The following is a 56,915-nucleotide window of genomic DNA, read 5'->3' as shown; positions in this document are numbered from 1 at the left end:
TGTCCCGATGCAACTGGACAGCAATGTCTTCCAGGAGGCCCTCCAACGGGTAGTCGCGGCCGCGCAACTGCACAACAAAGCTGCCGGCATCCTCGCGGTGGACGGTATGGCTGCGGCCAAGTACGTCCGCCAGGGCTTCCGTTTCGTGGCCATCGGCTCGGACTCCACCATCATGGCGGCGGCGTTCCGGGACGCCTTCGACACCGCCCGCAACTGACAAGAATTTTCAACGAGAAAGGCATGAACGTGAGCCCAGAATCCCGCACAGTCGGTGTAGGCCTTATCAGCGTCGGATGGATGGGAAAGCTCCACTCGCGCGCTTACCAGACGGTCCCCTACGCCTACCCCGAGCTTGGCTTGACCACCAAGCTCGTCATCGCGGCGGACACAGCGCCGGACCGGGTGGACTACGCCCGCGATGTCCTCGGCTTCGCGGAAGGAACCACCGACTACCACGATGTCCTGAACCACTCGGACGTCGATGTCGTTTCCATCTGCGCCCCCAACTTCCTGCATGCCGAAATCGGCATCGCGGCTGCCAAAGCCGGCAAGCACTTCTGGATCGAAAAGCCTGTTGGACGCGGCTACGAAGAAACCGTAGCCGTGCAGGAAGCCGCCGTGGAGGCCGGCGTCGTGACCTCCATCGGCTACAACTACCGCCACGCCCCGGCCGTGGAGCACGCCAGGAAGCTCATCGCGGACGGGCGCCTTGGGCGCATCACGAACGTCCGCGCAGTGTTCTTCTCCGGATACGCTTCCGAGCCCAACGGCGCTTTGTCCTGGCGCTTTGACCGGAAACTCGCCGGCACCGGCGTGCTGGCGGACTTGTTCAGCCACGCAACCGACCTGTGCCAATATGTAGTTGGGCCCATCGCCGAGGTAACCGCGCTCACAAGCACGGTCTACACGCAGCGCCCCAAGCTGGCGATGGGGTCAGGGACGCACTTCGCGGTGATCGAAAACGGTGAAATGGGAGAGGTCGAGAATGAGGATTACGCTGCAGCGCTGGTCCGCTTCGGCCCGTCCGCCCGCGGGGCAGGCGCCGTCGGCACCATCGAATCCTCGCGCGTTGCCGTTGGACCCGAATGCGGTTACCAGATCGAAGTCTACGGGACCGAAGGCTCGCTCAAATGGGACTTCGAGCGCATGAACGAACTCAAGGTCTGCCTGGGCCGCAACAACGACGAGCAAGGCTACACCACGGTCAACGCCAGTCCCCGTCACGGCGATTACGCTCACTTCCAGCCCGGGCCCGGCAACAGCATGGGTTTTGACGACCTCAAGGTCATCGAAGCCAAGAAGTTCCTGGTCGCCGTCACTGGAGGAGCACAGGAAAACTCCAACATCCACGACGCCGCATCGGCCGCTGCCATTGTCAGCGCCGCCGAAGCGTCCTCGCTGTCAGGTCAATGGCAGAAGATCGAGGAAATCCACGGCACCACGGCAGCGCGGGCATAACCATGGCACCTCCATCCGCCCGGCGGCCGACGATCATGGACGTGGCAGAACGCGCCGGCGTTTCCAAGTCCTTGGTCTCCCTCGTGCTGCGCGACTCACCGCGCGTCAGCGACGAACGCCGCCAGCGGGTGCTCAAGGCTGTTGAAGAGATGGGCTTCGAGTTGAACCTCGCAGCCCGGTCCCTGGCAACACGGGACAGCGGAACCATCGGTGTGCTGGTCAGCGACATGCACAACCCGTGGGCCTTTGACGTCGCAGACGCCGCACGGACCGTACTTGAAGAGGCCGGGCACACCGTCCTCTTCAGTGCGGTCACCGCGGCGGGCAGGGGAGTGGACCAGTCCATCCTCCAGGCCTTCCGGGACTTGCGGGTCGCGGGCCTGCTCGTCGTCGGAACCGTGCCTGACAAAGCACCGTTCAGCCGTGCCGTTTCCGGCGGGGCTGTGGTCTTTGCAGGTGGCGGACCGGACTACATCGATACCGCCGATATCGTGCGGAGCGACGATGCCCTCGGCATGTCCATGGTTGTTGAGCACCTGATCGCCCAGGGACACGAGAACATCGTGCACCTTGGCGGCCTGGGTGGCTCGGTTGGCCGCGAACGCGTGGACGGGTATTCGGCGGCAATGGAAGAGCACGGTCTGGCCCGTTATATCCGCGTGGTCGACGCCGACTTCTTCCAGGAGTCCGGCTATGTTGCCGCCCAAAGGGCGCTTGGTTCCCGCTCCACGCACCAGCGCCCCACGGCGCTGGCCTGCATCAACGACCTCGCCGCTTTTGGTGCCATGACCGCTGCCGATGAACGCGGCGTCGAAATAGCTGTCACCGGTTATGACAACATCGCGCTCGGTGCAATGCCGCGCCTGGGACTGACCACCGTTGACCCGGACAGCTCCACCATTGGCGTCACAGGGGCCAAGACCCTCCTGGAACGCATCCATGGTGAAGGCAGCGGCTTCGTCCACCATTCCGTCACGCCCCACTTGGTCGTGCGGAAGTCCAGCCTCCTGGGCCTTTAAAACCGAGGCCTCTAACACCTCGTAACTACGCCGTTTTCGGCGCAGCCCCATACCTCCACATCTTCAAGGATGACGATGGCTTCCATAACCACACCCCAAATCTTCGTCGCTCTCGGCAGCGTTGAGCCCGACCTGGTGGAACCGCTCCTGTCCGAGCACCAGCGACTCATCCAGGACCCCACCGACGCCGATCTGGCGAACGCCGACGCGGCAATTGTCAGGGCCGCCTACCGCGTGGACCGGGAACTGTTGGACCGCATGCCGGCCCTCAAAGTCATCGCCAGGACCGGCGTGGGAACCGAGCTCGTGGACGTCGCCGAGGCCAATCGACGGGGAATTCCGGTGGTCATCACGCCCGGGAGCAACACCGCCTCGGTGGCCGAAGGCGTGTTCGCCCACCTGCTCGCCCTGGTCAAGAAGCTCTCTCCGCTGACCGCCCTGGTCCGCGAGGGACGCTGGGAGCAGCGGGCCGCCGTCGGCGTCGGAGACCTCGAGGGATTCACGCTAGGCATCATCGGATACGGCCGCATTGGCCGCCGGGTGGCGCGGATCGCCGAAGCCTTCGAGCTCAAGGTCCTCGCCTATGATCCGTTCGCGGAGGTTCCCCCGGAAATCCGGTGCGACACCGTAGAGGAGCTCCTTGAGGGCAGTGACTTCACTACCCTCCACGTGCCCCTGACACCCGAAAACCAGAACCTCATCAACGCGGACCGCCTCAAAGCCATGAGGCCCGGGGCGGTCCTCATCAACTGCAGCCGTGGCGGCCTCATCGACCTCGACGCCGCCCACGAGGCACTGCAGTCGGGACACCTGTCCGGTCTAGGCCTGGATGTGTACGATCCCGAGCCGCCCGCGCACCACCCGCTGTTCGACCACGAAAACGTGGTCCTGACTCCGCACTTGATGGGCTTCACACGTCAAGGCATGGCGCACACCGTCAGGGACGCCGCCCAGGGTGCGGTGGACGTCCTCGCCGGCCGGGCGCCCGCGGCGGTGGCCGGGCCATGACCGGTCCCTCAGTTGAGCATGTCCCCTTCAACTCTCCAGAACCAAGCCAAGGCCCCGGTCTTTTCCGGGCAGCCCACTAGAAAGGACCACTGCACATGTCCACTGATCGACCCCTCAAAGTCGCGCTGTTCGGATCGGGCCGTATCGGGCAAGTCCACGCCCGGAACATCGCGGCCCACCCGGACCTGGAATTGGCCTGGATCGCCGATCCCTTCATCGAAGGGGCCCGCACGTTGGCGGCCGGGAGCGGAGCCATCGCCGTCGAGACTGCCGACGAGGTCTTCGCGAACGGTGACCTTGACGCCGTCGTGATCGGCTCGCCCACCAGCACGCACGTCGAGCTGATCTCGCGTGCCATGGCGCAAGGCGTGGCGGCCCTCTGCGAGAAGCCAATCGACCTCGACATTGACCGTGCGCTCGCATGCCGCGACGTGATCAAGGGAAACAACACTCCCCTTATGCTCGGGTTCAACAGGCGCTTCGATCCCAACTTCGCGGCCATCCAGCGCCGTGTTGTGGCGGGCGAGATCGGCCGCCTCGAACAGCTGACCATCATCAGCCGCGACCCCGCGCCGGCCCCGGCCGCCTACATTGCCACCTCGGGAGGGATCTTCCGGGACATGAGCATCCACGACCTGGACATGGCCAGGTTCTTCGTGCCGGACATCGTCGAGGTGTCGGCCGCGGGCGCCAACGTGTTCTGCGACTACATCGAGGAAGCCGGTGACTTCGACTCCGTGGTCATCACCCTGAGGGGTCGCGACGGCGAACTTGTCACCATCACCAACTCCCGCCACAGCGCCTACGGCTACGACCAGCGACTGGAGGCGTTCGGCAGCGAAGGGATGCTCAACGCGAACAACGTGGCCCCGACGACGGTGCGCAAGTATGGTGCGGCCGGCGCCGAAGAGGCGGACGCCTACCTGCCGTTCTTCCTTGAGCGTTACGCCGAGGCCTACCGGAACGAGTTGGACAGTTTCGCCAGGGCCATCCGCTCGGGCACTGCCTGCAGTCCAGGATTCGACGACGGCCTGCAGGCGCTAGCCCTGGCCAACGCGGCCGAGGAGTCCGCCGGTTCGGGCCGCGCAGTCAGGATCGAGAACTCAGTCAAGGTCGAGAACGCAGTCAAGATCGGGCAGCCGTAGCCATGCCACTTCTCCAAGACAAAGTGATCCTCATCAGCGGAGGTACCCAAGGTTTGGGGGCCGGCGTCGCACGACGCGCAGCTGCCGAAGGTGCGGCCGGCATCGCGGTCACCGGGCGGAACGCGGACTCAGGTGAACGGCTCGCCGCGGAGCTCACAGCTTCCGGCATCGAGACCCGGTTCATCAAGACCGACCTCGCCGACGTCGAACAGGCCCGGAACTCGGTGCTTGAGACGATCAACGTCTTCGGGCAACTCGACTGCGCGGTCAATGCGGCCGGCCTGACCACCCGCGGCACCATGCTGGACACCACGCCCGAGCTTTTTGACGCGCACATCGCGGTGAACCTGAAATCGCCATTCTTCATCATGGCCGAAACCATCAAGCATCTTTGTAGCAGGGGTGTGCCAGGAAGCATCGTGAACGTCATCTCCATCGCTGAACTTGGCGGGCAGCCGTATTTGGCGCCGTATGTGGCCGCCAAGGCCGGCCTGGCCGGGGCGACCCGCAATGCGGCGCATGCGCACCGTTGGGACAAGATCCGCATCAACGGGCTGGACATCGGCTGGACCGCCACGGACGGCGAAGCCGAAACCCAGAAGAAATTCCACGGCGCAGGGGAGGACTGGCTCGAAAAGGCCAACGCATCCGTCCCCATGGGAAAGCTCGGGCAAGTGGACGAGATCGCCGAATTCATTGTCTTTCTCCTCTCCGACAGGAGCGGTGTTGTCACAGGCTCGGTCATCGACTGGGACCAAAACGTATACGGAGGATCAGATTGAGCACCATCACCAAGCGCCTTGCCGCAGCACCCATCTCCTGGGGCGTCTGTGAAGTCCCCGGATGGGGCCACCAGCTCGAGGCCGACAGGGTCTTGTCCGAAATGACCGCCCTGGGCATCAGCGCCACCGAGTTCGGCCCCGCCGGCTTCCTCCCCGAGCAGGCCACCCAACGCGCGGAGGTGCTGAAGCGGCACAACCTCCAGGCCATCGGCGGATTCTTCCCAGTCATCCTGCACGATCCGTCCAAGAACCCCTTGGATGTCGTGTCGGCTGAGCTGGACGCGTACGAAGCAGCCGGGGCCAGCGTCATGGTCCTCGCCGCGGAGACCGGCGTCGCAGGCTACGACCAGCGCCACGAGCTCGACGCCGAAGGCTGGGAGCTGTTCGGCAGGAACCTCGACGCCGTGGTCAAAGCCGCCGCTGACAAAGGCATCCAGGCGGTGGTCCACCCGCACGTGGGAACCATGATCGAAAGCACCTCGGATGTTGACCGGGTTTTGAACGACACCGCGGCAAACCTGTGCCTCGACACGGGCCACCTGCTCATCGGCGGCACCGATCCGGCCTTGCTCGTCCGCGGCTACGCTGCCCGCATCGGCCACACCCACCTGAAGGACGTGCGAACCGCCGTCGCGCAGCGGGTCCAGGCCGGGGAGATTTCGTACACCGACGGCGTCAAGGCAGGGATGTACGTACCGCTGGGTCAAGGCGACGTCGGCATTGCCGGAATCGTCCGGGACCTGCTGGATGCCGGCTACGAAGGCTGGTTCACCATGGAGCAAGACACCATCCTCGAAACCGAACCCACCGACGACGGCCCGGTCCGGGATGTCCGGCAGTCCGTGGCCTTCCTGCGTCAACTCGAAACGGAAATCGAGCGATGAGCGCGGTCCGCTGGGGAGTGCTGACCACGGCACGGATCGCCCAGGGCAGGTTCCTGCCCGCCATGAGCCGCGCCCGGAACGCCGTGGCGTCGGCCATCAGCAGCCCGAACGGAAAGGCCGCCGAAGTCGCAGAGCGCTTCGGTATCCCCGCCGCCTATTCTTCCCACGAGGAATTGCTCGCCGATCCAAGCATCGAAGCCGTCTACCTGCCCTTCCCCAACTCGCTGCACGCCGACTGGATTGTTGCGGCCGCCGAGGCTGGAAAGGACATCCTTTGCGAGAAGCCGCTCGTCGCCAACACCCACGACTACCGCCGGGTGCTGGAAGCCTGCGAACGCAACGGGGTGAACCTGATGGAAGCGTTCATGTACCGCTTCCACCCCCAGCACCAGAAGGTCCGTGAGTTCATCGACTCGGGCAAGATCGGCGAGTTGGTGTCCATGCACGCCCGCTTCCATTTCGTCATGGACCGAAGCGAAGGCGAGGTCCGCCTCCAGCCGGGAATGGACGGAGGTGCGCTCAACGACGTCGGATGCTACGCCGTCGACATCATGAACATGGTCATGGGCCGCGCGCCGCAAACCGTCTACGGCAAAGGCACAAGCCGCACGGACCCGGTGGAAACGACCATGGCCGCGATCCTGGACTATGGGGACGTCCTGGGAACACTGGACTGCGGCTTCGAAGGCCCGCGCACCAACACGTTCCAGATCATCGGCACGAAAGGCCACATCACCCTGGACAAGGCCTTCGACCCAGATCCGGGCGAAATTGCCCGCGTTACCGTGTCCTTCCGCGATGGCCGGAGCGAGTCTGTCGACATCGGGGAAGACCCGTTCAAGACCGAAATCGAGCGGTTCAGTGCGTGGGTGCGTAACTCCGGACCCGAACTCGTCCAGAGGGAATTGACCGAACAGAACCTGGCCGTCCGCCTGGCGCTCCAGGAATCACTCGCCACCGGCTTGCCGCGGGATGTCAACGACGTACATGCCGTGGAGCACCACCTACTACAGGAGCAGTAATGACCATCATCAACCACTTCATCAGCGGAGCCGAGACTGCGGGCAGCGGAACGGGTACCAAGCCCGTCTACAACCCGGCCACAGGTGCCGTGACGGCCGAGCTTCGCCTGGCCAACCTGGCTGATTTGGACGCCACCGTCGCCGCCGCAAAGAAGGCTGCTGCAAGCTGGGGCGACATTTCGCTGGCCAAGCGCACTGCCGTGCTGTTCAAGTTCCGCGAGCTCGTCGCTTCCCACGTGGACGAACTCGCGGCCCTGATCACCGCCGAACACGGCAAGGTCCTCAACGACGCCAAGGGCGAGATCGGCCGTGGCTTGGAGGTTATCGAGTTCGCTTGCGGCATCCCGCAGTTGCTCAAGGGTGAGTACTCGGACCAGGTCTCCACCGGGATTGATGTTTTCTCCTTCCGCGAGCCAGTCGGCGTCGTCGCGGGCATTACGCCCTTCAACTTCCCGGTCATGGTGCCGCTCTGGATGGCGCCGATGGCGATCGCGACAGGCAACGCGTTCATCCTCAAGCCTTCGCACCGCGTTCCTTCGGCCGCGATGCTGCTGGCCAAGCTGTTCCAGGACGCCGGGCTGCCGGACGGCGTCTTCCAGGTCCTCCACGGAGACCGCGATGTCATCTCCGGGCTCCTGACGCACCCGGACGTGGACGCCATCTCCTTCGTGGGTTCCACCCCCGTTGCCAAGCACATCCTTGAAGTGGCGACGGCGCACGGCAAGCGGGTCCAGGCTTTGGGCGGGGCGAAGAACCACGCAATCATCATGCCCGACGCCGACCTCGACAACGCCGCCGACCACCTGGCCGCAGCCGCGTTCGGTTCCGCCGGTCAGCGGTGCATGGCAATCTCTGTTGCGGTGGCCGTCGGCGATGCCGCCGATCTGCTGGTCAAGAAGGTCGAAGAGCGTGCCCTCGACGTCAAGGTCAAGAACGGCACCGACGCAGACGCGGACATGGGTCCCGTGATCAGCCCCGAATCCCGTGAGTTCATCGTCAAGACGGTGACAGAAGCAGAACAGGCCGGCGCCGCGATGGTCGTGGACGGCAGGGACTTGGTGGTTCCCGGGCATGAGGAAGGCTTCTGGGTTGGCCCCACCGTGATCGACCACGTCAAGACCGAAATGAGCGCTTACCAGGAGGAGATCTTCGGGCCTGTCCTGGTGGTTGTGCGCGTGGAGGACCTGGATGAAGGCATCAGGCTCATCAACGCCAATCCCTATGGCAACGGCACCGCGATCTTCACCTCCTCGGGAGCGTCCGCCAGGAAGTTCCAACGTTCAGTGGACGTTGGAATGATCGGCATCAATGTGCCGCTGCCCGTTCCGGTGGCGTACTACTCCTTCGGCGGCTGGAAGGCATCGCTCTTCGGGGACAAGCACATCTACGGACCCGAAGGCGTGTCCTTCTACACCCGCGGCAAGGTCATCACCTCCCGCTGGCCTGAATCGACCCACGCCTCAGGAGCTTCGTACAACTTCCCCTCCAACTAGTCGCCACTCAACTGACTCGCAGTAGATGTCGTTTTGAGCCCTCATAGCGGCATTAACTGCGAGCTAGTTGGGTCGACGGGTGTTTTGAAACGGTGGCAGGATCGAAGCATGACTGTGTCGTTCACATGCCGTACGCATATCGGAATGGAACCCGGGGAGCTCTTCGATCTCTCCCGCAATGTCGACGCGCACGTCGGCTCCATGGCCAAGTCCCGGGAACGTGCGGTTGCCGGCGTCGTGTCCGGACTGCTCTCGGAAGGCGACGAGGTCACCTGGCAGGCCTGGCATTTCGCTGTATTCCTGCGAATGAGCAGCCGCATCACCCGGTTTCGATTCCCTGAATCGTTTACGGACGAGCAAGTGCGTGGCCCCTTTCGCTTCTTCCGGCACATGCACGAGTTCATTCCCGACGACGGCGGCACGCTCATGATCGATCGCGTCGAGTTCGCGGCGCCTTTCGGCGTTGTGGGCCGGATTGCGGAGAAGGCCTTCCTCGGGCGATACCTGCGGAACCTCATCGAAAAGCGCAACGAATACCTTGCCCGCAACGGTGCCGCCGCATGATCAGGACGGCCCGCGCGGACGAACTGGAACGGCTCCGGGGGATCGAGTTCGCCGCGGGGGAGATCTTCCGCTCCTGTGGAATGGACGCCATCGCAGATGACGAGCCATTGACCGTCACGGAAATGGCTCTCTACCAGGCGCGCGGGGGTGCCTTGGTCTTCGCCGACACGTCAGATGTTCCCGTGGCCTATCTTCTGATTGAGCACCTCGACGGCAATGCGCACGTGGAGCAATTGAGCGTCCATCCGTCGCATGCGCGGCAAGGTCTGGGGAGCGAGCTGCTCGATGTTGCCGAAAAGTGGGCTCAGGCCCAGGGCTTGGAGTGGCTGACCCTGACCACTTTCCGGGATGTTCCGTGGAATGCGCCCTACTATCGCAGGCTGGGTTTCGAGGAGCTGGGCCCGGAGCTGTTGGACGATGGACTCCGGGGCATCCTCGAATGCGAGGGCTTGGTGGGCCTGAGTCGTTGGCCCAGGATCGCCATGCGGCGGCGCGTCAGGCCGATCCGCGGACAGGAAGATTCTGTCAGTCTGCATTGACAGGCCTGTGCCGTCAGTCCAAACTGACAGCATGAATGGTGATGAGCTGACTTCCCACATCCCGGCGACGGACCCGGTAATCGGGCTCCGCGCCGTTGGTGCCCTGCATCGCTTGGCTGAGAAGGTGGAGGCCACCAACGTGGCCCTCGCGCGGGAGCACGGTTGGTCCTGGGAGCAAATAGGTGATGCCTTGGGCGTCTCCAAGCAGTCGGTCCACGCCAAATACGGAAAGTGAGTCTGCCATGTTTGAACGATTTGCCGGCGAAGCCAGGACCGCTGTCCATGCCGGCGCCGAGGAAGCCAAACGCCGTGGAGACCGGAGAATCGGCACGGACCATTTGCTGCTGGGATTGCTTCACGACCCCGGGAGCTGCCGGACGTTGGAAACGGACCTCGAATCCGCCCGCGCCCAGCTCGATGCCCTCGACCAGCAGGCGCTGGAAGCCGTTGGCGTGACGCTGGGGGACTTCGGCCCGCTGAATGCGCCGAAGGGAAGCAGCCGGACTACCTTCACCTCGGCCGCCCGCTCAGTCATTCAGGACTCACTGATGCTGACCACCCGGGAGAAGGCCCGCAGGATCAGCACGCGGCACCTCTTGCTCGCACTGCTGGAGCGGCGCGAACCGGATCCGGCCGCCGTCCTGCTCCATAACCTGGGCGTGGATACCGCGGCACTCAAGGACAGGCTGCAGAACCCAGGTCCGGGAACTGAGTGAGGCGGCCCGAACCTGATTGTTTTGCGCGGCAATATTCCGCTCGAGTGAACCACAGCTGAGTGAATCCTGTAAGCTCCCACAGGATCACGCAGCCGCCTTTTGAGGGGAACCGCCCGTGCAGGACACCATTACCGTACGTCCATCGTGGGGTCGTCGCCTTGCCGGAATCGAAGGCCTCCGAGGCATTGCGGCCCTATCGGTGATGGTTTACCACCTTGCTTTGACGACATCATTCCAAGTGCAGACCGGGCCCTTGGAAATTCTCTTTTCGCTTTGCAACCAGGGCCTCACCCTGTTCTTCGTCCTCTCCGGCTTCCTGTTGTACAGGCCCTTCGTTTCCGCGATCGTGCAGGGCAGGCAGCTGCCGTCCATCCGCCGCTATGCATACAACAGGCTGCTGCGGATTTATCCCGCGTACATCGTGATCTTCGTTGTCACCGGACTCTTCGTCGGTTCCGTGTACCTTCACGGCAGCACTCACGGGTTCGGCCCGGAAAACATCGGCAGGCTCACGGATCCCCTCAAGATCGCAGCCAACGTACTTCTTGTTCACATGTTCATTCCGGAGTACGTCATGAGCGGCCTGCCGGTGTCGTGGTCATTGACGGCTGAGATCACCTTCTATTTTGTTCTGCCCTTGGTGGCCTTTCTTGCCCTGTGGAGGATTCGAAAAGGATCGAGGAAGACTGCCGCCTTGGTGTGCGCGCCGCTTGCCATGGTCATCGTCGGCCTGGGCATTACGCTTTGGGCCAGTGACGCGGCAAGCCGAATGAGCCCGATCGATGCGGCGAACTTCGGCTTCGGGCAGACTGGCAGTGCAGTCTTCCTTCGGAGCTTCCTTGCGCAGGCGGATCTCTTTGGATACGGAATGCTCGCCGCCGTGGCAGTGGTCGTGATCCACGAACGCGGCGTGGAGCGGGTGCAGACCCGGGTCAAGGCAGCACTAGTCCTGGTCGCGGCGCTGATCGAGCTCCTGGCCCTTGAATTCGCCCGACCCGTAATTTCCACGGTCTCCGGGGTGGCTGCGGCGTTGGTATTGCTCGCAGTCGTATTACCGTCATCCCGGGGAGACGACCTGAATCGGACGGCCCGTGTTCTCGAATGGTTGCCATTCCGCTTCACGGGCGTCATGAGTTACAGCATCTATCTCTGGCATCTGCCCGTCATTTTTTGGCTAATGGGGCATCACCGGACGTTCGGCCAAAACACTCTCGCCTTGCCGCTCAACGGGCTCCTCGTCCTGGCCATCACACTGTCCTTGTCCACCTTGACTTACTACTTTGTAGAGCGCCCGGCGATGAAGCTGAAGAGGCCGGCGTTGAAGGTACAACAACCCGAACCTCAACAGGAACTAAGCGTTAAGCGCTGAGGATGTAGAATCGGCCTCCTGTCTGCAATTTTCTTTTGGGGGTCCCCGCTTGGCTGTCCTGACCGTGCGCCGTCGCGCCTTTTTCGCTCCTACTGTCCGCTCGCGGAACCCTGTGGTGTACGCGTCGATCGTCCTGGTCTCGACACTGATTTCGCTGGCGCGGCTCCCGGGCCCGGCTATCGGAACCCTGTGGGCCGAAGATGGCGGGATCTTCATCAATGACGTGCTCAAGGACGCAGGCCTCCGGGGCATCTTCGCCCCCTACCAGGGCTACCTCCACGTCGTGCCCCGCGGGGTGGCGTGGCTGGTCGTAAGACTGCTTCCTGTGGACGCGTGGGCGATCGCGGTGACCGTGGCGGCGTGCCTGATCGTGGGCGGCGTGGCCGCGCTCGTGTTCCACTGCTCGTCCGCGCTGTCCAGTAATACCTGGGTCCGGCTTGGGTTCGCAGCGGTGCCCGTCTTGGTCGCTGCCAGCCCGGAGGAAGCTCTCGGAAACCTCGCAAACCTGCATTGGTACTTCCTGTACTTGGCGCCGTGGCTCCTTTTGAAACGGCCCCGGACATGGGCCGAGGGTGTCCTCCTGACAGTTGCGGCGCTGCTCGTGGGCCTTACGGAAATACAGGCCGCAGTGTTCGTCCCCCTTTTTCTCTACAGGCTGCGGGACGCACGCCTTTGGGGTCCGAGGCTAGCCCTCCTTGTTGGCGTTGGGGCGCAGGTTTTCACGACGCTGGCGTTCCCGCGCGAAAACCCGGCCGCACCGCCGGTGAATTGGCTATCGGTCGTATACGGGTGGTTCGTCGACGGCCCGTCCGCCGTAATGTTCGGTACCGCCGGACAGATATCCCGCGTGGTAGTCCGTTTCGGTTGGGTGCCCGTGGTGCTGGCGGGGGTCCTCTTCCTTGCAGCGACCGCGCTCATCCTTGTTCGGGGTGGAACGCGCGAGAGGGTTGCCGCAGGCGCGTTCCTGGGCGGCTCGGTCGTCATAGCGTGCGCAGCCGTGGCCCTGAACTTCCGGCCGTTCCTCGACTACGCCGCTTTCGACGACGCCGGCTGGAACGCCTTGCACCTCGGGCGGTACGCTGTTGCGCCGTCCATGTTCCTGCTCGCACTCTTGCCGCTTCTGGGCGAGGTTCTGGGGCGCTCTGCACGGCCGGCGGTGCTCGGCGTTTTGGCCGTGCTGATGCTCGTCTACTTCTTCCCCGTGGCCGTGGGGCGCGAGTTCGGACCAATCTGGGCGGACCATCTCGAGCAGGCCCGAGCGGCATGCCGGACGCCCGGGGCCGAACCGGAGCAGATCGTTCCGATCGCCCCGACGGATTGGTCGATCAAAGGCGTCAAGCTCCCCTGTCGCATCCTCGACTGACCCGGATGGGGGGTCCGTGCGCTAGGTAGTGATGAGTTCGGCTTCGCTGCGCTCAACATTCCGGGGAAAACGCGGGATGCGCGGAAAGAGGATCCTGTGTGAGATGACTGCACCCGCAACAAGTACCAGGAGGTATGCGGTTGTCAGCCCTTCCCAAGTGAAGGGCGGCTGCCACAGCGGATCGAACATTTCCGTCCAGTTCGTATGGGTTTGGAGACCTATCGTGTACCGCCGGAGGACAAACACAAAGAGGTAAACGTGTACGCCAACGGCTCCGGCAAAGAGCCACGGAGACAGGGAACGCGCCCATGGTCCCCGTGGTGTCGGGCGCATGCGCATGGCCACTCCGCAGGCGAGCAGAAGCAAGACAAACAGGGCCAGCAAGTATCTGCCCTGCCAGATGTAGCCAATTTGCTGTATTACCTGGGCCTGAAGGATGGGCGGCAGGATCAATACAGCGACAAGCAGGATCCAGACTGCGGGCCGGGCCCGCAGAGGCCGTGCGGTGAGGCCGCCGATGATGACGGCCGCAAAGGCAAAGTGCCAGAAGGCGTAGACCGCGGCGGGTGCGCCGGTGTCGAGCCAGCCCATGATTCCGATATAGCCGGACGCATAGTCGAATGAGCGGTCCAGCATCGTGACGAAGGCCTGGTCCGGTGTCACATCACTGGGGGTACCCGTCAGGCTGCTCAGGCTATTGGCCGCGACCAGCCAGGCGAGACTGGCAGCGCAACCAAGGCCGATGAGCGCGGTCATGGCCAGGCCCAATCGGTTCTTCACGACGGCGACCATCGGCTTTATTCCGAAAATCAACACGGCTGAAACTACCGCCACCGCCAGCCAGAGCAACGAAAGAGCGCGGGTATTGGCCAAAACGGCTCCGGAAATCCCGACAATAACGATGCTTGTCCGAACGTTCTTGAGATTCCGGTAATTCTCGAGAACGACGCATAGGTTGAGAAACAAGGCAGAAGTCGTAACCACTTCAAGCGCGTTGGGATTGATCGAGCCGTTGAGAAAAAGCACCATCGGCGTGATGGAAACCAGGCAGCTCGCCATTGGCCAGAAGCGACGGCGCAATGACGCCGCAGCGCCGATGGTGGCCGCAAGGAACACTGAGCAGATCAGGGCACTGATCAGGCGCATCAGGTAGATCGCGGGCTCGCCCGCCATGAACCGTGAGGGAAGGCCGACCATCGCGTAGTACATCGGGTTGTAATTGCCCGCGCTCGTTTGGGCTTGCACGAGGTCCCTCGCTGCGGGGTCGAGTGGAGGTGCGCACGCAGGCGTCATGGCGATTTTGAAAGCGAAGCAACCTTGGGCGCTGATGGTGGAAATGTATCTCGGAACCGTGACAATAGTCTGCTCGCCCTGCTTGCCTGTTGAGCTTCCCGTGAGCTCACCACGGGCGACTGCCGCGGCTTTGATGGTGTGGGCCGGCTCGTCGGGCACTGACATCAGGGGTGAGGCGAACACCCAAATCATGGAAAGCACGGCAATGATGGGGAACGCAATGAACGTGAACCGCAATGTGGGCAGTGCGCCCGGCCTGCGTGCTGCGCTTGGCAGGGCTGGAGAATTGGTAACCATCGTCCTGATACGTTATCGCACCCGGTCGCCAACAACCCGGCTGGACGAGACCGCCTGAAGCCGTTCGAAACAGGCCATCGGCACGGTTTGGCGGTTCGATGCGCGGCGTTTCGCTGGAACCGGAGCCGTTATGATTGATCGAGCCTTGCGGTCGCTGAGGCGAGGCTGTCTCCGCCGGAAGCCGCAGTTTATATGACATTGACGATTTTGGGGTGCTAACAGTGGCGCTAGACCCGCGTGCTCAAGTGACGCGCTTGGTGGGCTTTGTCCACCGTAGCCACCTCTTGAAATTCTTGATCGTGGGAGGGCTCTCCTTCGCCATTGATCTTGGCCTGCTGGTTCTATTGCACGAAGGCTTTGGAGTTGACCTGTGGTTTGCCACGCCAGCTGCTTTCCTCGCGAGCCTCGTCTTCAACTATTTCGTCCAGCGCTCATATACTTTCCAGTCCAATAACCGGCAGCACGTCAGCATGTTCCGCTACGGCCTCCTAGTCGTTTTCAACGTCTTCGCAACGGACATCATCGTCAATCTTTTCGATAGCCTCGCCCTCACCTATGCGGGTGGAAAAGTAGTGGCCACGGTTTCGACAATGACCTGGAATTTCTTCCTCTACAAATACTGGATCTTCCGCACCGATGCCCGTAACTCCGGGAAAGATCAACAAGACGATTCCGAATTCAGCCCCACTGCCGCAGACGGCTGATCAGCCGGCCACCAGCTCTACCTCGTAGCCGTCGGTATTCACCAGATAGGCGGCGTAGTGGCCGGGCCCGCCGGCGTGGGGATATTTGCTCTCGAACATCTCGTACCAGCCCGAGTCCGCGCCGAGCTCCCGGAGCCGGTCCACGTTCTCCCTGGTGCCGGCATGGAAGGCGAGGTGGTTGAGCCCGGGCTCCGTCCTGCGGTGCGTGCTTCCCGTGAGGGCCGCGGACTGTTCGATCACGATGTACGTGCCTCCGAGTTTCCAACTGCAGCCCTCGGGCCACTCCTGGAATTGTTCGTAGCCCAGTTCGGCCAGCAGCCAGCCCCATTCTTCCTGCGCCCGGCTGATGTGGGGTACCCAAATTTCTACGTGGTGCAGCGAACCCACCGGAACATCAGCCATGCGCAGAGTCTACGTTTGACGGGGGCCCGCGGGAATGCCGGGCAACTCCACGACAAATGCCGCGCCGCCCTCACGCGCCGCACGCACACTGATGCGACCGCCCATCCGCTGCACGATCCTTGCCGCGATGGACAAACCGAGTCCGCTTCCAACCGGCCGTTCTCCGCTGTATCTGGCAAAGAGCGCACCGCGTTCGAACGCGACGGAGGCATCCGCCTCCGTGAGGCCAGGGCCGCCGTCGCGCACTTCAACGGTGAGTCCGTTGCCGGAAAGGTAAGCGGCGAGCACAACGGGAGCGCTTTCAGGGGTCACGCGCAGCGCGTTTTCCAGCAAGCCGTCCACCACTTGGCGCAGGCGCTGGCCATCGCTGCGGACCGGCAATGGCCCGGAAGGCAGTTCGAGCCGACCGGCAATTCCGTTCTGGACGCACACCGCTTGCCAGGCCTGCCAACTCTCGCGCAGGATCAAGGATGCGTCCACAGGCTGGAGTTCCACGCGGAAATCATCGGACTCAAGCCGTGCCAATTCCAGGAGATCGCGGACAAAACGGTCCAGGCGGTTGGTTTCGGCCACGAGCGTCCGTCCGACCCCGCTCACGTCGTCTCCGCTGACCACGCCATCGGCAAGCGCTTCGGCGTAGCCCCGCAGCGCGGTAAGTGGTGTCCGGATTTCGTGCGAAATGGAGAGCAGGAACTCGCGTTGGCGGCCCTCGCTGGTACGGAGCGCGGCGTCGAGGGCCGCCAGCGCCTGCGACACCTCCACCACTTCGGCCGGGCCGCCGGGTGCTACGGCCACGGATCGTTCTCCGGCTGCGAGCCGATGGGCCGAATGCGCCGTACGCACCAGCGGCCGGCTCAACCATTGCGCCAACAGGCCACCGGCGACGATGGCGAACGCCAGGCAGACCGCGAGGGCAATCAGCATGCGGCTCAGGAGGGGAGCCGCGGCCGCGCGGATTTCGGACACGGGCTGCGCCAGCACCACGCCTCCGCCGGCCGCCAAGGGCCGGGCCTCGAGGACCACGGTGTTTTGTGGACCGTTCACCGACGTCGAGACCGACTTTCCGGTCAATACCTCCGCGACGGTCTTCGCATCCACCAGCCTCGCCCCGCCGCCTGTCACGCGGCCGTCGGTGCTGATTTGCGCGAGCCTCGCGCCGTGCGTGAGCAAATCTGTGCGCAGGTCCTGCAGGCTCCCAAGGCTTGACTGCTTGCTGAGGGAATCGGCCTCGACCGCGAGGTACTTCTTGGCTTCGTCCACCGCCGTGGCGTTGACCAGCTGCGCCGCCAGAAGGCCGGCAAGTACGACGGCGACGGTCGCGACGGCGGCGATCACCGCCGTCGTGCGTCCGGCCAGTGTGCCGAACCAGCGCCTCACGTGGCTCCTCCGGCGCCGGGACGGAGCACGGACGAATGGGGAGGCGCGGCCGAATAGCCGACGCCGCGGCTCGTCGCGATGGGGGAGTGCTCGCCGAGCTTGGCACGGAGCTGCGCGATGTGCACATCCACTGTCCGCCCGGCGGCATAACTGGCCTGCCCCCACACGGCGGACAGGAGCTGCTCCCGGGAAAAGACCCGGCCAGGCTGCGCCATGAGGTACGCGAGGAGGTCGAATTCGGTGGCCGTCAGGGTGAGTTCCTCGGTTCCCGCGCGTGCGGTCCGGTTGAGCGGATCCAGTTCGACGCTGCCCAGCACGAGCGGTTTGGAACGTGGGGTTCCTTCGGTCCGGCGCAGGACCGCCTTGACCCGCGCCACTAGTTCGGAGGGCGAAAACGGCTTGGTGAGATAGTCGTCCGCGCCCAATTCCAGGCCAAGGACGCGGTCCACCTCCTCATCCCGGGCCGTGACGAACAGTACCGGCGTCCAGTCCTCTGCCTGCCGCAGTTGCCTGCAAAGCTCGATCCCGTCCAGACCGGGCAGGCCGACGTCGAGAATCACCGCGACCGGTTTGAGTCGCTTGATCTGTGCCAACGCGGACACCCCGTCCCGCTCAACGTGTACACCGAAACCCGCGCGGCCCAGATAGAGGCGCTGGATATCGGCAATTGCCCGTTCATCCTCGGCAATCAGCACCAATCCGCGGCTGTCTTCCATGCGTCCATTCAACAGCAAGGATCAAGCCTGTGGAGCGTCCTCGTCGGCCGCCGGGGACGGTTTTACATTCCTCGAACATTGGCCGAACAATCAATTCATGCGGCCGGACCAGAGTGTGGTGAAGAGCGCCGGCGGATCGACCACCGGCCGGAACAAAGGACACGGACCATGAACAACAGCATCCCGAGCTCCAGCACTCCCGTTGAGGGGCGCAAGCGTACCAAAGCGCGCACCGCCGTCGTCAGCGTCCTCGCAGCAGGCCTCCTGCTGGGCGGCGGCGTGATCGCCGCCAACGCTGCTACCTCAAGTAGCCCGAGCACGACGGCGGCAGCCACCTCCCAGCCCACCGCGACGGCCGGGACTGCAACAGCGGCGGCGGCCAAGACGGCGCTCGCGCGGCATCCGCTCGCGGCGGCCCTGCGGTTCTTCGTGAACGGTGACAGCAGCAAACCGAACTACGGCCAACGCGCCGCGAAGATCGCCACGTTCATCCTGGACAAGCGCCCGAAACTGGCCGTGAAGCTTCCAGCCGCGCTGCAAGCGGACCTGAAAGCGCTGAAGGACGCAGCCGACGGCGACCGGGTGGCCAAGGCAACCCACATCAGGGACACAGCCCTGAACGGCGGCTACGGCCCGAAGATCCAGGCGCAGGCAAAGCGGATGCAGGAGCAGAAAGCCGACCGCAAGGCTTAAACGGCGGCAAGGCTGGTTATTTGTGGCGGGACCGCCACAAATAACCAGCCTTGTTGTGCAGACGCGGGCCGCCCGCAGCCCCGTCCGCCCTGTGTCTGGACCGGCAGTGTGCCTAGGCCGGAACCGGGTCCCGGTCCGGATCCGCCGCTACGAGGGGCCCGTCGTCGAACGGCATTTCGTCGAGGTCGATCAACGGGTTGGTGTCTTGGGTGGCAACCAGCTCGCGGGCTTCGGCCTGCGTGTCCACGCTTGGCATGGAGCCCGGAAGTGGCCGCTGTGCGGATTCGCGCAGGAAGTAGATGGCGATTGCGCCAACCACGGACGTTCCCATGAGGTAATACGCGGGCATCATGTCGTTGCCGGTGCCTTGGATCAAGGCGGCGACAATGAATGGCGTGGTGCCGCCGAAGATCGCTACGGAGAAGTTGTAGGCGATGCCCATTCCCCCGTAACGGCTCGAGGTCGGGAACAGCGCCGGAAGCGCGGAGGCGAGGTTGGCTATATAGAACGTGACCGGGAAGGCGATCAGGGCCAGGCCGGCAAGCGTGGACCAAATGTCGCCGATGCCGATCAGCAGGAAGGCCGGAACAGCGAACACGACCGTGCTGACGGCCCCGATCCACAGGACGGGCCGGCGGCCGATCCGGTCGGAGAGCTTGCCCGTCAACGGGATGCAGACTGACATGACGACCAAAACGGGGATGGTCAGCAGCGTGCCATGAACGGGGTCGTAGCCCTTGGACTCGGTCAGGTACGTGGGCATGTAGGAAGTCAGCATGTAGCCCACCGTGTTGGCGGCTGCGGCGAGGATCATGGCGAGGATGATCTGGCGCCAGTAAGCCTTCACGATGCCGATGGGACCCTTGGCTACCGCGGCGTCGCCCGCTGCGGCGTCCGCGGCGAGGGCTTCCTGGGCATCCAAAGTGGCTTGGAACTGGGGTGATTCCTCGATCTTGCTACGGAAGTACACGGCGATGACGCCGAGCGGACCCGCAATGAGGAAGGGCAGTCGCCAGCCCCAGTCCTCCATGGCCGATTGGCCGATGGTGAGCTGCAGGATGGACACGAGCGCCGCGCCAAGGGCGAAGCCGATGTAGGAGCCCATGTCCAAGAAGCTCGCGAAGAAACCGCGGCGCTTGTCCGGAGCGTACTCGCTCACGAACGTGGTGGCGCCGGCGTACTCGCCGCCGGTGGAGAAACCCTGGACAAGCTTCAGGATGACGAGCAGTGCCGCTGCCCAGATACCGATTTGTGCGTAACCGGGCAGGAGTCCGACGGCGAAGGTGCTTGCCGCCATCAGCAAGAGTGTTGTGGCGAGCACCTTCTGGCGGCCCACCTTGTCGCCCAACCACCCGAAGACAACGCCGCCGAGGGGGCGTGCCACGAAGGTTGCGGCGAATGTTCCCAGCAGGAACAGGGTCTGCACGGACTTGTCCGCCTCGGGCAGGAAGACCGGCCCCATCGTGGTGATGAGGTAGCCGAACACGCCGACGTCGTACCATTCCATCGTGTTGCCGACGATCGTGCCGCCGAGTGCTTTTTTCAGCATGGGCTGGTCAACGACGTTGACGTCGGATACTTTGAGTCGACGGCGTGTTGGAAGTTTCAATTTTGAGGCACCGCGTGGTGCGTTCTTGCTCGTTGCAGCGGCGTTCCTAGCGCCTGCTGAAGAGTCGGTGATGCTTCGGTCTGTGGGCATTTGTGTTTCTCCTAGGGAGATCATTTGCTTGCGACATACAGCTGCTCCGCTCTGGGCAGGGTTTCAATTTTACGCGAGATTCGCCCAATCTTAGAGTTGGGCTCCGAATTTCGGGGCCATTCCGGACCCTTTCGGGCACAAATGTCTGACATCCGCGGACCCCCTGCAGCCCCGGAATCACGCGGATTTTGGCGTGCTCCGGAGGTGCGTTACCAAATTGTTTGATTCAGGGCCCCGGAACGCACAGTTTGCTGATCATTTCCGGTGGATTGCCCGTTGTTTTCCCAACACCACCGTGGCATCGAATTCTCCAGAATGGACCACCCGCGCGGACAGCCCGGCGTCCTCGAACAGGGCCGCCGTCGTCGCGGCCTGCCGGACGCTCGTTTCGATCAGCAGCCGACCACCGGGAGCCAGCCACAACGGAGCCTCCCCAGCGATCCTGCGCTGCACATCCAAACCATCCGAGCCGCCGTCGAGCGCCACCCGCGGTTCATGCAGCCGGGCCTCTGGCGGCATCATCCCGATCGAGTCCGTGGGGACGTAGGGAGCGTTGGCCACTAGGACGTCAACCCGGCCGCGAAGAGCGTCCGGCAGCGCCGAATAGAGATCGCCTTCGTGCACCTGGCCGCCCACCGGGCCGAGGTTACGGCGGGCGCAGCGGACCGCAGAGGGGTCGACGTCGGCCGCGTGAAGCTCGATGCCGCCCGCCGCGGCAAGCAAAGCGGCGCCGACGGCACCCGAACCACAGCAAAGATCGACGACGACGGCGCCCGGCCGGGCGAGGCGGGCCGCCGCCTGGACGAGGTACTCCGTGCGGCGCCGGGGGACGAAGACGCCAGGGTCCACGGCGATGTGTTGGCCGCAGAACTCTGCCCAGCCCAGGAGGTATTCAAGGGGTAAACCCGAGACGCGTTGTTCCACCAGGCAGTCAAGCTCCTCGGGAGCGTGCGCCGCGGCGATCAGGAGCCGGGCCTCTTCTTCGGCGAAGACGCAACCGGCAGAACGGAGCCGTGCCGTGACGGCGGAATGGGACGGCTGGAACGTGGGTGCTGACATAGGAGAGCCTTTCGGGGTACCGAGGGGTGCTCTCCGGGCCATGCTAGCCGAGGGTGGAGTCGGGAACCACGCCTGAAACGGCTTCGACGAAAGCCGGGGTTCACAAACACAGCCAGGAGTGTCTAGGGTGGGTGCATGGGAACACTGATTTTTGAATAGGCCAGCGGGTCACCGCTGAGTTTGAACCGACAAAAATCCATGCCTGTTGAGGCTTCGCCTCCGCGCCGTTCCTGTTGCTTTCACTAGACCCCAGGGTCTCGCAGCGGACGTCGCGTCCCGATACCTCCTCCGGCACATCAAGAGCTCTAAGGAGTCCACTGCATGACACCGAACACACCCGAAACCGACGCCGGGCAGGAACCAGAAGCGCAGGAAACCATCGCCCCGGCGGCCGGTGTCAGATCGAAACTGACTGACGCCCAGAAGGAGATGCTGGCCAGCAAGTCCCGTGGCGGGGCAGGGAACGGCTGGCAAAGCACCGGAAAAGGACACAAACCCACTCAGGCGAGTGGCAAGCTGGCCAAGTCCGAGAAGAAAGTCCGCTGGTAGATCCTGCAGACAAGCGGACCGCTCCCACCTAGTATGGAAAATCCCTTCGTTTCAATGCAGAAAGGAAGAACAATGGCTGCGAAGCACGTTGAGCAACAAATCAACTCCGAGGTGGCCAGCCACTTGGTCGAGTCCATGGATAAAGCGCCCATGCCAGCCCCGGCAACGGTGGCCATGGCCCTCGGCTCGACCCAAGGACCGGCCTGGCCGGACGTCAGCGGCAAGGCCAAGCACCCCAAGGACCGCGGCGCAAGCCACGGCCGCGTAGGCCAGCAGGCGGCAGTCACCGCGGTCCACCGCACCAGCCGTCCGCAGATGCCGCACTCCTCCTAGGAACCCACCCTCCTCAGCCCAACTGACTCGCACTTAATGTCGTTCTGAGCCCTCATAACGACATCTGCTGCCAGTTAGTTGGGCTGAGTTACGTGCGGGAGGCGTAAGCGTGCGGGCCTGGGTTATGCGCGCTCGACGTCGTCGGGAGACTTGTCGGGGCGCCAGCCGCGCCAGACGGGATGGCGCATTCTCTCGGCGCCGGTCCAATCGCCGAACGTCACCTCTCCCACGAGCTCGGGCGAAACCCAGTGCGCCGTGGCGGCGTCCTCGGCCGGGATGTCATGGAACGGAGAGTCCGGGCGATCGAGACCTTGCAGGCGCTTCAGGATATCGCGCAGTTGCCAGTCCTTGAACCCTGTGCCCACCCGGCCCGCGTAGCGCAGCTTGTCGCCGTCGGGAATCCCCACCAGCAACGCGCCAATGGTCCCCAGCCTCGTCCCGGAGCCGGGCCGCCAGCCACCCACCACCACTTCCTGCGTGCGTTCCAACTTGAGCTTGATCCAGGACCTGCTGCGCCGCCCCGGCTGGTACCGGCTATCCGCGCGCTTGGCCATGACGCCCTCCAAGCCAAGCTCGCCGGCGCTGGCCAGGATGTCGTCAAGGTCATGTTCCAGGATCTCGGACACATGGATAGGGGAACCCTGGGCCGGCAGCTTGGCACGGAACTCCGCCAGCTTTTCCCGGCGCTCGCTGAGCGGCAGGGACGTGAGGTCGGCACCGCCGTGGGACCCGGCGTCGTACAGGAGATCGAACACCATGAGCTGCACGGGGACCGCGGCCCGGGCACGTTCGACGTCGCCGGGCTTGAAGAGGTTCATCCGCTTCTGGAGCAGCTCGAAGCTGGGCCGGCCGTTCTTGCTGAGTGCGACGATTTCGCCATCGGCCACGAAGTCGTGGTCAGGCCAATAGCGCGGATCCGCCAGTTCGGGGTAGGTGGGTGTCATGTCGATCCCCGAGCGGCTGGTCAACCTGATCTTGCCGCCCGAGCCTGAAACGATCGCCCGGAAACCGTCCCACTTGAGCTCAAACAGCCAGTCGCCGGAGGAGACATCGGCGGTTGTCCCGGAGGTTGCGAGCATGGGCGCGTAGCTGGGGGTCCCGATCGGTTGGGGCCGGGAGTCAGGCAACAGCACCGTCCGATGGCCCGGTTTGTCCTTCATCAGGTGGATCAGCCATTGCGACGGCGACTCCCCGGTGTGGATGAGCGCGAAGCGGCGGGTCCCGTGCAATCCGCCGCCGGGCTTTCCGGTGAGGGTAGCGATGACTTCCTTGCCGTCGCGCCATTTTTCGCACTCGAACTCGCCGCTGTCCCAGATGCTGACCGTCCCGGCACCGTATTCGCCCTTCGGAATGATGCCCGCGAATTGCGCATACTCCATCGGGTGGTCCTCCGTGCGCACCGCGAGGTGGTTCTTGTCCGGAGTGTCGGGCACGCCCCGCGGCAAGGCCCACGACGCCAGGACGCCGTTGTGCTCCAGCCGGAAATCCAGGTGGAAACGGCGGGCATGGTGCTCCTGGATGACGAAAATTCCGCCGGGCGGATTGGGTTCCGCGTCGGACTGGAGGGGGCGCGAACCGGCTTGGTGCTCGACGGCGGGAAACGGTTCGGGGGTCCGCTGCGGATCGCGCTTGTCCACGTAGCTGGCCAGCCGAGGGTTCAAGGCCGCGCCCCCGACGGCGGTGCTGACGCCGGCCGCGCCGGTGCCCGCGCGGTGCGAGTGGGGCGGGCCGCCGTCGTCGTTCTTGGTTCTGGAACCGCCGTTCGAGTGCGAAGTGGCGTGCCCGCCCGCCACCGCGGCGAAGGGGTCCTTTCCCCCTTTGACGCGCTCCATGACGGCCGTGAAGTCCAGATGCTCGAGCTTGGGCGATGCGAGTTCGCGCCACGTCCTCGGGGCGGCGACCATGGGGTGGGCCCGACCGCGGAGGGAGTACGGCACGATGGTGGTCTTGTTCCCGCTGTTCTGGCTCCAATCCACCAGAACCTTGCCGTTGCGCAGGGTTTTCTTCATGTCGCTGACCACGAGGTCCGGATGGTCGGCCTCAAGCGAGCGCGCCAATTCGTGCGCGAACGCGGAGACCTGCTCCCATTTGCGGGTGCCATCCAGTCCGGCGTAGAGATGGATCCCTTTGCTGCCGCTCGTCACAGGAACCGGATCGAGGCCGATGTCCTGCAGGATGCTGCGGGCCAACTTGGCGACTTCGACGCATTCGGAAAGGCCGGTGCCGGGACCGGGGTCGAGGTCCAGGACAAGGCGGTCCGGCGGCAGCATGGTCCCGTCGGCGTCCACTTGCCATTGCGGCACGTGGATTTCCAAGGCTGCAATCTGGGCCAGCCAGGTGAGCGTGGCGAGGTTGTTGACGAGCGGATAAACGTTGCTGTGTTCCCTGTGCTGGATGGTGACCCGGGGAACCCATGACGGCGTGGAGTCGTCCAGGTTCTTCTGGAAGAACATAGGCCCGGGATCCGACGTGGTCCCTACTCCGTGGACCCAGCGCTTCCGTGTGGCGGGCCGGTTGGCGGCAGCCGGGATCAGGAACGGGGCAACGGCGGCGTAGTATTCGAGCACTTCGGCCTTGGTGGTGCCAGTCTCCGGGTAGATGATTTTGCCCAGGTTGGTGAGCGTCAGTTCATGGCCTTCAACGTTGACGCGTTCCTTCTGGCTGGTTGCCACCTCTTCACCTCCGCCGTGTTGTGATGTTCACTTAGTGCATGAGGGCCATATGGAAGGGTTCTATCGCGTTCGGGCTGGTCAACGTACCCGTCAAGCTCTACAGCGCCACCGAGGACCACGATGTCAGTCTCCACCAGGTCCACAACAAGGACGGGGGCCGAATCCGTTACCAGCGGAAGTGCGAAATCTGCGCCTCTGTTGTGGATTACGAGGATATCGACAAGGCCTACGAAGAGGAAGGCCGCACCGTGGTGCTGTCGGCGGCCGATTTGAAGTCGCTGCCTGCGGAGAGCAGCCGCGAAATCGAGGTTGTGGAGTTCGTTCCAGCTGAGCAGTTGGACCCCATCATGTACGAGCGGCCCTATTATCTCGAGCCGGATTCCAAGTCGCCCAAGGCCTACATGCTTCTTCTGCGCACTTTGCAGGACACCGAGCGCGTGGCCATTGTGCAGTACGCCCTCCGGCAGAAGACCAGGCTGGGCGCACTGCGGGTACGGGGCGATGTGCTGATGCTGCAATCCCTGCTCTGGGACGACGAAGTCCGCGAAGCAAACTTCCCTTCGCTGGAAACCGACGTCAAGATCTCGGACAAGGAACTTGAGATGTCCTCGGCCCTGGTGGATTCCATGGCGCGCGACTTCGAGCCCGAGCAATACACCGACAACTACCAAGTTCAATTGCGCCAACTCATCGCGGCCAAACTCGAAAAGGGCGACTCCATCGACACCGAGGAGACGTTCGGTGTGGCAGCCAGCGAAGGGGAAGGTGGCGAGGTCATCGACCTCATGGAAGCCCTCAAACGGAGTCTCGACAAGAAGCGCGGCAAAGCGTCTGCCGGCTCGTCCGACGAGTCCTCCGCTGAAGGGTCCGACGACGGCGCCACAGCCAAGGCGGCCAGCAAGCCGAGGGCGAGGGTCAAGAAAGCCTGACGCGCCGCCGTCGTGCGCTTCGTGAAAGCTGGGCATGCTCCAAGTGGCCTGCGCCGGAGCAAGGCACATGTCCCATGGATGGCCTAGTGGTTTCGCAACGCAGAGATCAGCTCGGATTTCTTCTTGCTTGAGTACCCTGTGAGCCCCAGTTCCTTCGCCCGGGACTTCAATTGGGGCGCAGTCCAGTCTTCATAGTCGCCCGAGGTGCCGCCGCGTCGGCCGATTTCCTTGCGGCCCTCCTTGGCAGCGGCATTCGAGATCCTCGCGGCCTTTTCCTTCGAGGCGCCATCCTCACGGAGGCTTTCGTAGAGTTCCGGATCCTTGAGGCTGGGATTCTTCTTGTTTGGCATGCGATCCTCCTTTGGTCAAGATCCGGGCTAGGACGGAAGCTCCATCCGGAACCCGCAGCGGCACTGCAACACCTTTGTGGCCAGGTACACGTCGAGAAGGTCGACGGCGGGGTCTTCGGTGGACACCGGTGCATACACGCTGTGGAATCCGGTTCCTGAGATCTTCATGGGTTCGCCGCAGTGGATGTATTCGCCGCCGAATTGCAGCACACCTGACACCGTGCCTCGCTGGTTCAGGATGGCTGCGACGTCCTGGAATGTTGCGGCATGGGCGTAGAACATATCGCATTCCACGCAGGTGTAGGCGACATCCACGAACTCTGCCGACGGTGGCTTCAGGGGCTCGATGGAATCGAGAATCACGTACTCGGCGGTGCCGCAATGGCCGCACCAGATTCGTTCCCCTTTGGGGAGGGGCGCGCCGTTGGGAACAAGCGGGTCAGAGATAGTCGGCATCGACTTAACTCCTTGAACCAGGAAGTGCGGCTCCCGCGCGAGGCGGAAGCCGCACTTCGAGCGGATTTAATCCTTCTTGAAAGCGTCCTTGACCTTTTCACCGGCCGATTTCAGGTCGCTCTTGCTCTGATCCATCTTGCCTTCGGCTTCGAGTCTCTCGTTACCCGTCAGCTTTCCAGCCGCTTCCTTGGATTTGCCTGCAAGCTTTTCTCCGGCGTTCTGGATCTTGTCATCTGCACCCATGGACGTACTCCTTTGCTGGTAAAGGGACTTTCTTCGATTCGCCAAACGGTGTGGGGCCTGGCCGACAGGGCCAGGCGTCCTCACTGCAGTTGCCGGTCAAACTCCGTGTGACCTGCGGCCGGACATGAAGCTAAGGAGCCAGCCGATGGCCGCGACAATCAGGAGGACCACGCCGACCCAAAGGAGCCAGCTCACGGCCTGCGAGAAGCCGCCGACGAGCAGAAGAACGATTGCCACAACGCCTGCAATGATCAGAAGAGTGTTCACAATGACACATTCCTTACTTCAGCGGGACCGCTGGCAAGCGCCCGGGTCCCTTGCGATGTATTCGGTTGTCAGTTCGCTTGCGAACCGTTGTTCCCCGCCAGGCCCGAAGGCCCCGTGCAAGGTCTTGCTGTAGTGATACCGCCCCGGATTTTCAGGGTTTTCGTCCGGTAAGAACCGGCATCGACTTCCTCCATGGTACTACTAAGCACCCTTATCAAATCAAGTACTAAGTACGCTTACAAAGATTTTTGGATATCGTCGTAGGCTAAACGGAAGGTCGCGCGCAGGTTTCCTGCGCTCGCATCGGACGGTCGTTTAGGAGGAGAAAACGTGAAAGCATCGCAAACCCTGGCAGATAACCTCCAGTTGGTCCTGACGGATCTCATTGAACTCCAGCTCCAAGGAAAACAGGCCCATTGGAACATTGTTGGCCCTAATTTCCGGGACTTGCACCTGCAGCTCGACGAACTCGTCGCAGCCGCCCGGGAGTTCGCCGACGAAACCGCCGAAAGGATGCGGGCGCTCCATGCCCTTCCCGATGGCCGGAGCACCACCATCGCCGCCTCAACAAGGCTGGAGCAATTCCCCGCTGGATTGACCAAAACCAAGGACGCCGTGAAGCTGATCACCGATCGCCTGGAGCGGACGGTCCAGACCATGCGTGATGTCCACGACGAAGTAGACGAAGAAGACCCCACGACGGCGGACCTGCTCCACGCGTTCATTGCCCGTTTGGAGCAGCTCGCTTGGATGATCAGTGCCGAGATCATGTCGGCAAGTGCGTCCGTGGCAGATCCACAGGAAGCCTAGGAACCCGGCGAACGGCGTCAGTGCATGCCACGGCTCCGCCGCAGTAAACCGGGCACTCCGGGCATTTCCCGGCGAAGGTCCGGCCGCGGATTCAGCTACTACCACCCGGACGGATCGCTTATTTCGGGCGGGGAGCGCAAACGCCTCGACGCGATGGCGATACCTCCTGCATGGGCCGATGTCTGGATATGTCCGTTCGAGAACGGGCATATCCAGGCAATGGGAGTGGACGACGCCGGACGTAGCCAATACATCTACCATCCTGAGTGGCGTGCCCGCCAGGATACTGAAAAGTTCGCCCGGGCCGCGCGGCTTGGGTCCATCCTGCCGCAGGCGCGCCGCCTGGTCTCCAGGCATCTGCGGGAGTCACCTTCCGAGAAGACTAAAACCTTGGCCGCGGCCGTACGGCTCATGGATCTCGGTGCCTTGCGCGTTGGTTCCGATGGCTACGCGCGCCGCAACGGCTCATACGGGCTCACCACGCTGAGGTGCAGACACGTGAAGGTCAACGGGGAAACGGTCTCCCTGCATTTCCCGGGGAAAAGCGGCCAAACCTGGGATTCCACCATCGAGGACCCGGTGCTCGCCCGATTCCTCGGACCCTTGGCAGGCAGGCCAGGCAAAGAGCCCCTACTGGTCTTCCAGAATGGTGAGGGAAGCGTCTCCCTGAATGCCGCGATGGTCAACGAGTACCTTCGCCACATCACCGGCGGCGACTACACGGCCAAGGACTTCCGCACGTGGAAAGGCACTGCAGCGGCCGGAATGGCGCTCGCAGGCCCGGCTTCCAAAGTGCCTGCCCGCCAACGAGTCGTCGAAGCAATCAAGCAAACCGCCGAACTTCTCGGCAACACTCCAACGGTGGCGAGGGCAGCCTACGTCGATCCTCGGATCGTGGAGGGTTTCCTGGCGGGTGATCTCGAACAGCTCAAGGCCAGCGAGTCGGATATCGCGGCCTACTTGGGGCACTGCCTTGAATAATTTGCCCTGAAAAACAAAAGAGCATGCTCCCCGTTGGCTACGAGGGATGGACAGATGAGGAATATGTCCATCCCCGAGTGCCAAGGGAGAGCATGCTCAGTGGGGTTACTCGGCGTCGTGGTCCGTTTCGAGGATCTTCACGAGGCGGTCCAGGGCTTCGTCGGCCCCGGCACCTTCGGCACGCAGGACAACGACGTCGCCGAATGAAGCTCCGAGGCTCATCAGGGAGAGGATGCTCGCGGCATCCATGGCGTCGTCGGCGGGCTCGCCTTCGCGGGCGATGGTGACCTCGATGTCCAGCTCGCCGGCGGCTTCGGCGAAGATGGCTGCCGGGCGTGCGTGCAGGCCGACGCGGCTGGCGATGGTGGCGGTACGTTCGGACATTGTTGCTCCTTCGATTGTGGGTTTGGGGAAAGTCTAGAGACCCAACTCGTCCAGGATAGGCAGCTGGGCGCGAACGGCTTGGCGCGCGGCGGATGCACTCGGGGCGGACAGCGCCGTCGTCGCGAGCTGTTGGGCCTGCGCCACGGTGACGGTGGCCAGGACAGCGGAAACGGCAGCCAGGGCGCGGGCACTCATGGAAAGCGTCGCGACGCCCAGTCCAACGAGTACGACGGCGAGGGCGGGGTCCGCGGCTGCCTCGCCGCATACTCCCACCGGCCGGAGGTTGCCGCCCGAGCTGGCGGCAGCGGCGCCGTCGGCGGTCAACTTCACGAGCTGAAGCACGGCCGGCTGCCAGGGGTCGTTGAGAGTGGCGAGAGGGCCGAGTTGGCGGTCCGCGGCCATGGCGTACTGGGTAAGGTCGTTGGTTCCGAGCGAGGCGAAGCTGACTTCGCGCAGCACGGAGGCTGCGGTCAAGGCAGCCGACGGGACTTCGACCATGACGCCCGGGGTCTTCAAACCGGCGGCGGAGCAGAGTGCAGCGAAATGCGCTGCTTCCTCGGCCGTGGAGATCATGGGAGCCATGACCCACACTTCGGCCCGGTTGGCGGCCTCTGCTGCCGCGATTGCCGCCAGTTGGCGTTCGAGGACGCCGGGGGACGTGAGGTCGGTGCGGTACCCGCGGACACCCAGCGCAGGGTTGGGCTCGTCCGCGTTGGTAAGGAACGGCAGGGGCTTGTCTGCCCCTGCGTCGAGGGTTCGGACCACCACTTTCTTGCCCGGGAAAGCAGCGAAGACGGCGCCGTAGGCGGCGATCTGCTCCTCGACGGTGGGTTCGTCGTCGCGATCCAGGAAACAGAATTCGGTGCGCAGCAGACCGACGCCCTCGGCACCGGCGTCGGCGGCCTTGACGGCGTCGGCACCCGTACCGACGTTGGCGAGCAGCGGAACCCGGAACCCGTCGGCCATGACGTTGCTCCCGCTGAACGCGGCAACGGTGGATGCCTGGGTGGCCCAAGCCTTGGCCGCAAGGCGGAGTTCCTCACCAGGGTCAACCGTGATGGTGCCGGCAGCGCCGTCGAAGTAGACCTCCGTGCCGTCCCCGATCTCGTCGACACCAGGGGCGGCGACGATCGCGGGCAGGCCGAGGGCGCGGGCCAGGATGGCGGTGTGGGACTGCGGGCCGCCGCTCGAGGTGATCAGGGCGATCACCTTGGCGGGGTCCAGGGTGGCGGTGTCTGCCGGGGCTAGGTCCTCGGCGGCCAGGATGAACGGAACGTCCGACGCCGGGATTCCCGGCGCGGGCAGTCCGCGCAGTTCAGAGACGATGCGGGCGCGGACGTCCAGGACATCGGCCACGCGCTCTGCCATGTAGCCGCCGAGGGCCTTCAACGAATCGGCAACCGTGGCTGCTGCCTCCCAGATGGCCCGCTCGGCGGTGCGTGCGCCGCCCGGGGCCTCGGGGGAGAGGAGCCTGATGGCCGATTTCACCAGCATGGGATCGGCGGCCATCAGGGCTGTTGCTTCCAGGACCTCTTTGCCTTCGCTGGACGCCGTCGCGGCCCGGGCACGGAGTTCCGCCTGCACGGCCTTGGCGGCATCCTTGATGCGCTGGCCCTGCGATTCGACGGTAACGTCCGCAGGAATATTGACGTTCTCACGGGGCTCTTGCACCGGCTTCGGCATCTGCCGAACCGGCCCCAGAACACGCCCCGGGGCAACGCCTACACCTGAAAAGGTCTGCATGGATTAGTCCTCTACTTCGCTTATTGGCGGGTTGTTCAGGCTGCGACCGGAACAGGAGCCTGCTCGGCCTCTACCGGCTTCCGGACTGCCCAACGCTTGAGTGCGAGCAGGACCAGGGCGGTGATGACTACGCCGACCGCGATCGATGCGATGAACATGAACACGTTGCCGATAGCGAAGAAGACGAAGATGCCACCGTGGGGTGCCTGGGAGGTAACTCCGAAGGCCATGCTCAGCGCACCGGTCACGGCGCCACCCACCATGCTTGCGGGGATCACGCGGAGCGGGTCGGCAGCGGCGAACGGGATGGCGCCTTCAGAGATGAAGGAAGCCCCCAGCAGCCAGGCGGCCTTGCCATTCTCGCGCTCGGCGAGGCTGAATCCCTTCTTGTTGAGCACGGTTGCCAATGCCATGGCGAGCGGCGGAACCATACCGGCTGCCATAACAGCGGCCATGATCTGGAGCGGGGCCGGGTTGGCGAGGCTGCCGGCGCCGAGGCCGGCTACGGCGAAGGAGTAGGCAACCTTGTTGACCGGACCGCCGAGGTCGAAGCACATCATGAGGCCTAGGATGATGCCAAGCACGATCGCCGAAGTACCGGTCATCCCGGAAAGCCAGGTGCTGAGGCCCTTGGAGATGGCCGCGATCGGGCCGCCGAGGAAGAGGAACATGGCGCCCGAAGCGACGATCGAGGCGACGAGCGGGATGATGACCACGGGCATGAGGCCGCGCAACCAGCGTGGAACGGAGAACGTGCCGATCCAGTGTGCCGTGAGGCCAGCGAGCAGGCCACCTACCAGGCCACCGAGGAAGCCGGCGCCCATGTAGCCGGCGACAGCACCGGAGACGAAGCCCGGGGCGATACCAGGCCGGTCCGCGATGCCGTAGGCGATGTAGCCAGCCAGGGCAGGGACGAGGAAGCCGAGGGACAACGCGCCGATCTTGAACAGCACGGCTCCGAGGTAGGCGCCGAACGGACCCCATGCATGGACCGGGTAATCGGTGGGCAGGTTGACGAGGGTGTTCGCGGCAAGGATCTTGTCCGCAACTCCGGCGATTTCGTAGCTGCCCAACAGGAAGCCGAGGGCTATCAGCAGGCCGCCACCGGCGACGAACGGGATCATGTAGCTGACGCCGGTCAGCAGGACTTTCTTGACCTTGGTGCCGAGGTGCTCGCTTGCAGCTGCGGATGCCTGTTCGGCGCTCTCTTCGGCACCGAAATGCGGGACGCGGTGTGCATGTGGGTCGGATGCGGCGGCGAGGGCTTCTTGCACCATCTTGGCCGGCTCGTCAATGCCGCGCTTCACGGGAGCGTTGATGACGGGCTTGCCCGCGAAGCGTTCCTTGCCGCGGACATCGACGTCGACCGCGAAGATCACGGCGTCGGCGGCGGCAATCACAGCCGGGTCCAACGCGGTGAATCCGCCCGAGCCCTGGGTTTCAACCTGCAGGTCGACGCCCGCTTCCTTGGCAGCGGCCACGAGGGAATCGGCTGCCATGTAGGTGTGGGCGATGCCAGTGGGGCAGGCCGTGACGGCGACGATGCGCTTCGGGGCCGCGGCAGAAGCGGCACTCGCCGAAGCCGGGGCGGCCTCGGTGGCCGGTGCCGCCGACCCTGCCGCATGGGCAGCCGGCTTGTCTGCTAGTGCGCCGTCAACCAGATCGACGATGTCCTGCTCGGTGGCAGCCGCACGCAGGGCCGCAGTGAAGTCCTTCTTGATGAGGGAACGGGCCAGCTTGGAGAGCAACTTCAGGTGCTCCTGGTCCGCTCCTTCCGGAGCAGCGATGAAGAAGATGATGTCCGCGGGGCCATCCTTGGCACCGAAGTCCACCTTGTTCGAGAGGCGGGCCATCGCAAGGGCGGGCTCGGTTACTGCGATTGAGCGGCAGTGCGGGATGGCGATGCCGCCGGGTACGCCCGTGGCAGTCTTTTGCTCGCGGGCGAAGGCGTCCGCGAAGAGCCCTTCCACCTCGGAGGCGCGCCCGGCTGCGGCAACTTTGCCTGCCAGGAAGCGGATGACATCGGCGGGGGAATCGCCGAGGTTCTGGTCGAGGGCGACCAGTTGGGGGGTGATGAGCTGGGTCACTGTTAGTCCTTCTGAAGGGCCGTGATGGTAACGGCGTCGGGAGTTGTTTGGTGGACCGCCGGGACAGTGGAGCCCGGCAGCGAAGCAGCGGCGGCACCATGTGCCACAGCCTGACGGAGGCAGTCCTGCGAGGTTCCGCCGTTGGTGGCGGCCAGCAGATAGCCAGCAAGGGATGAATCGCCGGCACCAACTGTGCTGACGGCTTGGATCGGCGGATGCGTGGCGAACCACGCGCCGTCGGCGGTTACCAGGACGGCGCCCTTGGAACCGAGTGTTGCGAGTACTGCACCCACGCCGCTGCCGACGACGGCGGCAGCGGCCCTGGCGGCAAGGCCCGGGTCCGCTTCCAGTTCGTCAGCCGTGTGGACGTCTGTGAGGCCTGCTGCGGCGGCCAGTTCGGCCAGTTCTTCCGCGTTGGGCTTCAGGAGATCGGGCTTGCCGCTGATGCCGTTGGAATCGCCGCTGATGGCGGCTGCCAGCGGGGCGCCGGAGGAATCGATTGCGATAAGCGGGGCGTCGCCGTCGTGCGTTGAACGGAGCCTGCGGGCGACCGTGGCGTAGAAATCCGCCGGAACTCCTGGTGGGAGCGATCCGGCGAGTACCACCCAGCTGGCGCCACGGGAGCGGTCCAGCAGCAGCCCGATCAGGGCTTCCTGCTCGTCCAGGCTCAACTCCGGGCCGGGTTCGTTGATCTTGGTGGTGACGCCGTCCGGTTCGGTGAGCGTCACATTGCTCCGCAGCGGCGCGCTGATGGGAAGCGCCGCGTAGGGGACGCCGTCGTCGAGCAGTCCGGCGAGGACGGGATCGGAATCCCCGCCCGGCAAGACAGCAACGGTGTCCAGGCCCGAGGCGACAAGCGCCCGGGAGACATTGACGCCCTTGCCGCCGGAGTGCTGGTGGACGGCGACGGCGCGTTGAACCTCGCCGCGGGCCAAGGGGGCCGGGAGCTCCACGGTGCGGTCCAAGCTCGGGTTGGCGGTCAGGGTGACGATCATGCGATCACCACGTCGACGCCGGCCTCAGCCAAAGCGGCAGAGAGCTCTTCAGAGGGTTCGTGGTCAGTAATCACGGTGTCCACATCTTTTAGGGCGGCGAACTGGACGAGGGTTTCCGCGTCCAGTTTGGAGGAGTCCGCGAGGACGACGACGCGCCGTGCGGACGTGACGAAGGCGGCCTTGACGGCGGCTTCTTCGGGGTCAGGGGTGCTGAGCCCGAACGTGGCGTGGATACCGTTGGCGCCGACGAAAGCGATGTCCGGGCGGAGCCGGGAAGCGGCCTCGACCGTGGACTGGCCGACGGCGGCCTGGGTGAGACCGCGGACGCGGCCGCCCAGGATCTGGAGTGCGATGTGCGGGTTGCCGGAAAGCCGTCCGGCAATGGGGATGGCGTGGGTGATAACCACCAGTTCTTCACGCGGGGCGGTCCCGTTGAGGGACGCCGTGCGCTGGGCGGTCCGCTGGTCGAGTAAACGGGCGAGTGCTTCCGTGGTGGAGCCGGCATCGATCAGGATGCTGCCGGCTCCGTTCTCGGGGATGAGGGCAAGGGCGGCCTCGGCGATGCGGACCTTTTCCGGCTGGCGCTGGATGGCCCGCTCAACCACGCTTTCCTCGCGGGTGCTGAGGCGGTCCGACGGGACGGCCCCGCCGTGGACGCGGCGAAGGTTGCCGGCGGATTCGAGGGCAGCGAGGTCACGGCGGACCGTCTCTGTGGTGATGCTGAATCGGTCTGCAAGGTCCGTGACGCTGACCCGCCCACGCTCGGCGACGAGCTCGGAGATCAGCTGTTGGCGCTCCTCGGCGAACACATACCCTCCATTGCGTACAAGCTGTAAGTACACCAGTGACAGTCATCACATGATGTGGAATTGCTTGACTCTATCTTTGTTCATGTTGGTCTGTCAACAGAAAACAACATAAACAAAGATCTTTGCTTTGGTTTGGGTTTGTTGAGGTGTGGTTTGGGTGCTAACGCCGGACCGGAGGCCGCCCTATGGCCACTCGATCTCCCCTAGGCCCGGGTAGTCGATGGGGAGGTTGTCCGGGTCTGGGGGATCGGGCAAGCGGGACTGGGTAGGGGAATCCGGTTCGTGCCGGTTCTTGTTCCTCTTTTGGTCCAGTCGATCGGAATCTTGCCCGGAGTCGCCTTCGGGCCGGCGCTGCTGTGTACTTTCAAGCTTCATGGTGTTTCCTTCGGGTAATGCTGCACATTGTTGGCTAAGCAGGTATTTCCAGCTCGAACCCGCAACTGCATCTCAAGACCTTGGTGTGGAGCCGGGCTTCCGGGGGAGAGCTGCGCGATCGGGGCACGCCCGTCTGCGGTGCCCTGAAGCTTCGCAGCGCGGTTTTCACCTCACGGAGTGGTTCGCTGCAATGGAAATAGTGGCTTCCGAACTCCAGGAGGCCATCCTGAATCCCCCGACGATTCAGGATGGCCCCCGCCTGCTGGACGGTGGCCGCGTGGCTATAGGAAAACCCGCAGGAAGTGCACGTGTAGAACACGGCAAGCTGTTGGGAAGACCTTGGAGACCGGGCCTGGATGGACTCGATGATCAGGTGCCTGTCCGTTCCGCAACGGGCACACCAAAGGGGGGCAGCCCCAGGCTGATGTGGTTCGTGGGGGACGGCGGATTCGGAGACGGTCGACATCGACTAGCTCCGCGCCGGTAACAGGCATTTGCTCATCAGGCAGCACCTTCACATTGAGTGACATGGCGCCCGGCTGCTTGAGCGAAAACAGGCCGAAGGCTCGGCCCCTGTCCGGAGTTCTGCACGGACTGTAGAAGAATTGTGCACTCTGTACCCCCGGCGCGCAAGACCGGCGGAACGTTTGTCCAGTTGGTGGACGCTGCATCGTGCGCCTTTTTCTGCCATTGCCGCCCTGCTGCTCGTAGACTGAGCCATGGACGAAATGGGCCTGAATGCCTCGGTAGTGGGACAACTCCAGGATTTGGTCATCGACAGTGAAGACGTCAGCGGCTTCCTCGAAGACCTTGCGGTGTTCACGGCCTCGTCGGTGTCCGCTGCGCGCGGCCAGGACGTCCTGTGCGGGGTCACGTTGAGCCGGCGCCGCCGATCGATGACGGTCGCGGGGAGCAGCCACGAAGCGCGCCTTATTGACGAAGTGCAGCAAGCCTATGGAGACGGGCCATGCCTCGAGGCGATGAGAACCGGGAAGTCCGTGCTCGTCCGGGATACGTCGACGGACTCCCGGTGGCCTGAATACTGTTCCACGATCGCAGAGCGCGGGCACTTGGCGGTGCTCTGCGTCCCCTTGCGCCTGGAAGAGGGCGCGACGGCGGCGATCAACCTTTTCGCTCCGCACTCCGATGCCTTCGACGAGGCCTCCATCCGCAGTTGCGAGCAATTCGCGAGCCAGGCAGAAAAGGCTCTGCGGCTGGCGGTCCGAATCGGTGCCAGGCAGCAACGCGCAGAGGACCTCGAGCAGGCCATGCGTTCCCGGACCGCCATCGATCTGGCAACCGGCGTCATCATGGGCCAGAACAGGTGCAGCCAGGAGGAGGCCTTCAGGATTCTAAGTAAGGCCTCGAACGGCAGGAACCAGAAACTGAGGGACGTTGCGGAATCCCTTCTCCAGTCCTTGACGAACGAAACGCCCGTCTCACACTTCGACGCATAGAGGGCCCCGCTAGCTGCGCTCCGCGATATTTTTGACGCTCTCCACGAGGCTGTCCCACATGCCCTTCGAATGCGACGCTTCTTCCGCGCTGGCGTTGTTGTCCTGCGCCAAGGTCAGCTTGGTCATCCCGCCTTCCGGCTCCAAAGTCCACGTCAGCGTGTGGTAGTTCCCGGGAGTGTCTTCTTGGCCGGACAACGGACTGAAATGGGTGTTTACCAGCCGCTTCCCTGGCTCGAACTCAAGGATGACACCCTTGTCCTCATAGTCTTTGCCCTTCCAGACCCCGCGCCAAACAATAGGTCCGCCAACCGTCCAGTCGGTGACCACCTCGGTCCCGAACATGAACTCCTTGATGGCCTGGGGATCGGTGAGTACCGACCACACCCGATCGGCGCTTGCATGGATCGTGATGGTTGAACTCGCAATGAAGTTGCCTGCCATGTCCATCTCCTTTTCACGTGGTCGGCGTCCGGGCGCCGGCGCAACAGAGTCTACGCCCGGGAGCGACGGCCGGCGGAGAGATGCCGAATTGCGCTCTCCGTCACGTCAAGAGATTCAGGGTGTTTTCTCTTAGGCTCGCAGCACGTCTCAGAATTGTGGCTCTGAACTGCGGCGATAGTCGGATTTCGATGGTCGTTAGGCAGTTCGCCCTCGGGGTAGATGCAGCATCGTGCAGTTTGCCCACGTCCGGAAAAGCCGGGTCCGTAGCGTGATGTCTCACACATCGAGTTCCCATTCAGAACCATGAGGAGACATACATGCCGAACTACAGGGTGTCCATGGACATCGGTGGAACGTTTACCGACATTGTCGCTTACGATCAGCACGCCGGAACCTATACGGCCACCAAATCATCCACTACGCCGGGGAATCTGAGCGCGGGCGTCATCGCCGGCCTCGAGTCCATTGTCGACGACCTGTCCGACATCGAGTTCCTGGTCCACGGCACCACCCAGGGATTGAATGCCTTCCTTGAGCGTCGCGGCGTACCGGTGCTGCTGCTGGCCACCGCCGGAGTCGAAGACACTTATCACATTGCCCGCGGCCCGCGCCTTGAGCTCTACAACGCCCAGTACCGCAAGCCTTCCCCGCTGCTCGAGCGCAAGGATGTCATCGGTGTGGGAGGGCGCCTGGATGGGCAAGGCCTCGAGATCAGGCCATTGGACGAAGTTGCCGTCCGTCAGGCAGGCCGTCGGGCAGTGGCCGAAGGTTATGGCGCAGTCGCCGTCGCATTCCTGTTCAGCTACAAGAACCCCGCTCACGAACTTCGGGCCCGGGAAATCCTGCTCGAAGAACTAGGCGAAGATTTCACCGTTTCGCTTTCCCACGAGGCCGCGAAGGAATGGCGCGAATACGAGCGCACCTCATCCGCCGTCGTCGAGGCCTACACCGGACCAGTGGTCCGCAACTACCTCCTGGACCTCGAAAAGAAGCTCGGGGACCGCGGTGTGGAAGCCCCGCTGCACATCATGCAGTCCTCCGGCGGGGTGCTCACCGCTGAGTCCGCACGGAAGCGCCCGCTCCAGACCCTTCTCTCGGGCCCGGTCGGGGGCGCCATGGGCGACGTCGAACTGGCCGGCGTTTCGGGAAACCGCAACCTGATCGGCGTCGACATGGGCGGAACGTCCTTCGATGTCTCATTGGTAGTCGACGGCAAGCCCGACGTCTCCACGGAGGCACATCTTGAAGGCCTTCCAATGCTCATGAGCGTGGTCAATATTCACACCGTGGGCGCTGGCGGCGGCTCGGTCGCCTGGCTCGAAGCCGGTGGCCTCAGGGTCGGCCCGCGTTCCGCGGGAGCCACTCCCGGACCTGCCTGCTACGGACGTGGAGGCACGGAACCTACCGTCACCGACGCCAACCTGGTGCTGGGGCGCGTGGACCCTGACTGGTTCGCAGGCGGACAGGTGTCCTTGGACCGGGAAGCGGCGATCGCCGCCCTGAAAACGGTTGGCGACCGGCTCGGTCTGGACCCCATTGCCATGGCCGAAGGGATCTGCGACGTCGCCAACTCCCAGATGGCCCAGGCGATCCGGACCATCACGATCTCCCGCGGGATCGAACCCCGGGACTTCGCGCTCGTGGCATTCGGGGGTGCTGGTCCCATGCACGCAGTCTTCCTCGCCAAGGAACTGGGCATCCCGGAAACAGTCGTCCCCCGGTTCCCCGGAGCGTTCTCGGCCTGGGGCATGCTGCAGACCAACATCCGCAAGGACTTCTCGGAGCCGTATTTCTACCTCGACGAGGATATCGACGTGGCCCACATGGCCGGCGTGCTGCGGTCGATGGAGTCTGAGGGCCTGAGCTCCCTGGCCTCCGAGGGCGTGCCGGAGGACAGCCGCCTCACCAATGCATCAGTGGATGTCCGCTACCAATCGCAGGAATTCTCCCTGAACGTTCCGCTCGCCTCCGCTGACGAACCGGAATCCACCGACTTCGTTGCCGCGTTGGCCTCGCGTTTCTCAGCGATGTACCACGAGCGCTATGGGCATTCCAACCTTGGGGCGCCCATCGAAATCGTGGCGCTACGGACGCAGGCCGTCGGCGACCTGGGCCGTCTTGATGCGCCACGTTTCGCCACCGCACAGAGCGCTGAGTTCAAGCATGAAATCCGCCCGGTGGTGTTTGAGCACATCGAACACCAGACCACCGTGGTCCGCCGTGACGACTTGGCCGCCGGCCATGCCTTCGAAGGCCCCGCCATCATCGTGGAACAGACCGCCACAACCGTGGTGCCCCCCGGCTTCGACGTCATCGTCGACGAATTCGGCTCACTGATCATCCGCACTCAAGACGTCGAAGGAAACTGAGGTACCAACAATGACAATCACTGCAGTCAAGACCCTGGATCCAGTCACCGTGGAGATCATCCGCAACGCGCTCACCAGCGCCGCGGACGACATGAACGCCACCCTCATCCGCTCCGCCTACTCACCCATCCTTTACGAAGGAGGGGACTGCGTCGTGGCGCTCCTGGACACCGAGCACCGCGTGCTCGGACAGTCCGCTGGGCTGCCACTGTTCTTGGGCAACCTGGAAACCTGTTCCATCGCGGTGGAAGAACTGTACGGCCGCGACGTCTGGAAGGAAGGGGACGTCTGGATCCTCAACGATTCCTATCTTGGCGGAACCCACCTGAACGACGTCACCATTTTTGCCCCGATCTTCGACGATGGCGCTGTGGTCGGCTTCGCAGCCACCCGTGCGCACTGGATGGACATGGGCTCCAAGGACGTCGGCGGTTCCATGGATGCGACGGACATCTTCCAGGAGGGCTTCCGGATGGGCCCGGTCAAACTGATCGAGGCAGGCATTGAAACCTCCGTCGTGGATCTGATCCGAACCAATGTCCGCTTCCCCTACCAGACAATCGGTGACATGCACGCGATGATCGCCGCCCTTCGGATGGGCACCACCCGGATGAAGGAGCTCGTGGGCCGTTACGGGATGGACCAACTGGACGCTGCCCGGGATGAGATCTTCCGTCAGACGGAGGAAATCGAGCGCGAGACCGTCCGCAACATTCCCGACGGCGTCTACGAAGCCGAAGGCGTCCTGGACAACGACGGCATCAACCTGGACACCCCGATTCCGATCAGGCTAAAGATCACAGTCTCTGGCGACACCGTTGATTTCGACGTAACCGGATCGGCTGACCAGACCATGGGGCCCGTCAACTGTGGCGCCGCCCAGGCAGTCTCCGCACTGCGGGTCGGCTACAAGCTCCTTGTCAGCCCGGACTCCAACTCGAACGGCGGGTCTTTCCGGCCGTTGACCACCCAGGTGCGTTCAGGTTCAGTTCTCGGCGCGGTGGCGCCAGCCCCGTGCCAGTGGTACTTCTCCCACCTCGGACTACTGATCGACCTGGTTTCCAAGGCCATGGCACCGGCCATGCCCGAGCGGGTTGCCAGCGCCAGCCACGGCGACTCGATGATCATCACTGCAGCCGGTTTCGATCCTCGCTTCGGCCGGAACTTCGTGACCATGGAGGCCACACTGGGCGGTTGGGGAGCCTGGCAAGGCACCGACGGCGAGTCCGCGATGATCAACAACGTCAACGGCTCCCTCAAGGACCTGCCCATCGAAATGATGGAGACCCGCTACCCATTCCGCATCAACGAATACTCCATCCGACCCAACTCCGGCGGCCCCGGCCAGTGGCGCGGCGGAAACGGAGTCATCCGTGAATACGAGTTCCTGGCCGACTGCGTCGTGGGGCTCTGGTTCGAAAGGTCCAAGACCCCGGCCTGGGGACTGTTCGGCGGCTCAGACGCCCAAGGGCCCGAGGTTGTGTTCAACCCAGGTCGCAGCGATGAGGTCCGCACTCTGAAAGCCAACGCCCGCAAGGTCAAGGCCGGCGACATCGTCCGGCTCGCAGTCGGCGGCGGCGGCGGCTTCGGGGACGTCTCCCAGCGCTCCCGGGACGAGATCACCTACGACATCGTCAACGGCTTCATCACCGAGGACTTCGCCAAGACCCACTACGGATACTAAGCCCCGCCCACAGAAGGACACCCAATGAAAAACATAAAGAAATCAGCCACAGCCGCGGCGCTCATCGGGCTAGCGCTCCTGACGTCAGCCTGCACCCCACCCACGCAAGCGGCCGCGGGACCAGCTTCGACGGCGGACGCCGGCAAACCCCTCAACGTCGGATTCTTCGGCTTCGCCAAGTCGAACGGCTTCGCCCAAGGAACCTTCCTCGGCGTCCAGCAGGCGGCCAAGGCCAACAACGCCAGCGCTACGTTCGTGGACCCCAACTTCAACGCCCAGACCCAGGTCCAGCAGATCCAGGACGCGGTCACCTCAAAACAGTTCGAGGTGATCGTTATCCAGGCGAACGACAACCAGGCCCTCATTGCGCCACTGCAGCAGGCCGTCCAAGCTGGCATAACGGTGGTGGTCGAGTTCTCCGTTATCGGTCCGAAGTTCGACACTATCCAGCCCCAGGTCCCCGGTGCGATCAGCATCGTTGACCTTCCCACCAGCAACGGCAAGATGCTCGGCCAAATGGGCAAGGATGCCTGCGCCAAAGTCTCCAAAGACACCTGCAAGGTGGCCTACCTCGAGGGATTCAAGTCCCTGCCGCTGGATAACGCCCGGACCGAAGCAGTGAAAGCTGAGCTGGCCACTGATCCGAAGATCAAGCTGGTGGCCAGTGTCGAAGGCGGATACACCCAAGACAGCGGCCGGCAGGCGTTCCAGAACGTTTCCCAGGCCAACCCGGACGTCGATGTCGTCATCGGTGCATCCCAGGCGATCACGGGTGCGGCCGCTGCGGCTGGCAATAGCAACATCAAGTTCATTGGCAACGGTGCATCTACTTCGAATGTCGAGGCCGTCCGATCCGGTAAATGGTTCTCCATCTACGTCAGCGACGTGGTGGCGAACGGCGCCAAGGCCACGGAACTCGGCCTTGCCAAGGCCCGGGGACAGCAGGTGGAGACGGCAGTGGACGAGGCGAGCTTGGCTCCCAACAAGGCCAAGGGCACCAAGGAAGCCCTCGACGCCGTGAACTACGTCTCGAAGTACTCTGACTAGCCGACTTATCACCCTCGTGGTCCTGTCTTGCCGGGGCTGAAATCCCGGCAGGGCAGGAGCCCCCGCCCCGGTCCCGGCAGGACCGGCCAAACGTCCATTCCATCTCCCGAGGTCAAAATGGCTATACAACAGTTGGATACACCAGAGCGAGTCAATCGGAGTGCCGCTCCGGAAATCACCGTCTCCGGAATCGGAAAGCGGTACGGTGCCAGCACTGTGCTCCGCGATATCACGTTGTCGGTGGCTCCGGGGGAAATCCACGGCATCATGGGGGAAAACGGTGCTGGCAAGAGCACGCTGCTGAAGATCCTCGGCGGCGCCATCGCGGCAGATTTCGGCGTCGTCAAGCTTGATGACCGGGAGGTGAAGATCGCCGAGCCCAGGGACGCCATCGCACAAGGAATATCCCTTATATCCCAAGAGCTGGCACTCGTTCCTGGCCTTTCAGTGCTGGAGAACGTCTTCCTGGGCCGATGGGCCAACACAGGAAGCCTGCTCCGTTCGCGGCGGGACGCCGATCACTTGGAGCGCCTCCTGGCCGAGACCGGCTTTGAGCTTGACCCCCGGGCGATGGCGGGGGACCTCCCGATCGGTCAGCAGCAGCAGGTCGAAATCCTGAAAGCCCTCGCCCGTGGCGCCAAGGTGCTGTGCATGGACGAGCCGACGGCGGTCCTGAACGAGGCCGAGAAAGCAAAGCTGTTGAAGGTGATCAGGAGCCTCGCGCGTTTAGGCACCACCGTCATCCTCGTATCGCACTATCTGGAGGAAGTCCTGGGTTTAGTGGACCGAGTGACCATTCTCCGCGACGGACAGCACATCACCACTGAGGACGCCTCGGGGCACACGCCCGAGTCGCTCGTCGGCCTGATGGTCGGCAGGGAGGTCGATTTCCTCATTCCGGAGGTTCAGCCGGTACCCCCGGAAGCAAAAACGGTGGTCCAAGTGGCGGGACTGAACAGCTCAAAAGTGAAAGACGTCTCCTTCACGGTCCGCCAAGGCGAAATCCTGGGTATCGCTGGCCTGGTGGGCAGTGGCCGCAGCGAGACCCTGCTCGCCATGTTCGGTGCTGATCGAACCACCAGTGGATATGTCCAGATCAACGGCCGACGCCTCCGTGCCAACTCCATCCGGCAAGCCATCAAAGCCGGAATGGCCCTCGTCCCCGAGTCGCGGAAAGAACAGGGCCTAGTCATGTGCCGGCCGGTGGACGAAAACATCGCTCTTTCCACCTTGTCGGGCCGATCACTGGGCGGTTTCGTCAGGGTAGCCCGGGAAAAGGCAGCCGTATCCGAAATCAGCCATTCCGTCGACCTGCGCGGCGCCCGCCGCGGCTCGCTAATTGCCGATTTGTCCGGAGGAAACCAGCAGAAGGCGCTCTTCGCCAAGTGGCTGCTCAATCCTCCGGCGGTGCTGCTGGTGGACGAACCCACGCGTGGTGTCGACATCGCGGCCAAGGCTCGCATCCACGGCATGATCGCTGACCTCGCAGCAAAGGGCACGGCTGTCGTCGTTGTCAGCTCCGAACTCGAGGAAGTCATCGGCCTATCCCACCGTATCCATGTCATGAGGCAAGGCCGCATCGTTGCTGAATTCGACCGGAACGCCTCCCGCGATGAAGTCATGGCTTCCGCATTTCTGAAATAGGTGAATCAAATGACCACAGTTACTGCTGCCGTGTCCGAGCCGGCCGAGAAGAAATTCAAGCTCAATGTCAGGGATTTCGGGATCGTCTTCGGACTGATCGCCATCATGCTGCTACTGACCCTCAATACCGGAACGTTCCTCACGGGCCGAAATTTCATCAACCTGTTCGACCAAGCTGCCATCGTGGGACTGTTGGCCGCTGCCGCCACACTGTGCATCGTCAGCGGTGTCTTCGATCTTTCCTCCACCGCAAACTTGGCTGTCTCCGCCATCGCCGGAGTGATGATCACCCAGCACTTAGGGGTGATCGCGGGATTCGTCGGCGCATTGTTGGTGGGAGCCGCCCTGGGAACCGTCACCGGCCTGATCGTGGTCAGTACGAAGGTGAATTCCTTCATAGGCACGCTGGCGGTGAGCATCATTTACCGCGGCCTGGCCATCGTGATCACGGGCGGAGCCATCGTCGCGCCGCTGCCCGAGCAACTTGCCGCCTTCCAGACGTGGACCTGGCCCAGTCTCTTCGGCCTCACTGCGGGCTCCGTGCTCATGGTAGCCATGACGATCGTCCTAGGCATCGTCCTCTGGCGCACTACGTTTGGCCGCAGGATTTACGCCGTGGGCGGCAACAAGGAAGCGGCACGCCTTAGCGGTATCCGCACCGGTTCCATCCACGTCGCCGTCTTTGCCATCAGCGGCCTGTGCTCCGCGATGGCCGGCATGATTCTTGCTTCGCGCGCAGGCTCAGCCCAGCCAGCCATGGCCATCGGCATCGAACTCACGGCCATTGCCGCCGTGGTCATCGGAGGCACCAGCATTCTCGGCGGACACGGTGCTATGTGGCGGGCATTCGTCGGAGTCATGATCCTGACCGTCATCGGCAACGGCTTCAACCTGCTCCACTGGGACACCACCTACCAGCAGGTTGTCACCGGCGTCCTCATCCTGCTTGCAGTCGCCGCGGACGGATTGTTCTTCCGCAAGCGCACGGGCTAGGCCCTATCGGGGGACGCTATATACATGGAACATGGTCATGACCCGGTGAGGGAACTGCGGCAGGCTGAACAGGAGGCCGAACAATGCGCATAGGGCTGCGGTTGCAGGGAACAAGCTGCCGGACCTTGGTGCTCGACGGGCACAGCGTGGTGGCCGCCGCGGCTGCGGAGCGATGCAGCACGCTTGCGGAGGCCGTCGACACCACCTTCGAAGAGCTTCGCCACGAGCTTGGTGCGGAAATTACGAAAGTAACGGATATTACCTCCGACGCCGGAAGCGTCCTCGCTGCGCGGAAACTAGCCTCGGTCATCGCGATCCGGATTTCGCCCCGCCCGCCTGCGGACGCGTTCCACGTGACTGGGCTGCCGGCACTCGTGGTACCCGTGGTGGCCCGGACAGTCCACGTCGGCGGAGGCCACGACCTGCGAGGACGCCCCCTCGCTCCGCTAGGTTTGGAGGCTTTCCTGGCCGAACTTCCGGACATCCTCTCCGGAGACGTACGGAACATTGCAATCACCTCCGTGGGGTCGACAGCGTCGAAGGATCACGAAACGCGCATTGCCGATGCCATCCTGTCCAGTGACAGCGAAATGCGCATCAGCATCTCCAGCGACTTCTATTCCAGTGTTTTCCGCGACCGTGACTACACAGCCATCCTCAACAGCGCCCTCATGGAAACAGGAGAGGACCTGGTCGCGATGCTGGAAGCGTCGGGACGGCGGCATTTTCCCTCCGCCACGATGTGGTTCGCCAAGAACGACGGCGGCCGCGCGCCGCTCGCGCGGCTGGCAGTGATTCCGATTCACGGGTTGCGCCCCGAACCCGCTATGCAGATCCTCGGCGCGGCTACCTTGGCCGGCGCCCCGGATGGGGAGGTCGTCATCTGTGCGGACTCTGGGGTCACCGTGGGCCAAATCCGCGGGGGTCTCCCTGCTACGCGAAGCGTCATCCGCCAAGGGTACGAGGCGAGCCTCGCCAGCAACGCCGCCGTCGTCGAACCGTACACGGCCGACCATCCGGTCCGCCCTGCGGTCCCCTCGGTGGTTGCGGACCTCCGAAGCGGGCAGGACACCCCGCTCCCGTTCGGGCTGGTTCCCACGCTGGCAGCTGAGCACGACGCCGCGCAGGTGGGCTCCGCCGTCGCGCCCCTGACCGCCTGGATCGACAGGTTGGAGACTGTTAGCGGTCGGGCGGACCTCCAGTTGGTGCAGCGTCGCGCGGAAGAAGATGCCGAGTCGGCAGCCGTTCAGTTGGGGGCGAGCCCCGGGCTCACGCGGATCATTGAATCGAACGTCTATGCCATGCCGTATGGCAACCCCGGCATCGTGCGGATCAGGGTCCAAGCCGCTGGTGAAGCCTCCGGGGACACGATTGAAGATGCCCCCGAAATACAAGGACGGGCACCCTTCGGGGCGGAAGAGGGTGTCATTCGATGAGCGCCCTGCTGACGGTGGAGGATGTCCGGCACCTGCGGACCGGCGCCCACTTCCTGGCCTGCACCATCGACCCGACAGCCATCTACGTTTACGCGGAGATGATTGAAAGGGCCATGGAAAACCGCGTGTTGGAACTCATCTCGATTGACGAGCTGGCCCCCGATGACCTCGTGGTTGCGATCGGAATGGTCACTCAGGGTCTCCTCATCGCGGATATGCCTCCTGTAGGTGATGAGTTCATCGGGTGCATCCGTGCCATCGAGGCCAACCTTGGCCGGCAGGTGCGGGCGATCTATTCGCTCGCCGCCGCCAACATCAACGGAATTGTTCCCCTCATGGTCGGGCTGCAGTCCTCGCTGCCGGTGATTGATTCCGACCCCATGGGCCGTGTATTTCCCTTGATCAGCCAAACAACGCTGAACATCGGCCACGTCCCCATCAGTCCGATCGCCCTCATGGGAGTTACCGGCGAACGGGCTGTGGTGGAGGCTGAGAACCCGCAGCGGGCCGAAACCCTGGTGCGGGCACTCGTCACGGAGATGGGTGGGTGGGCCGCTACAGCCATGTATCCGTGCTCAGCGGGCCAAATGCGCGAGCACGGAGTCCACGGCTCCATCAGCCGGATGATCCGAATCGGGGAGATTCTCGACGGCGAAACGTCGGTTGGACGCAAGTTCCAGCAGCTCGCTGAATTTCTGGGTGCCACCCGGATTGCCCGGGCCCGGGTGAGTCACGTCGAAGGCCTGTCGCGCCCTTCGGACCTAGGCCTTCCGGCGCTGCCGTCCAGCGTGACGCTCGTGGACGAACGATCCGGGCAGATCATCCGCTTGGAGATCCAGAACGAAATCTTGCTGGCCCTCGTCGACGGCGCCATCGCAGCTGCCGTCCCGGACATCGTCTCGCTGCTCAACTCCGAGCACGGCACGGTCGTCAACATCGACGATGTGCGGGTGGGCGATGTCATTGACGTCCTGAAGATCAAGGCCGCGGCGCAGTGGTACTCGGAGGCAGGCCTTGATCTTGCTGAACCAAAGGCCTTTGGTATTCCGATCGAGCACCCAAGGCGGCAACATGCGTAGGTCGAAAAGCGAGAACCATCTGGATGTCGCCGCGCTCCTGGCGCACGGCTCCCTCCGCGGCACCACCCCGCTGTATCTCACTCCGTCCAGCGCGGCAATCGATGGCGTCGTTCTTGTCTCCCAGCTCGATGCCATCCAGCGGGTGCGGCCCAACACCGTCATCGTCCTTTCAGCGGAGATGGGCTCCGGCGGCTGGCTGGTGTCCGCAGCTCTGCGGCACGCCTGGGAGCGGAAGGCCAGCGCCGTCGTCGTCGCTGGAAGTACCTACTCCAGCGCAGTGATCGGCCTCGCCGAGCGGCTGGGTATCACCTTGCTGGCCGCCGAGGGCGACACGTCAGGCATTGCCCTCGCACTCGCCGCTGAAATCGGCGCTGCCCTTTCCGTGGTGGACGCTGAACTGGCGCGGTTTGCCCGAGCGGTCGCGAAGGACACGACCTTGGGAGCTGTCCTGAATACCATCTCCAGGGAGCTGGACGGTATTGAAATCTTGCTGGAGTACGACGGCGTGAGCCTGGCGTCCGCGGGAACGCCCACCCGGGAGGCAGTCGAAATCATCACCGTGGATGTTCGCGGTTCGAATAGCTCCATCCCGTCCAGGCTCACCGCGAGGGTACCAAGATCCGGAGTCCACAACCTGCAGCTCGTCCGGTCGATCCTCGAGGTGGCAACGCCGTCGGTAAACGCTGCGTGGCTGTTGGGAGATGTCCTCGACACTGCGCGTGCAGTACCCACGGCGGCCCTTGTCGGCTTGAACCACGACCCCGGCTCCTCCTGGACCACGTTCGTGGAACGTCACCGGCACTTGCTCTCCCAGCTGGGCTGGCGTGGGGAGGAGCAATATGTGGCCGTGTGGATCCGCAGGGCGTCGTTGGAAGCTCATCGCCCGGAGCTCACAGCGGTGCTGCGGTTGCTCTGGCGGAAGGTCACAGTCCGCAGCCCCCTGGCCGAAGTCCACGGTGGCTGGCTCGCCCTTGTTCCCGTCAGATACCAAGAGTCGGCGGACCAGCTCGAAGCGCGGATCCGGGTCCGTCTCGGGAAGTCTTTAGAGGAACTGGGGCTGGGGGCAGGACTCTCTCGGTGGCGCGAGGAACCCGTGGCACTGCCGAATATCGTCCGTGAATCCCGTTTGGCCGCTGAATCCGCTCTCTCGACGGGACCCGGCACCGTGGCAGGCTTCGCCAACCTCGACGTTGCGGCGGCCGCGACGTTCGTCGATGAGGACTCGGTCCTGCTCGTGGCCGAACTGACGCTGCCGCTGCTCATGGCCAGCCCGGACAGAGACCTCGTCATTGCGGCTGCAGGGGCCTTCCTCGACCACCACGGCTCCGTCAGCCTCGCAGCAAGCTCCCTTGACCTGCACCGGAACACCCTGCAGAGCCGGCTAAACCGTGCCCGCGAACTGGGCGTCCCCCTCGACACCCCAGCCAAGCTCTTGTCCGTCCATCTCATCCTCAGCACACTTCGCCGCTCAATCCACAACAAGACGAGTTCCGCCAATCCCGGCTATAACCAGAAAGGACTCCCATGAGTTCCCAGTTCGAAAACTTTGACGATGTCTATGCCGCCGCACAGGAAACGCCCAGCGTCATCCTGTTCACCGCTTCCGTCGTCGCCGACGCAGGCACCAGCATGGCGCGCATTTACACAAGCCACCCGGGGGTCTACCCCGTGGGCGGAAGGAAGACCCTGGGCGGGGACACCAACCCGGTGTGGCTCGAGCAGGTCCTCAAGGGCCAGCAGCCGTTCCTTGGGGCGGACAAGGAAGCAGTCCGGGCATTCTTCTTCGACTCCGCGACCATTGAGTCGCTGGGTTGCGGCGCCATCGTCAACGTTCCAGTGGTAAGCAACGGTGAGACCATCGGATCCATGAACTTCCTTGCCGCTGAGGGTAGCTACGGGCAGACATCGGTGGATGCGGCCGTGGACATCGCCCAGCGCTCTGTCCCGCTGTTCGAACAAGCGATTGCCACCACTAACTAGGAAAGGAATCTCCACACGTGACCACTACGCCGCCGGGAACACTGACCATCCGGAACGCCCTCATCTTCGATGGCGAGACCCGGAACCTGATCGAAGGCTCCATCACGGTCCGCGAGGGCCGGATCACCGAAGTGGGGCGAGAAGTGGAAGAGGCCGGAAAAATCGTTGACGCCGACGGCCGTACCGTGATTCCCGGGCTCATCGATGCGCATTTCCATGCCTACGCGCTCAGCTTGACTGCCGCCAAGAACGAAACGGGGCCGTTGAGCTACTCTGCGCTCGCAGGGGCCCGGCGACTTGGGGCAGCCTTGAACCGGGGCTTCACGAGCGTCCGTGACGTGGCCGGGGGAGACATAGGCCTTGCCAATGCCATCGACGAAGGCTTGTACGCAGGTCCGAGGTACTTCTTTACCGGACCGGCCCTGAGCCAGACAGGTGGCCACGGTGACATCCGGGCCGCGGACGACGGCGGGTGCTTCCATGGCGGCCACATGTGCGAAGTGGTGGACGGCGAGGATGAGCTTCTGCGGGCCGTGCGCAACCGCTTCCGCACCGGAGCCACGGCCATCAAGCTCATGACGTCCGGCGGAGTCATTTCGCCCGTCGACCCCATCAGGGTTCCGCAGTACAGCTCGGCCGAAATCCGCACTGTAACGGAAGAGGCCTCCCGCCGGGGCAGTTATGCGACGGCCCACGCTTACTCGCCCGAGGCCATCCGTCATTCGGTGCTCAACGGGGTGCGCTGTATTGAGCACGGCAATCTGCTGGACGCCGAAACTGCCCGCTTGATGGCTGACAATGAGGTCTACCTGGTTCCGACTTTGGCGACCTACGACGCGATGGCACGGCGCGGCGAAGAAATCGGTCTCACGGAGATAGGGGCGGCCAAGAACAGGGAAGTGCTGAATGCCGGCCGGAATGCCGTCGTGTTAGCACGCGACGCGGGGGTCCGAATTGGATTTGGTACCGACCTCATGGGGGAGCTGGAGGACGAGCAATTGGCCGGGCTCCGCCTGCAATGCGAAGCACTGGGTGTCTACGATGCGCTCCGCTCTGCGACATCGACCAACGCAGCCCTGTTGCGTCGCGATGACCTGGGCCGCATAGCCGAAGGAGCCTTTGGAGACCTGGTCATCCTGGACGGAAACCCTGTCGATGAACCGTCGGTGCTCTGGGACGAAAGTCGCACACGTACGGTCATCAAGGCCGGACAGGTCATCACAAGGCAGTAGCCAGCCGCTAGAGGCGGCCTTGAACCGAGGCCCGTGCGGTCGAACGGGCCGCCGGCCCCCACTAAGCTGTGGCCCATGGAAACTGTCGTCTGGTCCAGACCGGAAAATGAGCGCGCAGGGACGCCGCTCCTGGTGATGATGCACGGATACGGCACGGACGAGCAGCGAATGGTGAATCTCTTTCCGCAGCTCCCCAAAGAATTCACTTGCGCTGCGCTCCGTGGGCCCATGGCGATAGGGGACCACTACGGCTGGTTCCTGCTGGACTACTTCCTCGCCAACGACTTCGCGGACGTCATCACGGCCACTAACAAGGTCTTCGCCTGGATCGACTCCGTCAAGCGGAATCACAGCAGCGTGAGCCTCCTGGGCTATTCCCAAGGCATGGCCATGGCCAGCACGCTTCTGCGTCTCCGTCCGGAAGGCTTCAAAGCGACAGTGGGCCTCTCCGGATTCGTGCTGGAAAACGACCTTCTGGCGCTCAGCGAGTCCTTCGATTCGCCGCCGCCGTTCTTCTGGGGCAGGGACAAAGCCGATCCCGTGATCTTCAGGGATGCCATTGAGCACACCGAGGAATGGCTCAACAAGAACATGGCTCTCACCTCGAGAACCTACCCCGGCATGGGCCATCGGATCGAGGCCCGGGAAATGGCGGATGTGAGCGCGTTTCTGCGGTTTTACGTCCTTCGTTGAAGTGAGGTCCGCGTCACATTCGGGGATGCCGGAAAACAACTCTTGATTGCCAAAATTGTAAGCGCTTACACTCTTCTTCGGCGGTGCAAGGATGTGCCGCCAAATCCAGAAGATGAAAGGGTTGAGGCCGTGTTGAATGGTTAAGGCTCACCGCGTGACAATCCAGGACGTTGCCGTCCTCTCGGGCTTGTCCATCTGCACCGTTTCACGCGCCCTGCGGAACCTGCCGAACGTGTCCGAAAAAGCACAAGCCAAAGTGGCCGACGCCGCAGCCAAGCTCGGCTACAAGGCATCCTCCGCGGCGGCCCGGCTGGCCGGCGGAAATACCGGTTCCATCGCCATCATCACTCCTACCGCCACCGCGTGGTTCTTCGCCCAGGCCGTTGAGGCGGCCGAGGAAGTGTTCGGAGACAGCGGTTTCGACACCGTCCTGATCAGCCTGCGCGGCAAGTCGAGCGTCAAGCGGAAGATCTTTGGCGACCTCCTTGGACTGTCCCAACGCGTGGATGGCGTGCTGCTCCTCAACGTCGATTTGAGCGAATCCGAGGTTGCCCTCCTGGCCGCGTCCGGCCTTGCAGTTGCGAGCGTGGGGATGACTTCCGTACCGTGGGACAACGTAGGGATCGACGACGAACTCGCAGCTTGGCAGGCCACCTCCCACCTGCTGGGGCTGGGCCATTGGGATCTGGCGGTGCTTTCCGGCCGCGAAACCCAGGAGAACTCGGTGTTGACGGCCAGCGACAGGCTCAAGGGATTCAGCCGTGCATTGAAGGACCATCACCTGACTGTTCATCCGGACTTGGTCATCAATTCGGATTCCACGATCGACGGCGGCCGTATAGCCATGAACGAACTCATTGCCCACAGAAGCCTTCCCACCGCGGTCTTCGCACACTGTGACGAGGCGGCGTTCGGGGCACTGATGGCCTTGCGAGAGCATGGGCTGTCCGCACCAAAGAATGTCTCCGTGATTGGAATCGACGACCACCCCATGAGCTGGTTCCTCGGCCTGAGCACGGTGGCGCAGCCAGTGGCGGACCAGGGTGCCTTCGCCGCCAACCTCCTGGTGGACCGGCTCCAGAACGCCGACGCCCCCAACGAACCCTCCCATCATTTCCTTGACACGAAACTCATTGAACGCAAAACCACGCGCCGCCAGCGCTGAACGGACCACTCCACACCATGACTGATATCCGAGCCACCCAGAAGACCGCCTGGACGGGCGCCACCGCGCTCCTTTTCGACCTCGACGGCGTGCTGACGCCAACCGCCGTGGTGCATGAGCAGGCTTGGCAGGAGCTCTTCGACGGCTACCTGGCCGAAACGGGCCATCCGGACGGCTACCAGGAGAGCGACTACTTCGACCACATCGACGGCAAGCCGCGCTTCGATGGCGTGCGTGATTTCCTCACCTCCCGTGGAATCACGTTGCCGGAAGGACCCACCGACGACGATCCCGCCAACACCAGCGTGCAGGGCCTGGGCAACCGCAAGAACCGGATCTTCAACGAGATCGTGGATTCGCGTGGCGTCGAGCCCTACGCGGGCTCCGTCCGCTTCATCCACGCCGCATTGGAGCTGGGACTCAAGCTCGCCGTCGTGTCCTCTTCCCGCAACGCGCCCGCCGTCCTGAAGGCGGCCGGACTGGATGGCTACTTCCCGGTGGTGGTCGACGGCCAGGTGGCGGCCGCCGTCGGGCTCCCCGGCAAGCCGGATCCGGCCACGTTCCGTTACGCCGCCGAACTGCTGGACGTTCCAGCCGAGGGCTGCGTCGTCGTCGAGGACGCAGTGTCCGGCGTGCAGGCCGGCAGTGCCGGGAACTTCCGCGCCGTGATCGGGGTGGACCGGGGAGCCGGCCACCAGACCCTGCTCGACGCCGGCGCAACGTTCGTGGTCGACGACCTCGATGACCTCCTCTAACCAAGCCGTTTCACCAGAAACAGAAGGAACCCAACAGTCCATGGCACTCATCAGCTCCGACCGGCTGCGCTTCCCCTGCGAACCGTGGAAGCTCGTGGAGAGCATCCACGTTCCCGGCGACGCCGGTACGCTCGAAACCCTCTTCAGCCTCGGCAACGGCCACCTGGGCATCCGCGGTGCCCATTGGGCCGGGGCGGACGCCGAACTCCCCGGCACGTTCATCAACGGTTTCCACGAAACGTGGGACATCAAGCACGCCGAGAACGCGTATGGCTTCGCCCGCACGGGACAAAGGATCGTCTATGTGCCGGATGCCAACAACTTCAACGTTGTCATCGACGGCGAGCAGCTGAGCCTCACAGAGTCCGCGGTGCAGAATTACCGCCGCAGCATCGACTTCGCCACGGGTGTGTACGAATGCGCCGTTACCTGGGAGTGCCGTTCAGGCGCCATTGTCACCACCCTGGAGCGCCGCGCCGTCGGGATCGATTCAAGGGGTTCCCTCGGCATCGAGCTGAGCCTCACCGCAGACCGCCAGGTGTCCGCTGACATCACGTCTTTGGTGATCAATCGGCAGGACCAGCCTGTGGAGGACCACTCGGCCCACGACCCCCGCCGCTCCGGCCGCCACGCTGGCCGGGTGTTGCTTCCGCTCCACCTCCAGGGCTCCGACGGATCGCTGCGCATGGCTTGGGAAACCGCTGAATCCCGGCAGCGCATCGGCATGGCCGTGGACCATTGGATATCCGCCGAAGGCCAGCCCTTCGAAACCGTGGTGGGGGAGGACGAGTCAACGGTCCGCTACGTCATGGCCGTGAATGAAGGCGAGACGTTCCGCTTGGAGAAGAGCGTCAGCTACGTCGTGAACAGCGCCGATGCAAGCGAATCAGACCCGGGCGAGATCCTCGCGTCCGACGCCGAATTGGGCCTCGTGCCGTTTGACGCGCTCCTCGCCGAAGGCACGGCGCACTACCGGGATTACTGGTCTACGGCGGATATCACCATTGGCGGCCAGCCCGAACAGCAGCAGGCCGTGCGCTGGAGCCTGTTCCAGCTCGCCCAGGCCACCGCGCGGGCCGGCGTCGCGGGCATCCCGGCCAAGGGCGTCAGCGGCTCCGGCTATGAGGGTCACTACTTCTGGGACCAGGAGGTGTACCTCCTGCCGTACTTGACCTATACCAACCCGGCCGCCGCGCGCCAAGTGCTGGAATCCCGCCACGCCATGCTTCCCGACGCCCGGATTCGGGCCAAGGAACTCAGCGTGGACGGTGCACTGTTCCCGTGGCGCACCATCAACGGGCTCGAGGCCAGCGCGTACTACGCCGCTGGCACGGCGCAGTTCCACATCGCCGCCGCCATCTCCTTCGCAGCCAACCGGTACCAGTGGGCCAGCGGCGACGCGAGCTTCCGCGCCGAAGTGGGCGCCGACCTGTTGATCGAGACGGCCCGCATGTGGGCTTCGCTGGGCTTCTTCGGCAAGGACGGCTTGTTCCACATCCACGGCGTCACCGGCCCGGATGAATACACGGCGGTGGTCAACGACAACCTCTACACCAACGTCATGGCCCGCTTTAACCTGCGGGCCGCTGCGGCACTGGAACACCCGGACGTCCCCGACACCGAGCGGATGGTGTGGCAGCAGGCCGCCGCGCGTATGTCCCTTCCCTACGATCCGGACATGGAGATCTACAGCCAGGACAACGACTTCATGACCCTGGAGCCGTGGGACTGGAACACCCCTAAGTCGAAGTACCCGCTGCTGCTCAACTTCCACCCGCTGGTGATCTACCGGCACCAGGTCCTCAAGCAAGCGGATACGGTACTGGCGATGTTCCTGCAGTGGCAGGACTTCACGGCCGAGGAAAAGCAGCGCGCGTTCGACTTCTACGATCCCATCACCACCGGCGACTCCACCTTGTCCGCCTGCGTGCAGGGCATCATGGCGGCCGAGGTGGGCTACTCCGACGTCGCGCTCAAGCACTTCACCGAGGCCTTGTTCATCGACCTGGACAACACGCACCACAACACCGTTGACGGCGTGCACATCGCGTCCACCGGCGGCATCTGGAGTTCCCTGGTGTGCGGTTTCGCGGGCATGCGTGACCAGGGCCAGGTCCCGCACTTCGATCCGCGGCTGCCGGCCGAGTGGGACAGCCTGTCCTTCCGGCTCAAGATCCGCGGGCGTCTGTTGTCTGTCGAGCTGCGCGCGGGGTCCATCAGCCTTGCGCTGGTTCCGGATTCAGGTTCTCCTGGGCTAGGGTCCGACGCCGGTTCCGCACCTTTGGAGGTCAGCGTGCGCGGCGAGCGGCTCGTCGTCGGCGTCGAGACCGTCACCGTGCCCCTCGACGAAGTGCCGGTCCCCGCGCCGTCGGTCTTCCCGAGCCTCTTCCCGACGGCCGGACTTCCGGTGATTGGGAGCGCGCGGGTCTAGGCGGGCCCCGATCGGTTGCTGCGTAACTGTCGTTTTAGGGCCCGAAAACGACAGTTACGCAGCAAAGGATTGATCGAGTGCGACGGCGCCGGGGCCCGCAGTACTGCAGGGTCGTTTGGGTTCTGTGGCCCACCTCGCATCTGGTAGATTGTCGCAAAAATGACGGTGATCCATGCCGTCGAGGCAATTGGGGGTCTCCTGCGCGTGCGTGGATTAAAGTTCTTGGCTGTTTTCGCTGTCCTGCTTGGATTGCTCGCCTCCACCGCCGGGGTTTCAGCGCTCCCAGCGTATGCTCGCGTTCCAGAGAGTTCCCCGGCATCTGCTGTAATGCGCGGTCCAACGGAACCGGTGGACCCTGGCACATTTGTATCGCTTTCACCGTTCCGCGCCCTGGATACGCGCGGCGGTTCGCCTGCGGGTGCTGATGCGCCTGTGTCGTTCCAGGTGGGTGGTGTTTCTGGGATTCCGGCGAATGTCTCGGCTGTGGTGTTCAATCTGACGGTGACGGGGCCGCAGTCGTTCGGGTTCGTGAGTGCGTTTGCTTCCGGTACTGAGCGTCCGAATGCGTCGAATGTGAACTTCGGTGTTGGTCAGACCGTGGCGAACTCCGTGACTGTGCCGGTGGGAGCTGACGGGAAGGTGACGTTGTTCAACCGTTCCGCCGGTTCCACCGATCTGATTGCCGACGTCTCGGGCTATTACCTGTCGGGGGCTCCGGTTGTTCCGGGTGCGTTTGCGCCGTTGGCTCCTTCGCGGATGCTGGATACGCGTGGTGGTGTCCCTGCGGGTGCTGATGCGCCTGTGTCGTTCCAGGTGGGTGGTGTTTCTGGGATTCCGGCGAATGTCTCGGCTGTGGTGTTCAATCTGACGGTGACGGGGCCGCAGTCGTTCGGGTTCGTGAGTGCGTTTGCTTCCGGTACTGAG

General features: G+C 63.7%; 56 protein-coding genes (1 of these 56 cut by a window edge). 38 read left to right on the top strand and 18 right to left on the bottom strand.

Going from position 1 to position 56,915, the window contains the following annotated elements:
- The 15 genes from AC3WJM_RS10995 to AC3WJM_RS10925 all read left to right on the top strand — a co-directional run.
- A protein-coding gene (locus tag AC3WJM_RS10995; protein WP_492271884.1) for an HpcH/HpaI aldolase family protein crosses the window boundary here: on the top strand, nt 1–217 show its 3' end. 581 nt of this gene lie to the left of the window's left edge; 217 of the gene's 798 nt are visible here — the last part of the coding sequence; its start codon lies off the left edge, out of view; the stop codon is at nt 215–217.
- A 23-nt stretch (nt 218–240) separates the two neighbouring features.
- Entirely contained in the window at nt 241–1,458 is a 1,218-nt protein-coding gene (locus tag AC3WJM_RS10990) for a Gfo/Idh/MocA family protein (RefSeq protein ID WP_492271883.1), read from the top strand.
- A gap of 2 nt (nt 1,459–1,460) precedes the next feature.
- Nucleotides 1,461–2,477 carry a LacI family DNA-binding transcriptional regulator gene (locus AC3WJM_RS10985; RefSeq protein WP_306964426.1) on the top strand — a complete coding sequence of 339 codons (1,017 nt, stop codon included), beginning with the start codon at nt 1,461–1,463 and terminating at the stop codon, nt 2,475–2,477.
- A gap of 75 nt (nt 2,478–2,552) precedes the next feature.
- The gene (locus AC3WJM_RS10980) at nt 2,553–3,485 is read left to right on the top strand and encodes a hydroxyacid dehydrogenase (protein WP_492271882.1); all 933 of its coding nucleotides are present in this window, start codon (nt 2,553–2,555) and stop codon (nt 3,483–3,485) included.
- A 95-nt stretch (nt 3,486–3,580) separates the two neighbouring features.
- A complete protein-coding gene (gene iolG, locus AC3WJM_RS10975) occupies nt 3,581–4,630 on the top strand; it encodes an inositol 2-dehydrogenase (protein ID WP_492271881.1) in 1,050 nt (349 codons plus the stop codon).
- Between the two features lie 2 nt (nt 4,631–4,632).
- Nucleotides 4,633–5,412, top strand: a complete 780-nt coding sequence (locus tag AC3WJM_RS10970) for an SDR family oxidoreductase (RefSeq protein ID WP_306964433.1) — start codon at nt 4,633–4,635, stop codon at nt 5,410–5,412.
- A complete protein-coding gene (locus AC3WJM_RS10965; RefSeq protein ID WP_441433395.1) occupies nt 5,409–6,296 on the top strand; it encodes a sugar phosphate isomerase/epimerase family protein in 888 nt (295 codons plus the stop codon). The genes AC3WJM_RS10970 and AC3WJM_RS10965 overlap by 4 nt, the downstream gene beginning before the upstream one ends.
- Entirely contained in the window at nt 6,293–7,318 is a 1,026-nt protein-coding gene (locus tag AC3WJM_RS10960; RefSeq protein WP_306964437.1) for a Gfo/Idh/MocA family protein, read from the top strand. Before AC3WJM_RS10965 ends, AC3WJM_RS10960 begins: the two co-directional genes overlap by 4 nt.
- Nucleotides 7,318–8,811, top strand: a complete 1,494-nt coding sequence (locus AC3WJM_RS10955; protein ID WP_306964439.1) for a CoA-acylating methylmalonate-semialdehyde dehydrogenase — start codon at nt 7,318–7,320, stop codon at nt 8,809–8,811. The genes AC3WJM_RS10960 and AC3WJM_RS10955 overlap by 1 nt, the downstream gene beginning before the upstream one ends.
- A gap of 108 nt (nt 8,812–8,919) precedes the next feature.
- Nucleotides 8,920–9,375, top strand: coding sequence for an SRPBCC family protein (locus AC3WJM_RS10950; RefSeq protein ID WP_492271880.1), 456 nt, complete (start codon nt 8,920–8,922; stop codon nt 9,373–9,375).
- The gene (locus AC3WJM_RS10945) at nt 9,372–9,914 is read left to right on the top strand and encodes a GNAT family N-acetyltransferase (RefSeq protein ID WP_492271879.1); all 543 of its coding nucleotides are present in this window, start codon (nt 9,372–9,374) and stop codon (nt 9,912–9,914) included. The genes AC3WJM_RS10950 and AC3WJM_RS10945 overlap by 4 nt, the downstream gene beginning before the upstream one ends.
- A gap of 31 nt (nt 9,915–9,945) precedes the next feature.
- On the top strand, nt 9,946–10,149 hold the full coding sequence (locus AC3WJM_RS10940) for a hypothetical protein (protein WP_059388394.1): 204 nt from the start codon (nt 9,946–9,948) through the stop codon (nt 10,147–10,149).
- Nucleotides 10,150–10,156: 7 nt separating this feature from the next.
- A complete protein-coding gene (locus tag AC3WJM_RS10935; RefSeq protein WP_059388391.1) occupies nt 10,157–10,630 on the top strand; it encodes a Clp protease N-terminal domain-containing protein in 474 nt (157 codons plus the stop codon).
- A 115-nt stretch (nt 10,631–10,745) separates the two neighbouring features.
- Nucleotides 10,746–11,999 (top strand): acyltransferase family protein, encoded by a 1,254-nt coding sequence (locus AC3WJM_RS10930; protein ID WP_306964448.1) that lies wholly within the window; start codon nt 10,746–10,748, stop codon nt 11,997–11,999.
- A gap of 49 nt (nt 12,000–12,048) precedes the next feature.
- Nucleotides 12,049–13,362, top strand: coding sequence for a hypothetical protein (locus AC3WJM_RS10925; protein WP_284990788.1), 1,314 nt, complete (start codon nt 12,049–12,051; stop codon nt 13,360–13,362).
- A gap of 21 nt (nt 13,363–13,383) precedes the next feature.
- Here AC3WJM_RS10925 and AC3WJM_RS10920 read toward each other — a convergent pair whose 3' ends face one another.
- On the bottom strand, nt 13,384–14,952 hold the full coding sequence (locus AC3WJM_RS10920) for a DUF2142 domain-containing protein (RefSeq protein ID WP_306964453.1): 1,569 nt from the start codon (nt 14,950–14,952) through the stop codon (nt 13,384–13,386).
- Between the two features lie 212 nt (nt 14,953–15,164).
- Here AC3WJM_RS10920 and AC3WJM_RS10915 point away from each other — a divergent pair, with 212 nt between their 5' ends.
- On the top strand, nt 15,165–15,656 hold the full coding sequence (locus tag AC3WJM_RS10915; protein WP_492259288.1) for a GtrA family protein: 492 nt from the start codon (nt 15,165–15,167) through the stop codon (nt 15,654–15,656).
- Here AC3WJM_RS10915 and AC3WJM_RS10910 read toward each other — a convergent pair whose 3' ends face one another.
- Genes AC3WJM_RS10910 through AC3WJM_RS10900 form a run of 3 tightly spaced genes read right to left on the bottom strand, consistent with a single transcriptional unit; the run spans nt 15,657 to nt 18,151 of the window.
- Nucleotides 15,657–16,058, bottom strand: a complete 402-nt coding sequence (locus tag AC3WJM_RS10910) for a VOC family protein (protein WP_284990784.1) — start codon at nt 16,056–16,058, stop codon at nt 15,657–15,659. It lies immediately after the preceding gene.
- A 9-nt stretch (nt 16,059–16,067) separates the two neighbouring features.
- Nucleotides 16,068–17,435: a sensor histidine kinase gene (locus AC3WJM_RS10905; RefSeq protein ID WP_492271878.1), complete on the bottom strand. Its 1,368-nt coding sequence runs from the start codon at nt 17,433–17,435 to the stop codon at nt 16,068–16,070.
- The gene (locus tag AC3WJM_RS10900; RefSeq protein ID WP_059388398.1) at nt 17,432–18,151 is read right to left on the bottom strand and encodes a response regulator transcription factor; all 720 of its coding nucleotides are present in this window, start codon (nt 18,149–18,151) and stop codon (nt 17,432–17,434) included. Before AC3WJM_RS10900 ends, AC3WJM_RS10905 begins: the two co-directional genes overlap by 4 nt.
- A 168-nt stretch (nt 18,152–18,319) precedes the next feature.
- On the opposite strand from AC3WJM_RS10900, the gene AC3WJM_RS10895 reads away from it, so the two are divergent.
- Nucleotides 18,320–18,844 carry a hypothetical protein gene (locus tag AC3WJM_RS10895; protein ID WP_492271877.1) on the top strand — a complete coding sequence of 175 codons (525 nt, stop codon included), beginning with the start codon at nt 18,320–18,322 and terminating at the stop codon, nt 18,842–18,844.
- A gap of 112 nt (nt 18,845–18,956) precedes the next feature.
- Here AC3WJM_RS10895 and AC3WJM_RS10890 read toward each other — a convergent pair whose 3' ends face one another.
- Nucleotides 18,957–20,543, bottom strand: coding sequence for an MFS transporter (locus tag AC3WJM_RS10890; RefSeq protein WP_059388399.1), 1,587 nt, complete (start codon nt 20,541–20,543; stop codon nt 18,957–18,959).
- 255 nt (nt 20,544–20,798) lie between these two features.
- The gene (locus tag AC3WJM_RS10885; protein WP_307053863.1) at nt 20,799–21,602 is read right to left on the bottom strand and encodes a putative protein N(5)-glutamine methyltransferase; all 804 of its coding nucleotides are present in this window, start codon (nt 21,600–21,602) and stop codon (nt 20,799–20,801) included.
- A 321-nt stretch (nt 21,603–21,923) separates the two neighbouring features.
- Between AC3WJM_RS10885 and AC3WJM_RS10880 the strand changes: the two genes are divergently transcribed.
- On the top strand, nt 21,924–22,151 hold the full coding sequence (locus tag AC3WJM_RS10880) for a hypothetical protein (RefSeq protein WP_306964467.1): 228 nt from the start codon (nt 21,924–21,926) through the stop codon (nt 22,149–22,151).
- A gap of 72 nt (nt 22,152–22,223) precedes the next feature.
- Nucleotides 22,224–22,484: a hypothetical protein gene (locus AC3WJM_RS10875; protein ID WP_284990778.1), complete on the top strand. Its 261-nt coding sequence runs from the start codon at nt 22,224–22,226 to the stop codon at nt 22,482–22,484.
- A gap of 122 nt (nt 22,485–22,606) precedes the next feature.
- Here the strand turns inward: AC3WJM_RS10875 and AC3WJM_RS10870 are convergent, their stop codons facing one another.
- A complete protein-coding gene (locus AC3WJM_RS10870) occupies nt 22,607–25,156 on the bottom strand; it encodes an ATP-dependent DNA ligase (protein WP_492259285.1) in 2,550 nt (849 codons plus the stop codon).
- A gap of 38 nt (nt 25,157–25,194) precedes the next feature.
- Between AC3WJM_RS10870 and ku the strand changes: the two genes are divergently transcribed.
- Entirely contained in the window at nt 25,195–26,085 is an 891-nt protein-coding gene (gene ku / locus AC3WJM_RS10865) for a non-homologous end joining protein Ku (protein ID WP_059388401.1), read from the top strand.
- An 83-nt stretch (nt 26,086–26,168) separates the two neighbouring features.
- Here the strand turns inward: ku and AC3WJM_RS10860 are convergent, their stop codons facing one another.
- The 4 genes from AC3WJM_RS10860 to AC3WJM_RS10845 all read right to left on the bottom strand — a co-directional run bounded on the left by AC3WJM_RS10860 (nt 26,169) and on the right by AC3WJM_RS10845 (nt 27,401).
- Entirely contained in the window at nt 26,169–26,435 is a 267-nt protein-coding gene (locus AC3WJM_RS10860) for a DUF7218 family protein (protein ID WP_492271876.1), read from the bottom strand.
- Between the two features lie 27 nt (nt 26,436–26,462).
- The gene (locus AC3WJM_RS10855; protein WP_059388402.1) at nt 26,463–26,891 is read right to left on the bottom strand and encodes a hypothetical protein; all 429 of its coding nucleotides are present in this window, start codon (nt 26,889–26,891) and stop codon (nt 26,463–26,465) included.
- Nucleotides 26,892–26,957: 66 nt separating this feature from the next.
- Nucleotides 26,958–27,134 carry a CsbD family protein gene (locus tag AC3WJM_RS10850; protein ID WP_059388403.1) on the bottom strand — a complete coding sequence of 59 codons (177 nt, stop codon included), beginning with the start codon at nt 27,132–27,134 and terminating at the stop codon, nt 26,958–26,960.
- A 96-nt stretch (nt 27,135–27,230) separates the two neighbouring features.
- Nucleotides 27,231–27,401, bottom strand: a complete 171-nt coding sequence (locus AC3WJM_RS10845) for a DUF2207 domain-containing protein (RefSeq protein ID WP_139359614.1) — start codon at nt 27,399–27,401, stop codon at nt 27,231–27,233.
- A gap of 330 nt (nt 27,402–27,731) precedes the next feature.
- Between AC3WJM_RS10845 and AC3WJM_RS10840 the strand changes: the two genes are divergently transcribed.
- Entirely contained in the window at nt 27,732–28,211 is a 480-nt protein-coding gene (locus AC3WJM_RS10840; RefSeq protein ID WP_284990772.1) for a Dps family protein, read from the top strand.
- A gap of 24 nt (nt 28,212–28,235) precedes the next feature.
- Nucleotides 28,236–29,192 carry a DNA topoisomerase IB gene (locus AC3WJM_RS10835; RefSeq protein ID WP_492271875.1) on the top strand — a complete coding sequence of 319 codons (957 nt, stop codon included), beginning with the start codon at nt 28,236–28,238 and terminating at the stop codon, nt 29,190–29,192.
- 105 nt (nt 29,193–29,297) lie between these two features.
- Here the strand turns inward: AC3WJM_RS10835 and AC3WJM_RS10830 are convergent, their stop codons facing one another.
- The 6 genes from AC3WJM_RS10830 to AC3WJM_RS10805 all read right to left on the bottom strand — a co-directional run bounded on the left by AC3WJM_RS10830 (nt 29,298) and on the right by AC3WJM_RS10805 (nt 35,585).
- Nucleotides 29,298–29,576, bottom strand: coding sequence for an HPr family phosphocarrier protein (locus AC3WJM_RS10830; protein WP_059388405.1), 279 nt, complete (start codon nt 29,574–29,576; stop codon nt 29,298–29,300).
- A 33-nt stretch (nt 29,577–29,609) separates the two neighbouring features.
- Nucleotides 29,610–31,319 carry a phosphoenolpyruvate--protein phosphotransferase gene (ptsP, locus tag AC3WJM_RS10825; RefSeq protein WP_492259284.1) on the bottom strand — a complete coding sequence of 570 codons (1,710 nt, stop codon included), beginning with the start codon at nt 31,317–31,319 and terminating at the stop codon, nt 29,610–29,612.
- Between the two features lie 35 nt (nt 31,320–31,354).
- Complete coding sequence (locus AC3WJM_RS10820) at nt 31,355–33,406, bottom strand: PTS fructose transporter subunit IIABC (protein ID WP_492259283.1); 2,052 nt, start codon at nt 33,404–33,406, stop codon at nt 31,355–31,357.
- A gap of 2 nt (nt 33,407–33,408) precedes the next feature.
- Nucleotides 33,409–34,401: a 1-phosphofructokinase family hexose kinase gene (locus AC3WJM_RS10815; RefSeq protein ID WP_492271874.1), complete on the bottom strand. Its 993-nt coding sequence runs from the start codon at nt 34,399–34,401 to the stop codon at nt 33,409–33,411.
- On the bottom strand, nt 34,398–35,210 hold the full coding sequence (locus tag AC3WJM_RS10810) for a DeoR/GlpR family DNA-binding transcription regulator (RefSeq protein WP_492271873.1): 813 nt from the start codon (nt 35,208–35,210) through the stop codon (nt 34,398–34,400). Before AC3WJM_RS10810 ends, AC3WJM_RS10815 begins: the two co-directional genes overlap by 4 nt.
- A gap of 183 nt (nt 35,211–35,393) precedes the next feature.
- Nucleotides 35,394–35,585, bottom strand: a complete 192-nt coding sequence (locus tag AC3WJM_RS10805) for a hypothetical protein (RefSeq protein ID WP_492271872.1) — start codon at nt 35,583–35,585, stop codon at nt 35,394–35,396.
- Between the two features lie 719 nt (nt 35,586–36,304).
- Between AC3WJM_RS10805 and AC3WJM_RS10800 the strand changes: the two genes are divergently transcribed.
- Nucleotides 36,305–37,042, top strand: coding sequence for a GAF and ANTAR domain-containing protein (locus AC3WJM_RS10800; RefSeq protein WP_059388409.1), 738 nt, complete (start codon nt 36,305–36,307; stop codon nt 37,040–37,042).
- A 9-nt stretch (nt 37,043–37,051) separates the two neighbouring features.
- Here the strand turns inward: AC3WJM_RS10800 and AC3WJM_RS10795 are convergent, their stop codons facing one another.
- Complete coding sequence (locus tag AC3WJM_RS10795; RefSeq protein WP_492271871.1) at nt 37,052–37,483, bottom strand: SRPBCC domain-containing protein; 432 nt, start codon at nt 37,481–37,483, stop codon at nt 37,052–37,054.
- A 317-nt stretch (nt 37,484–37,800) separates the two neighbouring features.
- Here AC3WJM_RS10795 and AC3WJM_RS10790 point away from each other — a divergent pair, with 317 nt between their 5' ends.
- From AC3WJM_RS10790 to AC3WJM_RS10720, 15 genes are all read left to right on the top strand, one after another.
- Nucleotides 37,801–39,852 (top strand): hydantoinase/oxoprolinase family protein, encoded by a 2,052-nt coding sequence (locus AC3WJM_RS10790; protein WP_284990765.1) that lies wholly within the window; start codon nt 37,801–37,803, stop codon nt 39,850–39,852.
- Between the two features lie 10 nt (nt 39,853–39,862).
- Nucleotides 39,863–41,536 (top strand): hydantoinase B/oxoprolinase family protein, encoded by a 1,674-nt coding sequence (locus AC3WJM_RS10785; protein WP_284990764.1) that lies wholly within the window; start codon nt 39,863–39,865, stop codon nt 41,534–41,536.
- A gap of 24 nt (nt 41,537–41,560) precedes the next feature.
- The gene (locus AC3WJM_RS10780; protein ID WP_492271870.1) at nt 41,561–42,583 is read left to right on the top strand and encodes a sugar ABC transporter substrate-binding protein; all 1,023 of its coding nucleotides are present in this window, start codon (nt 41,561–41,563) and stop codon (nt 42,581–42,583) included.
- 132 nt (nt 42,584–42,715) lie between these two features.
- A complete protein-coding gene (locus AC3WJM_RS10775) occupies nt 42,716–44,227 on the top strand; it encodes a sugar ABC transporter ATP-binding protein (RefSeq protein ID WP_492271869.1) in 1,512 nt (503 codons plus the stop codon).
- A 9-nt stretch (nt 44,228–44,236) separates the two neighbouring features.
- Nucleotides 44,237–45,220 (top strand): ABC transporter permease, encoded by a 984-nt coding sequence (locus tag AC3WJM_RS10770; protein ID WP_059388414.1) that lies wholly within the window; start codon nt 44,237–44,239, stop codon nt 45,218–45,220.
- Nucleotides 45,221–45,303: 83 nt separating this feature from the next.
- On the top strand, nt 45,304–46,656 hold the full coding sequence (locus AC3WJM_RS10765) for a hydantoinase/oxoprolinase family protein (protein WP_284990761.1): 1,353 nt from the start codon (nt 45,304–45,306) through the stop codon (nt 46,654–46,656).
- The gene (locus AC3WJM_RS10760; protein WP_284990760.1) at nt 46,653–47,735 is read left to right on the top strand and encodes a DUF917 domain-containing protein; all 1,083 of its coding nucleotides are present in this window, start codon (nt 46,653–46,655) and stop codon (nt 47,733–47,735) included. Before AC3WJM_RS10765 ends, AC3WJM_RS10760 begins: the two co-directional genes overlap by 4 nt.
- Nucleotides 47,728–49,263, top strand: coding sequence for a helix-turn-helix domain-containing protein (locus tag AC3WJM_RS10755; RefSeq protein ID WP_253257244.1), 1,536 nt, complete (start codon nt 47,728–47,730; stop codon nt 49,261–49,263). The genes AC3WJM_RS10760 and AC3WJM_RS10755 overlap by 8 nt, the downstream gene beginning before the upstream one ends.
- Nucleotides 49,260–49,715, top strand: coding sequence for a GAF domain-containing protein (locus tag AC3WJM_RS10750; protein ID WP_492271868.1), 456 nt, complete (start codon nt 49,260–49,262; stop codon nt 49,713–49,715). Before AC3WJM_RS10755 ends, AC3WJM_RS10750 begins: the two co-directional genes overlap by 4 nt.
- Before the next feature lie 17 nt (nt 49,716–49,732).
- Nucleotides 49,733–50,947: a metal-dependent hydrolase family protein gene (locus AC3WJM_RS10745; RefSeq protein WP_492271867.1), complete on the top strand. Its 1,215-nt coding sequence runs from the start codon at nt 49,733–49,735 to the stop codon at nt 50,945–50,947.
- A 75-nt stretch (nt 50,948–51,022) separates the two neighbouring features.
- Nucleotides 51,023–51,640 (top strand): alpha/beta hydrolase, encoded by a 618-nt coding sequence (locus AC3WJM_RS10740; protein ID WP_307053873.1) that lies wholly within the window; start codon nt 51,023–51,025, stop codon nt 51,638–51,640.
- A 154-nt stretch (nt 51,641–51,794) separates the two neighbouring features.
- Entirely contained in the window at nt 51,795–52,805 is a 1,011-nt protein-coding gene (locus AC3WJM_RS10735) for a LacI family DNA-binding transcriptional regulator (RefSeq protein WP_253257245.1), read from the top strand.
- Nucleotides 52,806–52,822: 17 nt separating this feature from the next.
- A complete protein-coding gene (locus AC3WJM_RS10730) occupies nt 52,823–53,560 on the top strand; it encodes an HAD family hydrolase (RefSeq protein ID WP_492271866.1) in 738 nt (245 codons plus the stop codon).
- A gap of 40 nt (nt 53,561–53,600) precedes the next feature.
- Nucleotides 53,601–55,991: a glycoside hydrolase family 65 protein gene (locus AC3WJM_RS10725; RefSeq protein ID WP_492271865.1), complete on the top strand. Its 2,391-nt coding sequence runs from the start codon at nt 53,601–53,603 to the stop codon at nt 55,989–55,991.
- A gap of 159 nt (nt 55,992–56,150) precedes the next feature.
- Nucleotides 56,151–56,915, top strand: a 765-nt coding sequence (locus tag AC3WJM_RS10720) for a hypothetical protein (protein ID WP_492271864.1), incomplete at its 3' end; no start/stop codon positions are given.

It is taken from the genome of Arthrobacter sp. FW306-1B-G06A, assembly GCF_058781765.1.
This window is presented reverse-complemented; position numbering and strand designations above follow the sequence as displayed.

Coding starts and splice junctions, on each gene's coding strand:
- AC3WJM_RS10750 (WP_492271868.1), top strand. CDS start 49,260: ATGAGTTCCCAGTTCGAAAACTTTGACGATGTCTATGCCGCCGCACAG.
- AC3WJM_RS10920 (WP_306964453.1), bottom strand. CDS start 14,952: ATGGTTACCAATTCTCCAGCCCTGCCAAGCGCAGCACGCAGGCCGGGC.
- AC3WJM_RS10880 (WP_306964467.1), top strand. CDS start 21,924: ATGACACCGAACACACCCGAAACCGACGCCGGGCAGGAACCAGAAGCG.
- AC3WJM_RS10960 (WP_306964437.1), top strand. CDS start 6,293: ATGAGCGCGGTCCGCTGGGGAGTGCTGACCACGGCACGGATCGCCCAG.
- AC3WJM_RS10935 (WP_059388391.1), top strand. CDS start 10,157: ATGTTTGAACGATTTGCCGGCGAAGCCAGGACCGCTGTCCATGCCGGC.
- AC3WJM_RS10780 (WP_492271870.1), top strand. CDS start 41,561: ATGAAAAACATAAAGAAATCAGCCACAGCCGCGGCGCTCATCGGGCTA.
- AC3WJM_RS10815 (WP_492271874.1), bottom strand. CDS start 34,401: ATGATCGTCACCCTGACCGCCAACCCGAGCTTGGACCGCACCGTGGAG.
- AC3WJM_RS10940 (WP_059388394.1), top strand. CDS start 9,946: ATGAATGGTGATGAGCTGACTTCCCACATCCCGGCGACGGACCCGGTA.
- AC3WJM_RS10765 (WP_284990761.1), top strand. CDS start 45,304: ATGCGCATAGGGCTGCGGTTGCAGGGAACAAGCTGCCGGACCTTGGTG.
- AC3WJM_RS10990 (WP_492271883.1), top strand. CDS start 241: ATGAACGTGAGCCCAGAATCCCGCACAGTCGGTGTAGGCCTTATCAGC.
- AC3WJM_RS10890 (WP_059388399.1), bottom strand. CDS start 20,543: ATGCCCACAGACCGAAGCATCACCGACTCTTCAGCAGGCGCTAGGAAC.
- AC3WJM_RS10970 (WP_306964433.1), top strand. CDS start 4,633: ATGCCACTTCTCCAAGACAAAGTGATCCTCATCAGCGGAGGTACCCAA.
- AC3WJM_RS10985 (WP_306964426.1), top strand. CDS start 1,461: ATGGCACCTCCATCCGCCCGGCGGCCGACGATCATGGACGTGGCAGAA.
- AC3WJM_RS10770 (WP_059388414.1), top strand. CDS start 44,237: ATGACCACAGTTACTGCTGCCGTGTCCGAGCCGGCCGAGAAGAAATTC.
- AC3WJM_RS10885 (WP_307053863.1), bottom strand. CDS start 21,602: ATGTCAGCACCCACGTTCCAGCCGTCCCATTCCGCCGTCACGGCACGG.
- AC3WJM_RS10945 (WP_492271879.1), top strand. CDS start 9,372: ATGATCAGGACGGCCCGCGCGGACGAACTGGAACGGCTCCGGGGGATC.
- AC3WJM_RS10855 (WP_059388402.1), bottom strand. CDS start 26,891: ATGCCGACTATCTCTGACCCGCTTGTTCCCAACGGCGCGCCCCTCCCC.
- AC3WJM_RS10805 (WP_492271872.1), bottom strand. CDS start 35,585: ATGAAGCTTGAAAGTACACAGCAGCGCCGGCCCGAAGGCGACTCCGGG.
- AC3WJM_RS10835 (WP_492271875.1), top strand. CDS start 28,236: ATGCCACGGCTCCGCCGCAGTAAACCGGGCACTCCGGGCATTTCCCGG.
- AC3WJM_RS10785 (WP_284990764.1), top strand. CDS start 39,863: ATGACAATCACTGCAGTCAAGACCCTGGATCCAGTCACCGTGGAGATC.
- AC3WJM_RS10900 (WP_059388398.1), bottom strand. CDS start 18,151: ATGGAAGACAGCCGCGGATTGGTGCTGATTGCCGAGGATGAACGGGCA.
- AC3WJM_RS10875 (WP_284990778.1), top strand. CDS start 22,224: ATGGCTGCGAAGCACGTTGAGCAACAAATCAACTCCGAGGTGGCCAGC.
- AC3WJM_RS10740 (WP_307053873.1), top strand. CDS start 51,023: ATGGAAACTGTCGTCTGGTCCAGACCGGAAAATGAGCGCGCAGGGACG.
- AC3WJM_RS10790 (WP_284990765.1), top strand. CDS start 37,801: ATGCCGAACTACAGGGTGTCCATGGACATCGGTGGAACGTTTACCGAC.
- AC3WJM_RS10850 (WP_059388403.1), bottom strand. CDS start 27,134: ATGGGTGCAGATGACAAGATCCAGAACGCCGGAGAAAAGCTTGCAGGC.
- AC3WJM_RS10980 (WP_492271882.1), top strand. CDS start 2,553: ATGGCTTCCATAACCACACCCCAAATCTTCGTCGCTCTCGGCAGCGTT.
- AC3WJM_RS10950 (WP_492271880.1), top strand. CDS start 8,920: ATGACTGTGTCGTTCACATGCCGTACGCATATCGGAATGGAACCCGGG.
- AC3WJM_RS10800 (WP_059388409.1), top strand. CDS start 36,305: ATGGACGAAATGGGCCTGAATGCCTCGGTAGTGGGACAACTCCAGGAT.
- ku (WP_059388401.1), top strand. CDS start 25,195: ATGAGGGCCATATGGAAGGGTTCTATCGCGTTCGGGCTGGTCAACGTA.
- AC3WJM_RS10755 (WP_253257244.1), top strand. CDS start 47,728: ATGCGTAGGTCGAAAAGCGAGAACCATCTGGATGTCGCCGCGCTCCTG.
- AC3WJM_RS10830 (WP_059388405.1), bottom strand. CDS start 29,576: ATGTCCGAACGTACCGCCACCATCGCCAGCCGCGTCGGCCTGCACGCA.
- ptsP (WP_492259284.1), bottom strand. CDS start 31,319: ATGCAGACCTTTTCAGGTGTAGGCGTTGCCCCGGGGCGTGTTCTGGGG.
- AC3WJM_RS10730 (WP_492271866.1), top strand. CDS start 52,823: ATGACTGATATCCGAGCCACCCAGAAGACCGCCTGGACGGGCGCCACC.
- AC3WJM_RS10795 (WP_492271871.1), bottom strand. CDS start 37,483: ATGGCAGGCAACTTCATTGCGAGTTCAACCATCACGATCCATGCAAGC.
- AC3WJM_RS10955 (WP_306964439.1), top strand. CDS start 7,318: ATGACCATCATCAACCACTTCATCAGCGGAGCCGAGACTGCGGGCAGC.
- AC3WJM_RS10860 (WP_492271876.1), bottom strand. CDS start 26,435: ATGCCAAACAAGAAGAATCCCAGCCTCAAGGATCCGGAACTCTACGAA.
- AC3WJM_RS10725 (WP_492271865.1), top strand. CDS start 53,601: ATGGCACTCATCAGCTCCGACCGGCTGCGCTTCCCCTGCGAACCGTGG.
- AC3WJM_RS10760 (WP_284990760.1), top strand. CDS start 46,653: ATGAGCGCCCTGCTGACGGTGGAGGATGTCCGGCACCTGCGGACCGGC.
- iolG (WP_492271881.1), top strand. CDS start 3,581: ATGTCCACTGATCGACCCCTCAAAGTCGCGCTGTTCGGATCGGGCCGT.
- AC3WJM_RS10895 (WP_492271877.1), top strand. CDS start 18,320: ATGAACAACAGCATCCCGAGCTCCAGCACTCCCGTTGAGGGGCGCAAG.
- AC3WJM_RS10910 (WP_284990784.1), bottom strand. CDS start 16,058: ATGGCTGATGTTCCGGTGGGTTCGCTGCACCACGTAGAAATTTGGGTA.